The organism is Rodentibacter mrazii (assembly GCF_001998825.1).
In the GTDB taxonomy this organism is placed as follows: domain Bacteria; phylum Pseudomonadota; class Gammaproteobacteria; order Enterobacterales; family Pasteurellaceae; genus Rodentibacter; species Rodentibacter mrazii.
The window spans coordinates 1-56011 of record NZ_MLHG01000053.1 but is presented as its reverse complement, the minus strand read 5'-3'; the positions used below and the strand labels follow the sequence as shown (position 1 = coordinate 56011).

Annotated in this window: 49 protein-coding genes and 1 pseudogene; 30 read left to right on the top strand and 20 right to left on the bottom strand. The window is 39.8% G+C overall.

The window, feature by feature from the left end; genetic code table 11:
* The first annotated feature begins 171 nt into the window (after window positions 1–171).
* The 5 genes from tyrS to BKK47_RS08695 all read left to right on the top strand — a co-directional run bounded on the left by tyrS (window position 172) and on the right by BKK47_RS08695 (window position 5294).
* Window positions 172–1359, top strand: coding sequence for a tyrosine--tRNA ligase (gene tyrS, locus BKK47_RS08715; protein WP_077494471.1), 1188 nt, complete (start codon window positions 172–174; stop codon window positions 1357–1359).
* A gap of 108 nt (window positions 1360–1467) precedes the next feature.
* Window positions 1468–2394, top strand: a complete 927-nt coding sequence (locus BKK47_RS08710) for an aminoimidazole riboside kinase (protein WP_077494470.1) — start codon at window positions 1468–1470, stop codon at window positions 2392–2394.
* Between the two features lie 67 nt (window positions 2395–2461).
* Window positions 2462–3073, top strand: coding sequence for a glutathione S-transferase N-terminal domain-containing protein (locus BKK47_RS08705; protein ID WP_077494469.1), 612 nt, complete (start codon window positions 2462–2464; stop codon window positions 3071–3073).
* A gap of 7 nt (window positions 3074–3080) precedes the next feature.
* A complete protein-coding gene (locus BKK47_RS08700) occupies window positions 3081–4538 on the top strand; it encodes a glycoside hydrolase family 32 protein (protein WP_077494468.1) in 1458 nt (485 codons plus the stop codon).
* 93 nt (window positions 4539–4631) lie between these two features.
* A complete protein-coding gene (locus BKK47_RS08695) occupies window positions 4632–5294 on the top strand; it encodes an NAD(P)H-dependent oxidoreductase (protein WP_077494473.1) in 663 nt (220 codons plus the stop codon).
* 122 nt (window positions 5295–5416) lie between these two features.
* Here BKK47_RS08695 and BKK47_RS08690 read toward each other — a convergent pair whose 3' ends face one another.
* The 6 genes and pseudogenes from BKK47_RS08690 to BKK47_RS08665 all read right to left on the bottom strand — a co-directional run bounded on the left by BKK47_RS08690 (window position 5417) and on the right by BKK47_RS08665 (window position 13898).
* Complete coding sequence (locus BKK47_RS08690) at window positions 5417–6190, bottom strand: TIGR01619 family protein (RefSeq protein WP_077494467.1); 774 nt, start codon at window positions 6188–6190, stop codon at window positions 5417–5419.
* Between the two features lie 9 nt (window positions 6191–6199).
* Window positions 6200–7003 (bottom strand): exodeoxyribonuclease III, encoded by an 804-nt coding sequence (gene xthA / locus BKK47_RS08685; RefSeq protein ID WP_077494466.1) that lies wholly within the window; start codon window positions 7001–7003, stop codon window positions 6200–6202.
* A 70-nt stretch (window positions 7004–7073) separates the two neighbouring features.
* Window positions 7074–8708, bottom strand: coding sequence for an HsdM family class I SAM-dependent methyltransferase (locus BKK47_RS08680; RefSeq protein WP_077494465.1), 1635 nt, complete (start codon window positions 8706–8708; stop codon window positions 7074–7076).
* A gap of 15 nt (window positions 8709–8723) precedes the next feature.
* Complete coding sequence (locus BKK47_RS08675) at window positions 8724–11864, bottom strand: type I restriction endonuclease subunit R (protein ID WP_077494464.1); 3141 nt, start codon at window positions 11862–11864, stop codon at window positions 8724–8726.
* Between the two features lie 12 nt (window positions 11865–11876).
* Window positions 11877–13001: a restriction endonuclease subunit S gene (locus tag BKK47_RS08670; RefSeq protein WP_077494463.1), complete on the bottom strand. Its 1125-nt coding sequence runs from the start codon at window positions 12999–13001 to the stop codon at window positions 11877–11879.
* Window positions 13002–13160: 159 nt separating this feature from the next.
* Window positions 13161–13898 (bottom strand): annotated as a pseudogene (locus BKK47_RS08665) (TIGR01621 family pseudouridine synthase).
* A gap of 18 nt (window positions 13899–13916) precedes the next feature.
* Between BKK47_RS08665 and cls the strand changes: the two are divergent.
* Complete coding sequence (gene cls, locus BKK47_RS08660) at window positions 13917–15377, top strand: cardiolipin synthase (RefSeq protein ID WP_077494462.1); 1461 nt, start codon at window positions 13917–13919, stop codon at window positions 15375–15377.
* Between the two features lie 90 nt (window positions 15378–15467).
* Here cls and BKK47_RS08655 read toward each other — a convergent pair whose 3' ends face one another.
* Window positions 15468–16322, bottom strand: coding sequence for an AraC family transcriptional regulator (locus tag BKK47_RS08655; RefSeq protein ID WP_158074758.1), 855 nt, complete (start codon window positions 16320–16322; stop codon window positions 15468–15470).
* 114 nt (window positions 16323–16436) lie between these two features.
* Here BKK47_RS08655 and BKK47_RS08650 point away from each other — a divergent pair, with 114 nt between their 5' ends.
* The 8 genes from BKK47_RS08650 (at window position 16437) to BKK47_RS08615 (ending at window position 24613) form a co-directional block, all read left to right on the top strand.
* Entirely contained in the window at window positions 16437–16892 is a 456-nt protein-coding gene (locus BKK47_RS08650; RefSeq protein WP_077494460.1) for a nuclear transport factor 2 family protein, read from the top strand.
* A gap of 52 nt (window positions 16893–16944) precedes the next feature.
* On the top strand, window positions 16945–17313 hold the full coding sequence (locus BKK47_RS08645) for an MmcQ/YjbR family DNA-binding protein (RefSeq protein ID WP_077494459.1): 369 nt from the start codon (window positions 16945–16947) through the stop codon (window positions 17311–17313).
* 5 nt (window positions 17314–17318) lie between these two features.
* Window positions 17319–17813, top strand: a complete 495-nt coding sequence (locus BKK47_RS08640; protein WP_077494458.1) for a 3'-5' exonuclease — start codon at window positions 17319–17321, stop codon at window positions 17811–17813.
* A 6-nt stretch (window positions 17814–17819) separates the two neighbouring features.
* A complete protein-coding gene (locus tag BKK47_RS08635) occupies window positions 17820–18539 on the top strand; it encodes a DUF5131 family protein (RefSeq protein WP_077494457.1) in 720 nt (239 codons plus the stop codon).
* A gap of 201 nt (window positions 18540–18740) precedes the next feature.
* Window positions 18741–19505 carry an ATP-binding cassette domain-containing protein gene (locus tag BKK47_RS08630; protein WP_077494456.1) on the top strand — a complete coding sequence of 255 codons (765 nt, stop codon included), beginning with the start codon at window positions 18741–18743 and terminating at the stop codon, window positions 19503–19505.
* Between the two features lies 1 nt (window position 19506).
* Entirely contained in the window at window positions 19507–20397 is an 891-nt protein-coding gene (locus BKK47_RS08625; RefSeq protein WP_077494455.1) for an iron-siderophore ABC transporter substrate-binding protein, read from the top strand.
* Window positions 20391–22364, top strand: coding sequence for a Fe(3+)-hydroxamate ABC transporter permease FhuB (gene fhuB, locus BKK47_RS08620; RefSeq protein ID WP_077494454.1), 1974 nt, complete (start codon window positions 20391–20393; stop codon window positions 22362–22364). Before BKK47_RS08625 ends, fhuB begins: the two co-directional genes overlap by 7 nt.
* A 77-nt stretch (window positions 22365–22441) precedes the next feature.
* A complete protein-coding gene (locus BKK47_RS08615) occupies window positions 22442–24613 on the top strand; it encodes a TonB-dependent receptor (protein WP_077494453.1) in 2172 nt (723 codons plus the stop codon).
* A 50-nt stretch (window positions 24614–24663) separates the two neighbouring features.
* On the opposite strand, the gene BKK47_RS08610 is transcribed toward BKK47_RS08615, so the two are convergent.
* On the bottom strand, window positions 24664–25722 hold the full coding sequence (locus tag BKK47_RS08610; protein WP_077494452.1) for a TIGR01620 family protein: 1059 nt from the start codon (window positions 25720–25722) through the stop codon (window positions 24664–24666).
* 81 nt (window positions 25723–25803) lie between these two features.
* Here BKK47_RS08610 and BKK47_RS08605 point away from each other — a divergent pair, with 81 nt between their 5' ends.
* A complete protein-coding gene (locus tag BKK47_RS08605; protein ID WP_077494451.1) occupies window positions 25804–26685 on the top strand; it encodes a VirK/YbjX family protein in 882 nt (293 codons plus the stop codon).
* A 1-nt stretch (window position 26686) separates the two neighbouring features.
* On the opposite strand, the gene BKK47_RS08600 is transcribed toward BKK47_RS08605, so the two are convergent.
* Window positions 26687–28129, bottom strand: coding sequence for a YcjX family GTP-binding protein (locus BKK47_RS08600; protein ID WP_077494450.1), 1443 nt, complete (start codon window positions 28127–28129; stop codon window positions 26687–26689).
* A gap of 69 nt (window positions 28130–28198) precedes the next feature.
* On the opposite strand from BKK47_RS08600, the gene BKK47_RS08595 reads away from it, so the two are divergent.
* From BKK47_RS08595 to BKK47_RS08570, 6 genes are all read left to right on the top strand, one after another.
* Window positions 28199–29896: an ABC transporter substrate-binding protein gene (locus tag BKK47_RS08595; protein WP_077494449.1), complete on the top strand. Its 1698-nt coding sequence runs from the start codon at window positions 28199–28201 to the stop codon at window positions 29894–29896.
* A complete protein-coding gene (locus tag BKK47_RS08590) occupies window positions 29896–30861 on the top strand; it encodes an ABC transporter permease (RefSeq protein WP_077494448.1) in 966 nt (321 codons plus the stop codon). Before BKK47_RS08595 ends, BKK47_RS08590 begins: the two co-directional genes overlap by 1 nt.
* Complete coding sequence (locus BKK47_RS08585; protein WP_077494447.1) at window positions 30851–31738, top strand: ABC transporter permease subunit; 888 nt, start codon at window positions 30851–30853, stop codon at window positions 31736–31738. Before BKK47_RS08590 ends, BKK47_RS08585 begins: the two co-directional genes overlap by 11 nt.
* A gap of 2 nt (window positions 31739–31740) precedes the next feature.
* Window positions 31741–32793 carry a peptide ABC transporter ATP-binding protein gene (locus BKK47_RS08580; RefSeq protein WP_077494446.1) on the top strand — a complete coding sequence of 351 codons (1053 nt, stop codon included), beginning with the start codon at window positions 31741–31743 and terminating at the stop codon, window positions 32791–32793.
* A 3-nt stretch (window positions 32794–32796) separates the two neighbouring features.
* Window positions 32797–33606, top strand: a complete 810-nt coding sequence (locus tag BKK47_RS08575; RefSeq protein ID WP_077494445.1) for a peptide ABC transporter ATP-binding protein — start codon at window positions 32797–32799, stop codon at window positions 33604–33606.
* A 63-nt stretch (window positions 33607–33669) separates the two neighbouring features.
* Complete coding sequence (locus BKK47_RS08570; protein WP_077494444.1) at window positions 33670–34614, top strand: bile acid:sodium symporter family protein; 945 nt, start codon at window positions 33670–33672, stop codon at window positions 34612–34614.
* A gap of 62 nt (window positions 34615–34676) precedes the next feature.
* Here the strand turns inward: BKK47_RS08570 and sppA are convergent, their stop codons facing one another.
* The gene (sppA, locus tag BKK47_RS08565; protein WP_077494472.1) at window positions 34677–36530 is read right to left on the bottom strand and encodes a signal peptide peptidase SppA; all 1854 of its coding nucleotides are present in this window, start codon (window positions 36528–36530) and stop codon (window positions 34677–34679) included.
* A 111-nt stretch (window positions 36531–36641) separates the two neighbouring features.
* Here sppA and BKK47_RS08560 point away from each other — a divergent pair, with 111 nt between their 5' ends.
* A complete protein-coding gene (locus tag BKK47_RS08560) occupies window positions 36642–37196 on the top strand; it encodes an NAD(P)H nitroreductase (protein WP_077494443.1) in 555 nt (184 codons plus the stop codon).
* 28 nt (window positions 37197–37224) lie between these two features.
* Here BKK47_RS08560 and metX read toward each other — a convergent pair whose 3' ends face one another.
* Window positions 37225–38310, bottom strand: coding sequence for a homoserine O-acetyltransferase MetX (gene metX / locus BKK47_RS08555; protein ID WP_077494442.1), 1086 nt, complete (start codon window positions 38308–38310; stop codon window positions 37225–37227).
* 162 nt (window positions 38311–38472) lie between these two features.
* Here metX and BKK47_RS08550 point away from each other — a divergent pair, with 162 nt between their 5' ends.
* The 6 genes from BKK47_RS08550 (at window position 38473) to fbp (ending at window position 44957) form a co-directional block, all read left to right on the top strand.
* Complete coding sequence (locus BKK47_RS08550) at window positions 38473–39174, top strand: SanA/YdcF family protein (protein WP_425271847.1); 702 nt, start codon at window positions 38473–38475, stop codon at window positions 39172–39174.
* A gap of 111 nt (window positions 39175–39285) precedes the next feature.
* Window positions 39286–40638 carry a lysine-sensitive aspartokinase 3 gene (lysC, locus tag BKK47_RS08545; RefSeq protein WP_077494440.1) on the top strand — a complete coding sequence of 451 codons (1353 nt, stop codon included), beginning with the start codon at window positions 39286–39288 and terminating at the stop codon, window positions 40636–40638.
* 157 nt (window positions 40639–40795) lie between these two features.
* On the top strand, window positions 40796–41608 hold the full coding sequence (locus BKK47_RS08540; RefSeq protein WP_077494439.1) for a hypothetical protein: 813 nt from the start codon (window positions 40796–40798) through the stop codon (window positions 41606–41608).
* A 162-nt stretch (window positions 41609–41770) separates the two neighbouring features.
* Window positions 41771–43069, top strand: coding sequence for an adenylosuccinate synthase (purA, locus tag BKK47_RS08535; RefSeq protein ID WP_077494438.1), 1299 nt, complete (start codon window positions 41771–41773; stop codon window positions 43067–43069).
* 65 nt (window positions 43070–43134) lie between these two features.
* Entirely contained in the window at window positions 43135–43806 is a 672-nt protein-coding gene (locus BKK47_RS08530) for a DUF484 family protein (RefSeq protein WP_077494437.1), read from the top strand.
* Window positions 43807–43952: 146 nt separating this feature from the next.
* Window positions 43953–44957, top strand: coding sequence for a class 1 fructose-bisphosphatase (gene fbp, locus BKK47_RS08525; protein WP_077494436.1), 1005 nt, complete (start codon window positions 43953–43955; stop codon window positions 44955–44957).
* A 90-nt stretch (window positions 44958–45047) separates the two neighbouring features.
* Here fbp and lptG read toward each other — a convergent pair whose 3' ends face one another.
* Together lptG and lptF are read right to left on the bottom strand one after the other, a co-directional pair.
* Complete coding sequence (gene lptG / locus BKK47_RS08520) at window positions 45048–46124, bottom strand: LPS export ABC transporter permease LptG (RefSeq protein ID WP_077494435.1); 1077 nt, start codon at window positions 46122–46124, stop codon at window positions 45048–45050.
* A gap of 5 nt (window positions 46125–46129) precedes the next feature.
* Window positions 46130–47221 (bottom strand): LPS export ABC transporter permease LptF, encoded by a 1092-nt coding sequence (gene lptF / locus BKK47_RS08515; RefSeq protein ID WP_077494434.1) that lies wholly within the window; start codon window positions 47219–47221, stop codon window positions 46130–46132.
* A gap of 108 nt (window positions 47222–47329) precedes the next feature.
* Between lptF and BKK47_RS08510 the strand changes: the two genes are divergently transcribed.
* On the top strand, window positions 47330–48805 hold the full coding sequence (locus BKK47_RS08510; protein WP_077494433.1) for a leucyl aminopeptidase: 1476 nt from the start codon (window positions 47330–47332) through the stop codon (window positions 48803–48805).
* A gap of 401 nt (window positions 48806–49206) precedes the next feature.
* On the opposite strand, the gene BKK47_RS08505 is transcribed toward BKK47_RS08510, so the two are convergent.
* The 5 genes from BKK47_RS08505 to BKK47_RS08485 are packed head-to-tail and all read right to left on the bottom strand — an operon-like array spanning window position 49207 to window position 52274.
* Window positions 49207–49824 (bottom strand): energy-coupling factor ABC transporter ATP-binding protein, encoded by a 618-nt coding sequence (locus BKK47_RS08505; protein ID WP_077494432.1) that lies wholly within the window; start codon window positions 49822–49824, stop codon window positions 49207–49209.
* Complete coding sequence (locus BKK47_RS08500) at window positions 49811–50452, bottom strand: energy-coupling factor transporter transmembrane component T family protein (RefSeq protein ID WP_077494431.1); 642 nt, start codon at window positions 50450–50452, stop codon at window positions 49811–49813. Before BKK47_RS08500 ends, BKK47_RS08505 begins: the two co-directional genes overlap by 14 nt.
* The gene (cbiM, locus tag BKK47_RS08495; protein ID WP_077494430.1) at window positions 50449–51072 is read right to left on the bottom strand and encodes a cobalt transporter CbiM; all 624 of its coding nucleotides are present in this window, start codon (window positions 51070–51072) and stop codon (window positions 50449–50451) included. Before cbiM ends, BKK47_RS08500 begins: the two co-directional genes overlap by 4 nt.
* Window positions 51072–51575 carry a hypothetical protein gene (locus BKK47_RS08490; protein WP_077494429.1) on the bottom strand — a complete coding sequence of 168 codons (504 nt, stop codon included), beginning with the start codon at window positions 51573–51575 and terminating at the stop codon, window positions 51072–51074. The genes cbiM and BKK47_RS08490 overlap by 1 nt, the downstream gene beginning before the upstream one ends.
* A gap of 15 nt (window positions 51576–51590) precedes the next feature.
* Complete coding sequence (locus BKK47_RS08485; RefSeq protein ID WP_077494428.1) at window positions 51591–52274, bottom strand: DUF4198 domain-containing protein; 684 nt, start codon at window positions 52272–52274, stop codon at window positions 51591–51593.
* A 95-nt stretch (window positions 52275–52369) separates the two neighbouring features.
* On the opposite strand from BKK47_RS08485, the gene BKK47_RS08480 reads away from it, so the two are divergent.
* Window positions 52370–52774: a Cd(II)/Pb(II)-responsive transcriptional regulator gene (locus BKK47_RS08480; protein ID WP_077494427.1), complete on the top strand. Its 405-nt coding sequence runs from the start codon at window positions 52370–52372 to the stop codon at window positions 52772–52774.
* Between the two features lie 70 nt (window positions 52775–52844).
* Here the strand turns inward: BKK47_RS08480 and pntB are convergent, their stop codons facing one another.
* Both pntB and pntA read right to left on the bottom strand, forming a co-directional pair.
* Entirely contained in the window at window positions 52845–54269 is a 1425-nt protein-coding gene (gene pntB / locus BKK47_RS08475) for a Re/Si-specific NAD(P)(+) transhydrogenase subunit beta (protein ID WP_077494426.1), read from the bottom strand.
* A 10-nt stretch (window positions 54270–54279) separates the two neighbouring features.
* The gene (gene pntA / locus BKK47_RS08470; RefSeq protein WP_077494425.1) at window positions 54280–55818 is read right to left on the bottom strand and encodes a Re/Si-specific NAD(P)(+) transhydrogenase subunit alpha; all 1539 of its coding nucleotides are present in this window, start codon (window positions 55816–55818) and stop codon (window positions 54280–54282) included.
* Window positions 55819–56011 lie beyond the last annotated feature (193 nt).

Sequence of the window (56011 nt, the reverse complement as noted above, 5' to 3'; positions counted from 1 at the left end):
CAGTTATCATCTAAGCCATTCCAATAACAAGCTGGTTTCAATTAAAAACATTCAGCGATAATCACTCCAACATTCCCGCCTATTTCCCCACAAATAGGCGTTTTTTTTATTCACAAATCTTTTAGATTCCCTATAATAAACCATCTCAAAATCATAATTAGGAAATAAACAATGACTGATATTAATACTGTTCTCGCAGAACTTAAGCGTGGCACTGATGAAATTCTTTCCGAAGCGGATTTAATCGAGAAACTCAAAGAGAATCGTCCGTTAAAAATAAAATTAGGTGCAGATCCTACGGCACCGGATATTCACTTAGGGCATACTGTGGTGCTCAATAAATTACGCCAATTCCAACAGCTTGGTCACGATGTTTATTTCTTAATTGGTGATTTTACCGGTATGGTGGGCGATCCTTCCGGCAAAAACACAACCCGCCCTCCCCTTAGTCGTGAAGATGTATTACGCAATGCGGAAACCTATAAAGAACAAATTTTCAAAATTCTTGATCCGCAAAAAACCAAAATCGTCTTTAATTCCGAGTGGTTGGGTCAATTAGGTACGGAAGGGATAATTCGCCTTGCGAGCAATTACACCGTTGCCCGTATGCTTGAGCGTGATGATTTCAAAAAACGCTTTACCAATAACCAACCCATTGCAATTCATGAATTTATTTATCCCCTATTACAGGGGCATGATTCCGTGGCTCTTGATGCCGATGTGGAACTTGGCGGTACGGATCAAAAATTCAATTTATTAGTGGGTCGTGAATTACAAAAATCAGCCGGTAAAAAACCGCAAGTGGCTATCACCATGCCGTTACTTGTGGGCTTAGACGGAGAGAAAAAAATGTCAAAATCCCTTGGAAACTATATCGGTGTTACCGATGCGCCAAATGATATGTTCGGCAAAGTCATGTCTATTTCCGATGAGTTAATGTGGGATTGGTACAATTTGCTTTCATTCCGTCCATTAACTGAAATTGAGCAATTAAAAGTCGATGTGAAAAATGGCAAAAATCCTCGTGATGTGAAAATTTTACTGGCGAAAGAATTAATTGCCCGTTTCCACGATGAAGCAGCGGCCAATGCGGCAGAACAAGAATTTATCAACCGTTTCCAAAAAGGCGCAATGCCGGATGAAATGCCTGAATTTACCTTTAACGGTGAAATAGGTTTAGCAACCTTGTTAAAAGAAGCAGGGTTAGCCCCTTCCACTTCTGAAGCGATTCGTTCCGCACAACAAGGCGGTGTGAAAATCAATGGTGAAAAAATTGATAACCTCAAAGAAAATGCACCAAAAGGTACAAATGTTTATCAAGTGGGTAAACGTAAATTTGCCCGTGTGACAGTGGAATAATAAACTCAACGAGAAATAACCGCACTTTTTAAAGTGCGGTTATTTTCTAACATGAATTAGTGTAGATAAAGAATTTACATCCTAGTCTATTTTATAAGGAAGATTACTATGAGCCAGAAAATTTGGGTAACCGGTGATGCCGTAGTTGATTTAATTCCTGACGGCAAAGATCATTATTTGCGCTGTGCCGGCGGCGCACCGGCAAATGTCGCGGTGGGCGTAGCCCGTTTAGGCGGACAAAGCGCCTTTATTGGTCGTGTAGGGAAGGATCCGCTCGGTCAATTTATGCAAGAAACCTTAAATACCGAAGGTGTGAATACTACCTATATGATTTTAGATCCACAACATCGCACTTCAACTGCGGTTGTCGGGCTCGACAACGGTGAACGTAGTTTCACTTTTATGGTAAACCCGAGTGCCGATCAATTTCTGCAAACCGGTGATCTGCCGCCATTTCAAGCCGGAGAATGGTTACATTGTTGTTCGATTGCACTCATTAATAACCCATCACGGGAAGCGACCTTTGAAGCCATTCGCCGTATTAAAGTTGCAGGGGGATTTTTCTCTTTCGATCCAAATTTGCGTGAATCTCTATGGTCTAGCCTAGAGAAAATGAAAACCGTTGTAATGGAGGCTGTCGCATTAGCGGATGTATTGAAATTTTCCGAGGAAGAACTCACTCTTTTAACCAATACATATAGCCTTGAAAAAGCCTTTGAACAAATTACTACACTCTATCCGGAAAAACTAGTTATCGTCACCCTCGGAAAAGACGGGGCTTTGTATCACCTTGCCGGCAAAAAAGATGTTGTTGCGGGTAAAGCTTTAAAACCCGTTGATACCACCGGAGCTGGCGATGCCTTTGTGGGTGGATTATTAGCCGGTCTTTCTCAACATGAAAATTGGAAAGACAACGATGTGTTGGTTAAAATTATACACCAAGCGAATGCTTGTGGTGCGTTGGCAACAACGGCAAAAGGTGCAATGTCAGCTTTGCCAAATAAAGTACAATTGGCTGAATTTTTGGCAAACTAATCCTAAGGTGTGTGAATTTATCTCACTCACCTTCTGTTAAAATGCGGTCATAAATGGAGGTATTTTTATGAAACTATGGTATTCCGATTCCAGCCCTTACGCTCGAAAAGTACGCAGTGTGATTCATTATCACCAATTACAAAATCAAATTGAATTACTACAAGCGACAAGCGGAATGGATAAACATTCACCACACAATCAAGATAACCCTCTTGGGCGCTTGCCTGCTCTCCAAATGGCAAATGGTGAATGGCTATATAACAGTTCGCTGATTGCAGAATATCTCGATCACTTAGGTTCACAACCTTCACTTTATGGCAGTGGAGAGCAACGTTGGCAAATTCTCCGCTTACATTATTTAGCCGATGGTGTTTTAGAAAATGAAATATCCGTTATACCTGAAAAACGCCTACGCCCCCAGTCAGAATGGTGGTTAGAACGACATCAACAAATTTTTCAACGAACGGAACAAAGCCTTATAGCTATTCAAAAATCCATTGATTTATTCGGTGAAGAGCTCAATATCGGTACGCTAAATACGGTTTGTGTCATTGATTTTCTACTATTCCGTAATGATTGGACTTACGCCACAAATCATTCCGTGATGGAATCATTGAAATCATGGGCGAAAAAAATGAACACTCGCTATGATTGTTTAAATGAAACTTACCCCAAATAGGACAACGATGATTATCTTCAATAACGGCAAATACAAAAGTCTTCTCTCTGCAGAACAAGGCGAACTTGATAGCATACGCAAAACCGTGGAAAGCGATAAAGATTTCTATCCCACTTACCACCTTGCGCCACCTACCGGGCTATTAAATGATCCGAACGGGCTCATTTTTGACGGAGAAAAATATCACCTTTTTTATCAATGGTTTCCTTTCGATGCCATACACGGAATGAAACATTGGAAGCATTTCATCACTCATGATTTCCAAACCTATCATGCCGCCGATAATTTAATTCCTTGTGAATTATTTGAATCTCACGGTTGCTACTCCGGTGGTGCATTAAAAATCGGCGACAAATTACCCATCTTCTATACCGGTAATACCCGTCGTGCAAGTGATAACCAACGTGTGCCTTATCAAAATCTGGCAATTTTTGATTTAAACGGAAAATTGCTGAACAAACGCCCGCTAATCGAAATGCCCCCAGAAGGTTATACGGAACACGTGCGAGATCCGAAACCTTACCTGACAAAAGAAGGAAAAATCCGTTTTATTTGTGGCGCACAACGTGAAAATCTTACCGGCACCGCCATTATTTTTGAAATGGATCATTTGGATGATACACCGAGATTAATAGGGGAATTGTCTGTTCCGGCTTTTAATAATCAAAATGTGTTTATGTGGGAATGTCCGGATTTATTGAAATTAGGCGACAAAGATATTTTCGTCTGGTCACCACAAGGAAAAAATCGTGAGACACATCAATTCCAAAATAACTATCACGCTACCTATGCCATTGGGCAATTAAACGGCAATACACTGGAAGCGGCACACATTGCCGAGCTTGATCAGGGTTTTGATTTCTATGCCCCTCAAACTTTTGGCGGTTTAGAAAATAAAACAAACACTATAATGTTTGGCTGGATCGGCTTGCCGGATTTAACTTATCCAACGGACAAATTCAAATGGCATTCTGCCCTCACCATGCCACGAGAAGTGCATATTGAAAATAATCGTCTCTATCAACGCCCGATTGCCAAAATTTATGAAAATATGACCGCACTTTCCGCACGCACTTTGCAAGAAAAAACTACGATAGAATTTTTAGATCGTGCCTATTTAAAATTTGATGCAGAAAATCAGCCCTTTAACTTATCTTTCTTTACCAATGAAGAAGGTGAAACGCTGACTTTATCCTATGAAAACGGCTTAATCTGTTTGGATCGCAGCCAATCGGCACAAACAACGGAATTAATGAAGAAATTCGGTGAACAACGCTATTGTGAAATCGATGATCTTCGCACAGTGGAAATTTTCTTTGATCGTTCGATTGTGGAAATTTTCTTTAATAATGGAGAAAAAGCAATGACATCAAGATTTTTTATTACAAATCGAGAAAATATTATTGTAACAAACCGTACTTTAAATATTGAACTTGGCTTTCCGAAAGCAATCACCTATGTTTAACCGACATTAAGTCAAAATCGAAAATATAGACGGCGATATTCCGTTTTGTCTAAAAAATAGAATTGAATGGAAAAACTGAAAAGAGAGGAAAATATGATAAAACTTACTGCTCAAGACATTATTGAATTATTCAATCAACGTAGTTCAACCCGTTATTACGATTCGAGTAAAAAAATCAGTGATGAAGATTTCCACGCCATTTTAGAATGTGCCCGTCTTTCACCAAGTTCTGTTGGATCAGAGCCTTGGAAAATATTAGTCATTCAAAACAAAGCTTTACGGGACAAAATTAAACCCTTTAGCTGGGGAATGATGAATCAGTTGGATAATTGTAGTCATATGGTTGTCTTGCTTGCGAAGAAAAACGCCCGTTATGACAGTCCGTTTTTTGTGGATGTGATGACGAGAAAAGGGCTAACTGAAGAACAGCAACAGCAAGCCTTGGCAAAATACAAAACGCTTCAAGAAAACGATATGAAATTGTTAGAAAGTGACCGCACTTTATTCGATTGGTGTAGTAAACAAACCTATATTGCCCTTGCTAATATGCTGACAGGTGCTGCTGCAATGGGGATTGATTCTTGTCCGATTGAAGGTTTCCATTATGATTTGATGAATCAAACCCTTGCTGAAGAAGGATTATTTGATCCGAATGAATACGGTGTATCTGTTGCCGCAACATTCGGCTACCGTGCCCGTGATATTGCGAAGAAATCCCGTAAAACGATGGATGAAATTGTCACTTGGGTGGAATAATCCCAGCATTAGCTTATACAAAATTTATATTCATTTTGTAGGGACGCCACACTGGCGTCCGAATCTAAAGCACTGAAATTTTTTTATAACGGACACACGGCAGTGTGTCCCTACAAAGTACATCAATTCAATTGCTTGCTATCATCCATCAAACTATCACATTCCCAACCAATATAATCACCCATAAATTGTTGGGCCAGTTTTTCAAATTTTTCCACTTGTTCAAAAATTTCTCCATTATCGAGGGAAAGTTCTTGCTCCAGTTTCACTAGATAATAAGGCTCATCCTCCTTGTTAAACTGAATAGGTTGCGCAGAATATTGCAATGTTGCAAAGGAGTAATCTCCCACACTCAATTCCTCCATAAAGGGAAACATTTTCTGCTCTTCATCAAAATGAAAACTATGTTCCACTAAATAAGTATCACTTAAATCACGCCCTTTACTTTGCAGTAAACCTAACAATTCTTCGGTAGCATTCATTTTGATCTCAAGGGGTGAAGCAAGTAAAAAATCAAAATAAGTATCCCAATTCGGATCATCTTGAACACTCACCTCTTTCACAAAATCAATTTGTGATAAGGTTTCAAGTAAGATTTCCGAATGTTCACAATAGAAATGCATTTTAGCCTGCCCGTTACAAATAAAATGTCCGGCAAAAAATACATTCGGAAGTGCGGTCAGTTGCGCCAAAATTTTGAATATACGATTAATAAGTTTATCGTATTCTTCCTCTGACGGAAGCCCACTCTCATCACTCTCATAATTAATGGCAAATTGCACAATTTTATTGCAATTCTTACCATGAAATTTGTCAAGATTTTCAATATTTGCAGTAAACACAGCAGGCATATCATTCACCATAGAACGATAATTCTGCCAATTTGCCATATCCATGTTTTCGTCCTATTTAAATTCCGCCCAAATCGGTGCGTGATCAGAAGGCTTTTCCATAGCCCGAATATCTAAAGCAATGCCGGCATCAACACAGCGTTCTGCTAATACTTGATTCACCAAAATATGATCAATACGTAAGCCACGATTATCATCAAAGCCTTTTGAACGGTAATCAAACCAAGAGAATTTATCATTTGCGGTTGGGTTTAGTCTGCGGAAACTGTCCTCCAAGCCATAATCATATAAACGCTGATACCATTCTCGCTCTTCAGGTAAAAACGAGCATTTTCCGGTACGCAACCAACGCTTACGATTTTCCTCCCCAATGCCAATATCCAAATCATTCGGGCTAATATTCATATCCCCCATAATTAAAACCGGGTTGGCTTTATCATGGTCTTGCTCTAAATAACGCTGTAAATCGGCGTAAAATTTTTCTTTTGCCGGAAATTTTGTTTCGTGGCTACGGCTTTCGCCTTGTGGGAAATAGCCGTTAATCACCGTCAGAAAACCAAAATCCGTTTCCAAATCCGCCATAATAATGCGTTTTTGCGCATCCTCACCATCTGTTGGAAAACCACGGTGAACGGCTTTCGGTTCTTGCTTGGTCAATAACGCCACGCCATAATGCCCTTTTTGCCCATGATGAAACACGTGATAGCCTAAATTTTCCGTGATTTCATAAGGAAAAGCCTCATCTGCCACTTTAATTTCCTGTAAACCAATTACATCCGGTTGGTATTTTTCAATCACTGCCTCTAACTGATGGGGACGGGCACGCAAGCCATTAATATTAAAAGAAATAAATTTCATTGAAGTTCCTGTTTGTAAAAAAGAGGGGAAAAAGCGCAGTGTATTATACAGTATCTCGCCAAATTCTCCCTTAGTTAAATCTCAAGGTCTTTAATTGTTGCTGAATTTGTATTTCTAGATTTTTACCCTCATCAAAAAGTGCGGTCAAATCTGCATTAAATTCTGCCATACGTTTTTCAAATTCCTCAATAGAAATATCTACATAATCAATTTTCACATCAAAATACTGACCGGCTGAAAAACTATAATTTTTGGCGATAATGTCGTCATAAGATACAACTACAGAAAAATCTTCTTCCGCTTTTTTCTGGTTAAATACATCCACAATACGTTGCTCTTCCTCTTTGGATAATACTGTTTTCTGATTTTTGCCTTCTTTAATTTTCTCACCTAAATTGCTTGCATCAATCAATACTACATTCTCTTTATTTGCACGATCTAAAAATAGAATCGATACATTCGTCCCAGTAGTGGCAAAAATATTAGAGGGCATAGAAATTACTCCCGCTAACATTTTATTTTCTACCAAATGCTCACGAATTTTTCGATCAATTCCAGATTGTGCAGTGATAAAACCTGTTGGCAAAACGATAGCGGCTTTTCCATTCTCTTTTAATGAATAAATAATATGCTGCAAAAAAAGCTGGTAAATCGCCATACTTTCTTTTTTTGTTTTAGGCACCTTCGGCACCCCAGCAAAAAAGCGAGGTTTGTGAGCTGAAGTACTAAGCACTTCGCGATCTTCACTAAAATCAAGTTTAAATGGTGGATTGGACACAACATACTCAAATCGACGCAATCTCTCACCTTCTTTATGATAAGGATGTGTCATGGTATTACCTTGCACCACATTTGGAATACTCGCCACCAAGTTATTTAAGATTAAATTTAAACGCAGAAGATTGGAGGATTTTTGCGAAATATCTTGCGTAAAAATTGTACATTTATCTTCCCCAATCGCATGAGCAATATTCATTAATAGCGTACCTGAACCCGCAGAAGGATCATAACAGGTCACGTTTTGAATCTTTCCACGTTCAGCTTCCGGTACTAAAATCGCCGCCATAATACGCGCTACGGAATGTGGCGTATAATACTCCGCATATTTACCGCCTGAGTTGGTGTTGTAATCCTTAATGAGATATTCAAAAATCGTGGCATAAAAATCAAATTTTTGATTAAAGATATGCTCAAAACTAAATTCCACCAGCTTATTAATAATAGCGCGACAAAATGCATCGCGTTTAGAAGGATCTGCAATATATTGGCTTAAACGCTCAAACAAATTAATTTTTGCCCCTCCTTCTGTTTTCACTGAGAAGATCGATTCATTTTCTATTGCAATATCAATTAAAGTTTTATCAAAAATCGTAGCAAAATCATCCTGAGTGGATTGACCAAATAATGTGCTGATAAACTGTGATGGTTTCAAAATGGCAGTATCAGCATTTAAACCCATTGTCAGAAATTCAAAATCATCGGCACTTTTTTCAGTTAAAACCCTCTCCCAATTTTCAGCTTCTGCCAATTCCGGATCTCGCTTTTTAATTTCAAATGCAAACTTGTCATTTAAAAATTTATACAAGAACACTTGTGTAATAATTTTAAATTCATTGCCATCATTACCTAATCCATAGTTCGCACAAATGGCCTTTAGGCTATCAATAAGTTCTTTTGTTTTAAGTTGAAAATCTTGTTCTGTCATTTTGTTTCTCAGTTACTAATTAGCGCTGACATATTCATCAACAATCAATTTATTCAATCTCTTAATAGCTTGCACATCTAATGGTAGATGATATTCATCGGTAAGCTTAACAAGCTGTCTCAAACTTTCTTTTTCAAAATAGGTCTGTGCCGTTTGAATTGATTGCCCTTGATTCAATACAAATTGATCATTACTAAATTTAATTTGCTTCAAACCATTCACAAAATCTAACTGACTTGCTTTTAAGCCAAAATCTTTAATGCCCTGTTTAAATACTCGAACAAACTTGGCATCGCCTTCAAATTTAGAAGCTAGGCGGGCATTTTCAGCGTTCATTCGTCGTACCTTAGTCTCAATTTCTTTCAAAATATGAATGTGCTCCTGCATTTCTGCTTGGCTTACCGATTTTACATTACGGCTCTCAAACAAACGCTTTAATTCATCCAACAACAAGACATATTCCGGATCTTTTGGATCAATATTCTGCGCCATTTCTTCACGGGTTTTACGCATTTGAGTTTGCAAGCTATCCACTAATCTCAATTCCGCTTCGCCTTTTTTATGGAAGGTGAAATAAATATTTTCCAAAGCTTCCTTTAGCACACCCTGCATATCGCCATCGTCCATGCGCTCCATTAAATTTATCGCACCTAATCTGTCCATTACTTGTTGATAAAGCAAATTCAATTGCGCAAATGGAAGCCTGCCTAATTGTGATTTATCTGAAATGGCAAGTTGATTATAAAGATTTTTTGCCAGCTCTAACGTTCGTTTTAATTCCAACAGTTTAGGTTTTTCATCAATATCATCAATTTCTTGGCGGAAAATTTCAGCATTCTCAGTAGTAAAAACAGATAACACATTGTTAATAGCTTTAATATCGGCATCAATTTCTTCTTGTGATTTAAACAATTGCGAATAATACTCTGCTTCATCACCCAGTTCCATTTGCAATTCGGCTTGATAGGCTGCATTGGTTTTATCAAATTCTGACTGAATATCTGCAAAATCCACAACATAGCCAAACTCATAATCTTTATAAGTGCGATTCACACGAGTGAGAGCTTGCAATAAATTATGCTCTTTCACCACTCGTCCTAAATAAAGTTTTTTCAAACGTTTAGCATCAAATCCGGTGAGCAGCATATTGTAAACAAAAAGCATATCAATCCTGGCGGCTTTATAATCTTCCACCAAATCTTTACGGTATTGTTTATTGCCTTCATCCGATAAAATCAACGCCGCTGATTTTACTGTTCTTTTGTGTAAGAGTGTGTGCGAAGACCCAGGCTCTGCTGTTTTTCGCCAATCGCCCTCAAAGTGCGGATCATTTTCAGCAAGTTTTTCCCGATAAGCAGACAAATCTTGTTTATATTCGGCGTATTTTTCGTTAAATACAAAACTCATCATACGGGCTTGATCGCTGCTGTCGCAAATCACCATTGCACCTAATGAAGAATCATTTTTCTGTTTTCTGAATTTCTCAAAATCCTGTACAATATAATCCAACATAGGTTCCACAAAACGACGACGGCAAGTAATCGAACGCCCCTTGAAGCTACCTTTCTGAATTTTTAATTCTTCAAGCACCTTGCTTAATTCTGCTTTGTAATTACTTTCAATCTCTTCCTTAATCAATCGCAAAGTATAACCATCGGAAATGGATTGATTGTAATAATATTTGTGAATGTAATCCCCAAAGATTGCTGTTGAACCAATTCGATTTTTCGTCCCACCTAATAACGGCGTACCGGTTAAACCAATATGCACGGCACAAGGATCAGCATTAATTAAACTGGTAAGAAAACGACTGACTTCCATCACTTTATTGCCAAAACTACGATGCGCTTCATCAATGAAAAAGATGCGCTGTACGTTGATGTCATAATCTTTGGTGATGTCTGACACATCTACATTCTGGAATTTTTGAATGTTTACTATGGTAATTTCAGCTTTGCCATCCACACCGCTTAAAGCGGCATTTTCTTTCATGGCTTTGGCAAATTCCTCACGGCTATTTACCGTATTGACTTGTAAATCACGGTTTACAAATTCCCGTTTCGCTTGTTCCAGCAAATCAATTCGATCCACAATAAAATAAAATTTAGGGATCACCTGTTTGGTTTTATAAAAATCCCTCAACACATGAGTGCAATAATAAGCCAAGGCGGTTTTACCGCTGCCTTGAGTATGCCAAATAATACCTTTCTGTTTATCCGCATTTAAGTAACGCATAATCGCTTTTACGGCGAAAAGTTGCGGATAACGCATTATATGCTTTTCCAAACCAGTTGTTTCATCCACATAAACCAAGCCATATTTCAGCAAAAACAACAAGCGATCTTTGCTTAATAATGCAGTGCAAATTCGATGAGTTGGCGTATTGGGATTCAAATTAGTATTAAATTCAGCATCATATTTTAAAGTCGGTTCATTAAAATCCAATAAAATGCGGTTCAAGTCATCTTCTGAAATCTCACTTAATTGCCTATTACGCTCACGGGTTTGCTCACTCAAGACTTCTGTTTCATCTCGGAAATAATTAAATTGTACACCCTTTCTGCCTAACGTGGCATAAAATGCCCCTTGGGTTTTATACGGATCGAACTCAAGATATTCCTGATTATTGGAAAAAATCATCAACTGAATGGCATTAAGATAAGGACTGAATGCGGGCTTTTGGCAACGATATTCCATACGCTCCGCTTCTGCGCTCAAACCTTTTGGGTTATTCGGGCGTTTCACTTCTAAAAACACCAACGGTAAACCGTTAATCAGCAAAGTGATATCCGGTCGAAAATTGTCTCCCTCTTTATCACCACAGGTTAGTTCTTGCACTACGTGAAATTGATTATTCTCAATATTATCGAAATCAATCAAACGAACACCACTCGTTTGCACCAAGCGTTGATAAAAGGCTTTGCCCAAATCTTCATTTTTAAGAGAAATACTCAAATCCCTTAATTCTTGCTCAATCTCAAGTGCAGTGGAATTTGGGTTAATTTTTGCCACTGCCTGTTTAAAAATATCGGTGAAGATATTGGTTTCGATATCCCAGTTATTGTGTTTTAGGGAAAGGAATTGATAACCAAGACGACATAAATGCACTACAGCAGGCACTTGAACACGTGTTTTTTCATTAAAATGAGAAGTCATAAAATATCCTTTTTATTCCACGAAAATTTGCCCATTCATTAGCATTGGGAGAAGAAAATCTCGGAGTTGGGTGAGTTTTTGGGTTTCCTGCCCATAAACAGCTATCTTATTATTTATTGGTTCAACAATATTTTGAAATTTATCTAAAATACTATCTGCAGGATTAATCATAACTAAAGTTTCCAAATCTTTAGGATAAACATGGGGCTGAGCAGATCCTCTAGCTTGTTGATAAATATATTCTTGAATACTTTTTAAAAACTCTAAAGTGATAATTGTGCTAGCTAGGGAATCTCCTCTTATAGCAGTGCAATCACACGCCCAGATTTCCTCTCTCCAAAAATTAACAAAACCAGCATTTGCTCCTGAAGCACTAACCGTAATTGTAAATGAATCATAGTTACTTTGATCATGAAAATAAGAAAAACTAACACCAGCCGAAACAACTTTAATATTACCCTTCAAATTAGCTGTTTTTTCAGTAATTAAAACGCCTTTCTTAATTGAGACAAATTTTCCTAACTCTATACTTTCCCACCTCTTCGGTACTTCCCTTTTCAACACCTCACACCAAACCATTTCACCACCAGAGGATTTATAAGGTTTACCATTTTCATCAGGGAAATCAAATTGCACAAACCAATAATCATAAAGCTGCTTCGCCATCGATTCGAGCTTTTGGTTGATTTGTTGGTTTAGGGAGATTTTTCGATCGAGGGTGGAAAGAATATTGGCGATTTTTTGTTGTTCAATGAAATCTCGATAGGCTTTTATTTTTAAAGGGTGGAGATGATTACGGTTCATTGTAGGAACGCCCGAACCTGATTTTCTATTTCCTAAATCTAAATACTTTAAAAGATAGTAAATATACTCAACGTCATTCCCTTTGAAATCTTTTACAAAAAGAGCCGTGTTGTGCGGAAAAAAGTTTTTTCGTAGCAAATGAGGAATGCCCACCGTCCCACTTCGACCAATCGTAATTCCGGGTGCTTCAACTTTATATTCATTATGATAACCCAAAATACCATTTGAAGATTGAACAGGATATTCTCCCTCTATAAATTCGGAACGAGGCAAATCATATCCACGTTGAAATTCAATTAAATCGCCTAACTGACAAGATACTAATTTTTTCATTAAAAACATCTCTCAAACTCACCGCACTTTCACTAAAATACGATATTATTCAGCAAATGCACAAAATCGTAATTTCAATGAGTAAGGATACACTGCGTGTGTCCCTACAAAATTGTGCAACTGCGACATAATGCCGCAAAAACCTGCAAATTCTACCAATTACATTTCACCTTGCAAAATCATATTTTGCACAGACGCCCTTTGCCACCGTTCCCCCTCTTTCGGCATTGCCTTCACATCAAATTTCTCGCCGTGGAATTCAAATTCTAATCTTGCGGCGTGCAAATAAGTGCGGTCACAAAAAACAACGTTTTTTGAACGTTGGCTTTGCCAACGTCCTCGTGAGAGGTGAACAAACGAGTGATCGAGTTTGTGAATAATTTCAGCCGTGTTTTTGCCATAGAGATCATCACCTAAAATCGGGCTGCCAAGGCTTTTCATGGCGACACGCAATTGGTGGGTTTTGCCGGTTTAGGGTTTGAGGAAAAACAGGCGTAAATTCGGTTCGCAGCTGACGCTTTCGAATCGGGTAATCGCCGGATTTTCTTTGCTTTGGCAAAGTTTCCACGCACCGTTACGGGCCTTTTTCATATCACCGATAATCAAACCTTGTTTCTTTTTTGGCTTTTGATAGCTTAATGCGAGATAGGTTTTCTGAATTTTATGCTCGGCAAAAAGTCGTGAAAATTCAGCCGCACTTTCTGTATTTAAGGCAAGAATTAATAGCCCTGATGTAATTTTATCCAGTCGATGTACCAGCCAAACTTGCGGTACGCCTAATTGTTCGGCAAGCAACGTGGTTAGACCAACGTCTGAGCGGTCTTTATGCACGCTAATGCCACAAGGCTTGTAAATGATGATAAAATCCGAATGTTGTAAAAGAATATCAAGTTTCATAAGTGCGGTTAAAATCTCATGAGTTTTGAACATATTATACTGGTTTATGTCGTCCCGATAATAGTTTGGGTATCGGTAATTTCTGTTACCTTGCGTTTGCTCATAAAAAAACAAGCGGTTTCCGCCACCCTTTCTTGGTTAATGATTATTTATTTAGTTCCGGTTATCGGTGTCATTGCCTATTTAGTTTTTGGCGAGATAAAATTGGGTACAAAACGTGCCAACGCATTCAAGAAATTACACCCCAAATACAGTGAGTGGTTGACACATTTGTCACAACAATCCTCGCTTGTCAGTGTGCCAAAAAATCTACAATATCGACCGCTCTTTGATCTGAATTATCAACGCCTCGGTATTCCTTGTATTAAAGGGAATGAATTGCATATTTTAGACAACCCCGAAAGCATTATTCACAGCATTATCAAAGATATTCAACAAGCACAATATTCCATCAATATGGTGTTTTATATTTGGTCGAACAAAGGCATGGTAGAAGAAGTCAGCCAAGCCTTGTGGGATGCCAAACAGCGTGGCGTGGAAATTCGGATTTTATTGGATTCAGTGGGTAGCCGTCCTTTTCTAAAAAGCAAAGTATGTCGGGAGCTACGCAAACAGGGAATCGAAATTGTCGAAACCCTTTATGTCAATCTATTTCGGATGTTTTTTAGTCGGATTGATTTACGCCAACATCGAAAAATCATTGTCATTGACAATCAAATTTCCTACACCGGCAGTATGAATATGGTAGATCCGGCTTTTTTCAAACAAAATAGTAAAGTGGGAAATTGGGTGGATATTATGGTGCGGGTAAACGGCGCAGCTTCTGCCGTATTAAACAGTCTGCACGCTTGGGATTGGGAAATTGAAACCGGCGTTGAATTGCCGTTATCTTTACCCCACTGTCCGCTTGTGCCTATTGATGATTATGATACGCACTCTGTTCAGGTTATCGCCACAGGGCCTGCATTTCCGGACGATCTGGCACCACAAACTTTAGCCTTAGCAATTTATGCCGCCAGAGAAAGCATTGTCATCACCTCGCCCTATTTTGTACCAAGCCACAGTATTGCCGAAGCGCTACGCATTGCTGCCTTACGGGGCGTAGAGGTTTCAATTATTCTGCCAAAGAAAAATGATTCCCTTATGGTGGGATGGGCAAGCCGTATCTTTTTTGACGATCTCCTTGCTGCCGGCGTGAAAATCTATGAATTTAAAGCTGGTTTACTCCACACGAAAAGCGTTCTTATTGATAACCGGCTCACCTTAGTCGGGACAATGAACATGGATTTACGCAGTTTCTTCTTAAATTTCGAACTCGCTCTTGCCGTAGAAGATCTCACTTTTGCCAATGAAGTCTCCATTCTACATGAGAGCTATATTGCCAATTCAGACCGTCTAGACAGCGAAAAATGGCTCTCCCGACCGATTTACAATCGTATTATTGAACGCTTGTTCTTTTTGTTTAGTCCGTTGCTGTAATCTTCCTCATTAAGTTTTAAATAAAAAGAATGAGAGTAAAACAGGTTAACATTAGCTAGCCACACTAATTTTGTTTTTAAAATCCTAACACTATTTTTCCATATCTTTAAACATTGCAGGCGTAACACCCGTTTCTTTTTTAAAGACTTTGCTAAAATGAGTCAGATCAGTAAAACTAAGTTGTTCTGCAATTATCGCTATGGATAGTTCACTATGACATAATAGGCGTTTGGCTTCTAAAATACGGCGTTGTGTAATCAATGTCTTAGCATTCGTTTTACGTGCAACTTGGCAAGCACGATTTAAGCTTTTTTCACTACATACCAATTGTTCTGCATAAAATTTTACTTGATGAGCATACTGAAAATGCTGTTCAAGTAAATCTTGGAATTCATAAAATCGGTGAGAAAGTCGCGAATTATTATGGTTTTGCTGTAAATTTGTAGCGATATGGTCTAAACGGGCAATCAAAGCATAAAGCTGATAGCGTAGTAATTGAAATATGCTTTGTGCATCAGATATGCGGCTATCTTGTTGCATCTGCTGCATTTGATAAAATAACGCTGAGCTTTCTCCTTCATTTAAATAAAGTACATCAGGTAGTCGATTAAAATTCAGTGTACTTTTGCCGGACGGTAACACTTCGGAACGAAATAGCAACATCATTCCGTCCCAGTTCCTTTCATGACCGAATTGATGAGTTTGTCCCGAACGCACCAAAACAAGACTATTTTTTTGTACTTTAATTGGCTTACCATCAAGCCATTGAGTAGTGCTGCCTTCCGTGACCAAAATTAACATTTCACAGCGATAACGATAGGCTCTGATTAGATTTTTATCACTACTACGATTCATCATATCCGAAGCAGAGAATAATTCTATCGCATATTGACTGGGATCGGCAGGCCGAAAATGTAACTCCGAAATAGGATCAATTAATTTCATCAGATGTCCTTTTTGTCCCAAATATACCATAAAAATACCGTTTTCCTACCTACTGTTTATGACACTCTAACTTTATAATGCTCTCCATTCATCAAACAATATTAAGGAGTAAAAATGAGTGAATTTGGCTATACCGATGAACAAAAAATGTTAGCAGAAGAAATAATTCAATTAGAAATTAATGCATTAAACAGATGGTTTGACGGTGATGTTTCCGGCTATCGTAAGATTTGGTCAAAAACAAATTTCAGTTATTTTGATATTGCCAAGCCATTACGTATTGATAGCTATGGTGAAATTGAACCATTTTTAGATGATCTGGAAGGTAAACTATTTGCTGAAAATTATGATTTCGTCAATCCGCGTGTTCAATTCAGCAACGATAATCAAACAGGTATTTTGACTTATCAACTTCATGCCAAAACAAATTTAATTGACACACACTATAACTGTATCGAAGTTTTCCAGAAAGAAAACGGAAAATGGCAGGTTATCCATTCCTGTTGGGCAGCAATTCGTCCGATGGACTGGGATTACAGCACTATCAAAGCTGCAGCACTATCTTTTTAAGAATGACAAATAAGTGTGGAATCAGCTCGCATTGTTTTTATTTAAGGAAAAAATGAACATATCAATACGCTTAAGTAAAATAGAGCAACGTTACTCTATACAACCGGAATATTTATGGAAAACATTCCCTGATTATGCTGTATTTCGCCATCAAGACAGCCGTAAGTGGTTTGCGGTTTTAATGAAAATAGAGGCAAGTAAAATCGGCATAGACGGTAAGGGAAAAATTACAATAATTAATGTAAAAGCGAAACCTGAAGAGCTCAGTTCGCTCAGAATGATAAAAGGCGTTTATCCATTCTATCATATGAATAAAGAGCACTGGTTAAGCCTAAATCTTGCAGAAATAGATGAAATGTTATTATTTGAATTGTTGGATGAGAGTTTTGCTTTAACGTCTAAAAAATTGAAAGAGAAATAATTACAATGAATTCGTTTGTTGCTATTGACTTTGAGACAGCTAATCGGAATCTAAGTAGCGTATGCAGTATTGGTTTGGTATTTGTAGAAAATAGGCAAATCGTCGATACTTATTATCGGCTTATTCAACCCACACCTAATTTTTATAGCCGTTTTAACACACAAATTCACGGGCTAACCAAAGCGGATACGGATATTGCCCCACCATTTCCACAAATTTGGACGGAAATCCGCCCCAATTTAGCCGGGAAGGCACTGGTGGCACACAATAGTCTTTTTGACGAGAATTGTCTAAAAGCAGTGTTACAGTCATACCACTTACCGCTACACGACAACCCTTTTTTCTGTACTTGTCGTCAAGCCCGTAAAATGTTTCCGCAATTACCTAACCATAAGCTGAATACTGTCACTCGGTATCTTGGTTTTAACTTAACACACCACCATCACGCTTTAGCAGATGCTGAAGCTTGTGCATACATTGCTTTAAGGATCTTTTGTTAGGTTTTTATGTCTGTTATCTGGAATTTATGGCACGGCTGCCTAAAAGTAAGCGAAGGCTGTGCAAACTGTTATGTGTATCGCTCTGATGAAAAATTTGGACGAGATAGCCGCCAAGTATATAAAACGAAGGATTTCAATTTGCCTGTTCGAAAAATGCGAGGCGGTGGTAATAAAATTCCCTCCGGCACATTGGTTTATACTTGTTTTACCTCTGACTTTTTTGTTCAAGAAGCAGACCCTTGGCGAGAGGCTGCATGGGCAATGATACGTTATCGCAAAGATTTAACCTTTTTTCTCACAACAAAACGAGTTGAACGTATTGACGAAAATCTGCCGGAAGACTGGGGAAACGGTTATGAAAACGTTACTATTTGTTGCACGGTAGAAAGTCAAAAAGAAGCCGAACGACGCTTACCAACCTATATTTGCTTGCCGTTGAAACATAAAACCTTAATCTGCGAACCTCTACTGACTCCCATTGATTTATCACCCTATTTAACCGGTGAAATTGAACACATTATCGTTGGTGGTGAATCGGGGGAAAATGCCCGCCCTTGCAATTATGATTGGGTACTTGCTATTCGAGCTGCTTGCTCTGCCCGACAAGTATCATTTACCTTCAAGCAAACAGGCGCTAATTTTATTAAAAACGGTAAACGCTACCGGATTCCCCGTAAAATTCAACAATCTCAAGCCAAAAAGGCTGGTATCGATTTACGTTATTAGATAACCGTGTTTCATCACTATAAAACATAAAGAGCGGTCATTTTTATTCAAAATTTAAAATTTTGCTAAAACCGCTCACTCTTACTTTACCAAGATCTTTTTTATTTCTTCTTTAGCGTTTAGCGCCAGCCCCTAAAGTTGAAATAAGAATAATTTCCATATAGAATAAAACCAATTTTGTTGTTTGTTCTCGGGTAATTTGTGTTTCAACTTCAGCAAGTTTCATTTTCTATTCCCCAGCGTACCTTACTCCACCCCACAAGCCTTTCTTTTGAAAGCGGTAAGGTTTATGGGCTAATTGGGCATAACGGTTCCGGTAAATCAACATTAATCAAACTCATGGCACGACAACAATCCCTCTCAAGTGGTGATATTTTGTTAAATAATCGCTCCATTCAGCATTGGAATAATCGGGATTTTGCTAAATATGTCGCTTATTTACCACAATATTTGCCACAAGCCACTAATATGACAGCAAAAGAACTGATTGCTATGGGGCGTTATGCTTGGAATGGGTTGTTTGGACGTGAAACGGAGGCGGATAGACAAGCTGTCACCAAAGCGTTGCAACTGACCCACACCGAAAAATTTGCCGATCAATGGGTTGATACCCTTTCCGGTGGGGAACGTTCGAGAATTTGGCTTGCCATGTTATTGGCACAAGAAAGCCGGTTTTTATTACTTGACGAACCTTTAGCCGCCTTAGATATCGCTCATCAGGTCGAAGTGATGCAACTGATTCACCAACTGACCCGTGAATTGAACCTCGGCGTAATCATTGTCATTCATGACATCAACCTTGCCGCCCGTTTCTGTGATCATTTAGTCGCATTGCACAGTGGAAAATTATTAGCACAAGGCAATGCCCACCACATTGTTAATCCCGCCTCATTACAACAAATTTACGGCATTGAACTCAATGTGATCGAACACCCTGAAACCCATCGTCCTGTGAGTTTCTATTAATATGTCGAACTTCATCAAAAAAACGCTCACTATTCTGACCGCTCTTTTCGGTAACTTCCAAGTATCAGCCGGAGAACCTCAAGCAGGTTACGCTACCGTGGATTGGTCGGTGGCGGAAACATTAATTGCGCTAGGCGAACCACCGCTTGCGGTGGGCGATGTGAAAAGCTATCAAACTTGGGTGATAGAACCCAAATTGCCTAAAAACACGATTGATTTAGGTGTACGTTTACAGCCTAATGTTGAACTTATTTCAAGCTTGTCACATTCCTTAAATGCACAACCGCTAACTTTTATTCATAGTCATTTTTATGCGGTGTTAAATGATAAATTATCCGCTTACGGAAAAGTCTATAACGTGGAATTTTACAAGGAAGGAAATGCGTGGAATAACATTGTGTCGGCGACCCAAGAAATAGGCAAAATCATTGGCAAACCACAAGCCGTACAAACCCTACTTGAAAACTATGAGAAAAAAATTACCGAATATCGACCGCACTTAACGCCTTTTACTCATCGCCCGGTGGCTTTGGTGCAGTTTATTGATACACGTCATTTGCGCATTTATGGTGAAAATAGTCTGCTCGGTGCAGTAATTCAACAACTTGGCTTTCAAAACGCCTATTCACGAGAAGTGAATTATTGGGGCTTCCAAAATATCGAGATTACCGAACTGGCAAAATTGCCAAAAAATACAAAGTTTGTGGTGATCAAACCTTATCCGAATAATATCGCCTCGGCACTCACGCATAATACCTTATGGCAGCATTTACCGATGGCGAAAGAACCCTTGATTTTACCGGCTGTGTGGACATTTGGTGCCTTACCTTCTGCAGAACGCTTTATCACGATTTTTGCCAATGGCTTATTACAGGGCGGTGAAACATGGTAAATCGCGGTTTGGCTTTAACGCAGGTGTTAATCGGCATTTTCATTGTACTTACCGCTTTCTTATTGAGTGTGCAACTTCCTATTGGGCTTCGTGTTTTTGATCTTTTTCGTTTTACCGATAATCTTGATTTATTGTTAATACAAAGCTATACCCTTCCACGCATTGCCATTGCCCTACTTGCCGGAGGAAGCCTCGCCTTTGCCAGTCTCTTATTACAACAAGTAATGGGAAATCCACTCGCCTCAGACAGCACGCTTGGCATTAACAGCGGCGCACAATTCAGCCTATTTTTAGTCGCTATTTTTGCGCCGACCTTACTGGAATACGGTTCAAGCTTTATTGCTCTCGTCGGTGCGGCGCTAAGTTTATTACTGGTGATGACCCTTGCCATGCGCAAAACGATGTCACCGTTATTATTGATTTTAGCCGGGCTTGTGGTGAACCTATATTTTGGATCTTTCACCGGTATGATGATGTTGTTCTACCCTGAAGAATCACGCGGTTTGGCACAATGGGGGGCCGGCTCATTAGTACAAGAAAGTTGGCGTGACAGCCAATTATTATTGGTGCAAAGTGCGGTGAGTTTTGTCCTAATTTTTGCGTTACGCCGCCCACTCACTATTCTTGCTTTAAATGACAGTAACGCTAAAAGCCTTGGCGTACCGGTAGGAAAGCTCCGCCTTATCGGCGTAGCAGTGAGTGCTTATCTAATCGCTTCCGTTGTCAGTGCGGTGGGCATGATCGGTTTTGTGGGATTATCCGCCTCCACCATCGTACGACAACTGGAAATTCGCACCTTAACTTGGCAATTAATCTCAGCCTTTATCATCGGCGCATTGCTATTGGCGATCACCGATTTAGTCTTACAAATCATCAATTTCTACTATCAAATCAGCCTACCGACAGGTGCGGTCACCGCGTTGCTTGGCACACCGTTATTACTTTGGTTGATGTTCCGCACACTACCTCATAGCGGACATTTAACAGATTCTGTCCCTCAAAAACTTCGCCAATATCAACCGCACTTTACCCGCTTTATTATTGCCTTATTTGCGGTGAGTTTGCTTGTTGCGCTTTGTCTCGGCAAAGATGCATTCCATTCACAATGGAAATTCATCATTCCCGATAATGCCTTTGATTGGGAGATTCTTGCCTTACGTTATCCACGCGTATTGATCGCCATTTGTGCCGGAATTTTGCTTTCCGTGGCAGGTGTATTATTACAACGTTTAACCTTAAACCCGATGGCAAGCCCTGAATTACTCGGCGTATCATCAGGCGCAAGCATGGGGATTCTAGTCTTACTCTTTATTTTTTCCGCACAAGAAACGATTTGGTTTTGGCTTGCCGGTATCAGCGGTGCCTTTATTGCATTAATGATTCTAGCCACCATCAACCAACGCAATGGGATGTTGCCGGAAAAAGTATTACTAACAGGAATCAGCCTCTCCGCACTATTCGACACGCTGCAACGTCTTGCCATTGCCAGTGGCGATCCGCGCGCAAATCAACTCATCAGCTGGACTTCGGGTTCTACACAAAATACCGATCCGAATCTTGCTATACCGTTTATTTCATTAACATTAGTACTATTGACGATTAGTTTGATTTTTAGCCGTTGGTTGGATTTATTATCACTTCAAACTCCGATGGCACAAGCCCTTGGTCTGAACATCAAACGCACTCGCAGGATACTGATTATTTTTAGTGCGGTTTTGACCGCACTTGCCACACTAATGATCGGTCCATTGAGCTTTATCGGCTTACTTGTGCCACACTTAACCCATTTTTTAGGCGTGTACAAAGCACGCGCGCAACTATTACTTTCCGCCGTTCTCGGCAGTACCATTATGCTGATTGCAGATTGGATCGGACGACAAATTTTATTTCCTTATGAAATTCCCGCGGGGTTGGTTGCAACCTTAGTGGGCGGAACTTATTTCTTACTGATGATGCGAAAAGTGTAGCAACGGTATTTCCACTAAAAAGTAAAAATACCCTTGCTAATATTTTATTAACCTCAACCTTAAATTAGGAACAAAGAATGAAAAAAATCTTTATATATAGCACACTGGCAAGTGCGGTCATTTTTGCGATGAATTCTGCCTATGCCGACGAGCAAAAAGTGGAAGAATTGGATGTTATTGAAATCAGCTCCGATGCTTCACAAGAAGGTTTGGCAAAAGAATTTTCAGGCGGTCAAGTCGCCTCAGGTACCCGCGTAGGAATTTTAGGCAATAAAGCTAATTTAGAAAATCCCTTCGCTACCACAGGCTACACCAATAAATTTATTCAAGACAAGCAAGCGCGTAGCGTCGCAGATGTGTTGAAAAACGATCCCAATATACGTGTTGCCCGTGGTTTTGGGAACTTCCAAGAAAGCTATTTTATGCGTGGTTTTATTACTAACTCCGACGATATTTTATATAACGGCTTATACGGTTTATTACCGCGCCAATATATTGCTTCCGAAATGTTTGAACGCGTAGAAGTTCAACGGGGCGCTTCCGCTTTCTTAAATGGTGCGGCTCCGAGCGGTGGTTCGATTGGTGGTACCATTGCTTTAATGCCAAAAAGAGCCCCATCGGAAGATCTCAATCGTTTAAACATCGGTATTTCAAGCAATGAACGTACTAATGTGGGTGCAGATGTTTCTCGTCGTTTTGGCGATAGCAAAGAATTTGGTGTGCGTTTAAATGCTGCACATACAGAAGGTGAAAGTGCCATTGATAACGATAAAGCACGCAATACCGTATTCCATTTAGGATTAGACTGGAAAGGTGAAAAAGCACGGATTTCCGCCGATCTAGGCTATCAAAAAAATCATCTAAGCAGCCCTCGCCCAAGTGTGACTTTAGCCGGCACAGTCACCGAAGTACCTTCTGCGCCAAAAGCAACAAGCAACTGGGGACAACACTGGACTTATTCGGAAGAACGTGATGTTTTCGGTACATTACGTGCAGAATATGATTTCTTACCTAACTTCACCGGTTATGCCGCTTACGGTTTCCACGATGGTAAAGAAAGCAATGTACTCGCCAACTTAACGGTTCGTGACAACAATGGGAATGGCACAGAATACCGTTTTGATAATACTCGTCGTAATATTATTCACACCGGTGAAGTAGGTTTAAAAGGCAACTTTGAAACCGCTTCGGTAGGTCATGAGTGGACATTAAACATAAACCGCTATCAGGAAAAACGTAAAAATGCTTATGTGATGGACTGGCAAAATGCTTTTGCCACTAATATTTATTCGCCGATTTACCTTGATGGTATCGCTTACTCACCAAATGCATTACGAGGCAATGATCTAGGTTCACCGGCATTAACGAATCGCGTAGTGCTTACCAGCGTAGCATTAGCGGACACCTTATCTTTCTTAGATAAAACGTTACAAGTGACATTAGGCGCTCGCTGGCAACAACTTTCCACCAAAGACTTTGCTTATAATACCGGCGTACAATCGGCAAGCTATAAAGAAGCAAGAATTACGCCAAGTATGGGCATTGTTTATCGCTTTACGCCGGAACTTTCCGTTTATGGAAACTATATTGAAAACTTAGCACAAGGTGGTTCTGCGCCAAGCCCAGCAATCAACCAAGGCGAAACGCTTAAACCTTATGTATCCAAACAAAAAGAAATCGGTGTGAAATATGAATCGCAAAACGGATTCGGCGCAAGCCTCGCACTCTTCAGCACAGAAAAACCACGTGGCTATTTAGGAGCCAATAATTTCTATACGACTAAAGGCAAAGATCGCCATAATGGCGCGGAAATTAATATATATGGTCAAGTTGCGCAAAACATACGTTTACTTGGTGGAGTTACCCTCCTACAAGCTAAACAACGTGACACCGGCTCATCAACAACTGAGGGTAAATACACCATTGGCGTGCCGAAATTCCAAGGTAATTTAGGGCTTGAATATGATGTCAAAGCAATTGACGGCTTAACCCTTGAGTCCCGTCTCACCTATACCGCCTCAAGCTATGCAAATGCGCAAAACACGTTGAAAGTAAAAGGTTGGACACGTGTGGATGTGGGCGCACGTTATATTGCTATAATTGGCAATACTCCGGTAACTTTACGCGCGCGTTTGGATAACCTCACCAACAAAAAATACTGGGAATCAGTCGGTGGCTATCCGAATTACGGATACTTAGTTTCAGGTGCACCACGTACTTTATCAGTGAGTGCCACGATTGATTTTTAATTAAAAACAAAAATGCGCGTTATCTTGTCAAATAACGCGCATTTTCTTTCTCACAGCAATTCCTTTTCCTTCACTTTCTTACTCAATACCACTTCTTTTATTGTGGTTAAAAGCTCTTTTTGAATATGAGATAACTTAGGTTTTTCAGCAGATTGAAATGCAAGCGGGCGACAAAACTCCATCGCTTTAATTCCTAAACGGGCAGTGAGCAAACCTACCCCGATACCTTGTGCCGCACGGGCGGAAAGTTTCGCCGTAATATCTTGCGAAAGCCAATCCATACCTACCTCTTGCACCAGTTCGGTGACACCGGCAAAGGCAATATTGATTAACACCATACGCAATAAACGAATACGGGCAAGATAGCCAAGTTCAATACCATAAATGCCTGCAATTTTGTTGATTAATCGAAGATTTCGCCAAGCAACAAAGAACATATCCACTAACGAAAGCGGACTAATCGCCACCACTACGGCAGATTCCGCCGCCATTTTGCTAATCAATTTTTTCGCTTTGTTATCAAAAGGTTTCAATACGTTTTGACTAAATAATTGTGCCACCTCTTGTGCGGAATAAGCGTCATTCAAGCTGCTGTGCCATTGAACAATAGCTGGCGATTGCTCATCTAATTGCAGACCTTTTGCCATTTCTAAGCAAAGTTTTTTACCTTGTTCACCATCAGCTGCAAAAACATCCGCGTTTTTGACCACACTTTTCTGCCAGAGTAACCGACTTTGTTGCTGTAATTTTTCACGTTTTTTCAGATAGACTAAACGCCGCCATTCCCCCACAATCTCTTTCACACCAAACAGCACCACAACCAAACTGACAAGGGAAAAGACGAAATAAATCCATTGTTGATTTTGAAAACTTGTTAAAATCCACTGTACCGATTGAGCGACAATTGCCACACCAAATAAAAGTGCGGTCAATTTCAACAGCCTTTTCCAACCTTTTGATTTTGGTTTCATTGCCTGATTAAATTGTTCGTCAAGCCATTCCCCTTCTAAAGGTTCATCTTCAATGGTTTCCACATCAGTAAATTCTTGTTTTGACTGGAAACTTTCTGCTAAAGGTTCATCATATTGGTTGAAAATTTGCTTTTCCATTATAAAATACGTCCTATTTCTTATTCTTGGTCATCATATTGAGACATGACGATGACACTCACATTCACCATAAATATCCACATGACAATACAAACTAAAATTTCATTCCCAACTTACGTCCAAATGTATCCCTATTCAAAAGACCGCCCATTAGCAAAACAATTACGTGAAAGACTTCGCTATTATGCCTATACATTAATGTTCCGCAAACAATGTCATCAACTCATTGAATTTCTCAATAAAAATACACAATGGCAACCACTTTTTAAGCAAGATTATTATCGTTTTAATCCGCTTTTAACCACTTATTGCGATAAACGTTTTTCCGCGCCGCAACGTTTTAGTGCAATCACACAGCATTTACAACTTGCCGAAGAAAAATGGGGCTTGCCGTTCTGCTCTGCCTTACTTAAGGAGCAAGTTGTTTTGTTGAGCCAATTAACTGACGATCTTTCTCTCAATTTAAGTTTAAACTTTATCGATCCTTTTGAAGGTTATTTTGCCCTGAATATTCGCAATAAAAATGATGAACGCATCTATGATGCCTCATTTACTTTTTTATCACCAAATCAATTGCTGATTGCCTCTATGCAGGGCCCTCGCCATGGAAATTCACAGGAATTAATCAAACAAGCCACGAAAGATTTACAGGGTATTCGCCCAATGTTTATGTTGATGCATGCATTCCGTGAGTTGGCGAAACATTGGCAATGTGATTTGGTCGGTATTCCACATAAATTTCAAGGTAAATATCGCCTCTCCGCACGAAGTAAAATCTTGTTTAACTACGATGAATTTTGGCAAGAAAACCAAGGCATTTATCAAGATCGTTATTGGCAACTCCCCCTTAATATTGAACGCAAACCCTTAGAAGACATTGCCAGTAAAAAACGCTCAATGTATCGTAAACGTTACGAAATGCTGGATCGACTGACCTCTGAGATTGCAATCCATTTTAGCTAACCTAATCAAACCGATCCCCTAGCAAAAATTGTAACACGGCATCCATGCGCAAATGGGGGATCGCCTCACCTTGTTCAAGGGGTTGCGGATCAAAACTGTCAAAGTCAAACAGCACCGGTTTTCCTTCCTTTTCCGTCAAGTGCGGTTGATTTTGCCAAAATTCTTGGCTTGGTAATTTGCTCGGCACACTGCCCGGATAAAGGGTAATCCATCGCTTATCTTTGCTCCGAACGCCTTGAACCGCTTTCATCTGTTTACCGTTTTGATTGACGATCACTTGTTTCGTTGCACGAATTGCGGCAATTGCCGTGTATTCCGTTTCGATGCCTTCAAATTCCACATGGCGACCGCCTTCTTGAACCAATTGCCGCATTAGGCTCACTAAATTCGGCATTTGGTCAGTGGTAATATGATCCGCCTTCGTCGCAATAAACATCAATTTATCAATCCGTGGAGAAAATAAACGGTTCAGAAAATGCCGTTTACCATAATGAAAATTTTTGAATAACTGATTTAACCCCGTCTGCATCTCTAAAAAAGCTTGTCGGCTATGATTCAGCGGTGTTAAGCAATCCGCCAGAATCACTTGGCGGTCAAATGTCGAAAAATAATTTTCATAAAACCCTTTCACAATACGATTGCGATAATAATCATAGCGTTTATTCAATACGGCAAAATAGCTATTTGGTTTTGCCTCTTTTTTAAGGCTTCTCCATTGCTCTTGTGTAAGATGCAATAAAGGGAAAAACTGCAATACCGGTGCGCCTTCCAGCTCCCCCGCTAAAACAAACCGTCCCGGCTGAATAAATTGCATCCCCTGTGCTTTACATTGATGAAGATACGCCGTGTAAATGTTTGCCAGTTTTGCTAAAACATCTTCATTAACGACCGCACTTAAATCTAATTTTTTTATCTCATCCAACCAAGGTTGGGCAAGCTCCGCCCGCATTCCTTGATGAATTTGCTTTTGTTCTAAGGACCATTGTTCAAAATCCAAATGCAACAAAGGCAAATCAAGTAGCCACTCACCCGGATAATCAAAAATATCTAAATACAATGTTCCCCGTTCTTTCACATGGCGAAGTAAACCGGTTTGACGCTGAAAACGAATAGCAAGGCGTGTTTCACTCACCCCTCGTGTCGATTGACACCATTGTGGCGGTTGTTGAGAAAGTGCATTAAGATTCGCTTCGTAATCAAAACGAGGCACACTCAAATCTTGTTGCGGAACACGCTTGACGGCAATAATTGTGCCGTTCCCCGCTGCTTCAAATAATGGCAAGTGATTCCTTGAGGTTTGATTAACGGATAACAGTTGATTAATAAGACTGGTAATGAAAGCCGTTTTACCACTGCGACTTAACCCGGTTACCGCAAGGCGTAAAGTGCGGTCAAATCCGCGATTAATTAGTTGGTTGATTTCTTTTGGGAATATGTTAAACATTCAATAGCCTAGCCATTTTTACCAATATATCTTACAATTTGCGACATAATTTACCATAACGCACACACTATGTTACGCCGAAATCTGACATTTTTTTGCTTCTTGCTAAATATGGGCTTGTTTATACAAGTTCAAGCTGCACCGCGTGTGCCGGAAAGTTTAACAGAAAACGGGTTAATTTATTGCACCAATGTATCGGGTTTTTCTTTCAATCCGCAAACGGCAGATGCCGGTACCAGTATGAATGTAGTGACAGAACAAATTTATAATAAGCTGTTTGAAATCAAAAATCACAGTGCAACCGTTACCCCCTCTTTAGCGGTATCTTATTCCACTTCATCCGATGGTAAGGCGATTTTAATTAATCTCCGTAAAGGGGTAAAATTTCACCATACGCCATGGTTTACGCCAACCCGTGATTTTAATGCAGAAGACGTGGTATTTTCCATCAACCGTGTACTCGGGCATGACACCTATTTGCCCATTTTAGATCAAGAGGATCCTGAGCATGATAAAAATCCACAGTACCGAATATTTCATGAACAGGCGAAAAAAGTACGCTTTCCTTATTTTGATAGCATAAAATTAAACCAAAAAATAAAATCCATTACTGCGATCAATCCTTACCAAGTAAAAATTGAACTATTTGAGCCGGATTCCTCTATCTTGTCGCATCTTGCCAGCCAATATGCGATTATTTTCTCGCAAGAATATGCCTATCAATTAAATGCAGACAATAATCTCGCACAATTGGATACCCACCCTGTCGGCACAGGACCTTATCAGGTTAAAAACTATGTGTATAATCAATATGTTAGACTATTACGCAATGATAATTATTGGAACAAGGATGCCAAAATTAAACATATTTTGGTTGATTTATCCACCGAACGAACCAGTCGGCTTATCAAATTTTTCAACAATGAATGCCAAATTGCCGCTTATCCGGAAGTGAGTCAATTAGGCTTGTTACACGGTAATGACGAACGTTATTATTTACAATCGACAGATGGAATGAATCTTTCCTATCTTGCGTTTAATTTTAATAAACCCCTTATGCAAAATGAGCAAATTCGCCAAGCGATTTCTCAAAGTATTAACCGAGCACGCATTGTACGCAATATTTATCACAACACGGCTACCGTGGCGAATAATATCATCCCGAATATTTCTTGGGCATCAACTGTAAATACACCGGAATTTGAGTTTGATTATTCCCCCAAACAGGCGAAAAATAGCCTATCCGGCAAAAATCTTCATCTCAATATGTGGGTATTAAATGAAGAACAGGTGTACAATCCCTCCCCATTAAAAACGGCGGAACTAATTAAATGGGATTTGGCTCAAGCCGGTGTAGAGGTAAAAGTGCGGTCGGTGACTCGAGTATTTTTACTTGATCAACTCGCTAAGAAAACCGAGGATTACGATATGATCCTTACAGGTTGGCTTACCGAAAATTTAGATCCCGATGGTTTTATGCGCCCGCTTTTGAGCTGCGATACCAAAGATGACATCACAAATTTGTCCAATTGGTGCAATCCTAAATTTAATCAGTTTATGGATAATGCGCTTTCCAATACAAGATTACAAGAACGCGCTAGAAACTATAATCTTGCCCAAGATTTAGTGCTAAGAGAATTACCGATTGTGCCCATTGCCAGCGCTAAACGCTTTTTAGTGGCAAACAGAAAAGTGAAAGGCGTGCAAATGAGTCCTTTCGGTAGTATGCATTTTTCGACACTCTATTTTGAGAAGGAGAAAAAATAATGTTGTGGTCAGCGCTACGCCATCTCCTTTGGGTCTGCTTATTATTGTTTATTTTAACTTTACTTAGCTTTGCTATTTTAATGCGTGATCCGCTTAATTCAGCCCTTATCACAAATGGCATTTATAGTGCTTATTTTCACTATCTTAGCGCCCTGTTACAGGGAGATTTTGGTATTACCTACAACGGCGGGCAATCTTTAAAATCACTGATTTTTACCGTATTACCCCCCACATTAGAACTCTGTTTTAGTGCGCTTTTACTTGCCTTTATTTTAAGTATTCCTCTTGGGATTCTAAGTGCGGTTAATAATCAGGGTGTTTTTTCAAAGAGCTTACAAAACCTCTCTTATATGGGATTATCTATCCCTGTTTTTTGGCTCGCACCGATCCTACTTTATGCGGCAGCAATTTACGGTTGGGAAATCTCCGCCACCGGACAATATAATTTGCTCTATGAAATCGAACCGATTACTGGGTTTCCGGTGATTGATGTATGGTTTGTAGATGCGCCTTATCGTATAAAGATTATTCAAAATGTGTTGCAACATTTAGCCTTGCCTACACTTATTTTATGTATTTTGCCCACTATGGAAATTATCCGAATTATTCAACAGCGTGCAGAGTATATTTTGCAACAAAATTACGCCAAAGCAGCACTCACCCGTGGTTGGTCAAAATGGAAAATTTTGCAACAATATGTTTTTCGTAATACCGTTCCTTTGCTGGTGCCGCAGATTACACACGTATTCACATTGGTTATCACACAATGTATGTTGGTGGAAACGGTTCTTGGTTGGCCGGGTATTGGGCGTTGGCTGATTGATGCCGTAACCCATCAAGACTACAACAGTATTTCAGCAGGTGTGATTGCACTGGGAATTTGTATTATCACCCTTGATACATTGGCAAAAATCCTGATGTTTATTCTCGATCCATTTAATAAGAAAGGTTGGTATGCTAGATAAAGAACCTGATGAATTTCGTGAAAGTACATCAATTTATCAAATTTGGTTACAGTTTCGTAAAAACCGTATTGCCTTATTCAGCTTTTATTTATTTTTTCTGTTAACTTTAACCGCTCTTTTCGCCCCTTTTATCGCCCCATATAGCGATAGTATGGAGTTTGCCGGACAAGAATTAATGCCCCCCTCTTGGGTAGAAAAAGGACAAATTGCTTTTTTCTTCGGCACTGATGATCTGGCTCGAGATGTACTAAGTCGAGTGATTATGGGTACGCGTTATACTCTTGGTTCTTCGCTCATTGTCGTCTTTCTCGTGGCAATCATCGGTGGAGCGTTAGGAGTTTTAGCAGGAATGTCAGGTGGGATTAAAGCACGTTTCCTCGGACATATTTTTGATGCGTTTCTATCAATTCCTATTTTGTTAATTGCCATCATTATCTCGACCTTTATGGAACCCAGTTTAATGAATGCAATGGTATCAACCGTATTGGCTGTGCTACCTTATTTCATTCACACCATATACCAAGCAATTCAGCAAGAACTAAAAAAAGAATATGTGATCATTCTAAAACTTGATGGTATTTCCAACATTGAATTGTTGCGTAGCACTATTTTGCCAAATATTACCGCTACCTATATTCAAGAAATTTCACGTGCGTTTGTCATTACCATTTTGGATATTACCGCCCTGAGCTTTATTTCCCTTGGAGCACAGCGCCCGATGCCTGAATGGGGCGCCATGATTAAAGACTCGTTAGAACTTCTCTATCTTGCACCTTGGACGGTATTGCTGCCCGGTTTTGCAATTATTATCACTATTTTATTAAGTATTTTATTTACTAACGGTTTATGTAAAGCCATCAATCAATATTATCAATAATTATGGTACTACTGGATATTCGTAATCTAAGCATTGAAATTAAAACACCAAACGGACAAATTAAAATCGTTGACGGAGTGAATTTGACCCTAAATTCAGGTGAGATTTTAGGGTTAGTGGGTGAATCCGGTTCGGGAAAAAGTTTGATTGCAAAAGTCATTGCAAATTCAATAAAAGAAGATTGGATTATCACTGCGGAGCGTTTTCGTTTTAATGATGTAGAACTCTTAAAACTATCACCGACACAACGCAGAAAGCTCATTGGGAAAGAAGTTTCGATGGTTTTTCAAGATCCGCTTACTTGTTTAGATCCCAGCAAAAAGGTGGGGAAACAGCTGATTCAAAGCATTCCAAACTGGACATACCGAGGAAAATGGTGGAATTGGTTCGGCTGGAAAAAACGACGGGCCATTGAACTATTACATCGTGTCGGAATTAAAGATCATCAAGGAATTATGGCAAGCTATCCTAATGATCTCACAGAAGGTGAAGGTCAAAAAGTGATGATCGCAATCGCTGTGGCGAACCAACCCCGTTTATTAATTGCTGATGAACCGACCAATACGTTAGAATCTATCACTGCGAATCAAGTTTTCCGTTTGCTTTCCAGTATGAATCAAAATCAGGGAACAAGTATTCTTCTAGCAAGCAATGACATTCGTAGCATTAGCGATCTTTGCCACACAATGTCTGTGCTGTATTGCGGTCAAAATGCTGAATCGGCACCGACTCAAACATTGTTGGAATCGCCACATCATCCTTATACGCAAGCATTAATTCATTTTGTACCGGATTTTACCGAACCTCTTGGTTTTAAAACAAAATTGGGCACATTAGAAGGTACAGTACCACTTTTAGAACAGATGCCGATGGGCTGTCGCTTTGGACCTCGCTGCCCGTTTTCACAAAAAGAATGCATGCAAAAACCTGCCCGCTATCGTATCAAACAGCAGGAGTTTTCCTGCCATTTTCCAATTAATCTTAGAGAAAAACGTTTAAAGGAAACATTGGCCAATTCACCGCTAACATTATCCACCGAGCCAAACAAGGAATAATTTATGCCATTATTGGAAGTCATTGAATTATCTAAAACCTTTAATGATCCTACCCGTTGGTTTGGTTCAAGTATGTTTAATGCCGTAGAAAGAGTGAGTTTTAATCTCGAAAAAAAACAAACTCTCGCGATTATCGGTAAAAATGGTTCGGGAAAATCGACCTTAGTCAAAATGATTGCTGGTATGATAAAGCCGACTTCAGGCGAGATAAAATTTAAGGGCACCACGCTTAATTTTGAAGATTCACACTATCGAACCCAACATATTCGTATGGTATTCCAAGATGTAAATTCCGCATTCAATCCTCGCCAAAATATTGGACAAATCTTAGATACGCCTCTTCGTTTAACAACAGATTGGGATGAAGAAACCCGCAATCAAAAAATTTTTAAAACCCTCCGAATGGTGGGGCTTTATCCCGATTATACGAATTTAAAAATTAAGAATCTTTCCGCGAGTCAAAAACAACGGGTAGCGCTAGCCCGAGCATTTATCTTAGAACCGGAAATTATTATTGTAGATGATACTTTCAGCTCGCTTGATTCATCTGTTCGTGCCCAACTGATGAATCTTTCTCTTGATCTTCAAGCCCACCTCGGTGTTGCTTATATTTATGTAGGACAAGATTTGGGATTGATTAAACACATTGCAGATAATGTATTAGTGATGGATGAAGGGAAAATGATTGAATACGGTAATCCAAAAGATCTCTTTTGTCACCCTCAAACGACTATAACAAAACGTTTGGTAGAAAGTCATTTTGGTCGATTACTTGATGAAAGTTCATGGGTTCGTCCGACTATGGATGATTGATTTGAAAGAAAAACATCTTTAGAATCAATTGCTCTTTTATTTACATTACAATAAGGAAAATCCATGCAAACACTGCTTAAGTTACTGCTTAAGTTAACTCAATTTGTCAGCAAAACTTTTGCTTTATGGGCAATTGTTTTTGCTATTCTAGCTTTCTTATTCCCTGCCGAATTTAAAGTTTTTGCTCCCTATATTCCATACTTGCTCGGTTTAGTTATGTTTGGTATGGGCATTACACTCACTTTCAAGGATTTTAGTGAAGTTGCAAAACATCCTAAAGCTGTATTTATCGGGGTTGCTGGACAATTTATTATTATGCCGGCTATTGCATTCTTACTTGCTAAAGTATTTAATCTGCCTTCAGATTTAGCAGTGGGTGTAATCCTAGTAGGTTCTTGTCCTGGCGGAACCTCCTCTAATGTAATGACCTATCTCGCAAAAGGGAATACCGCCCTTTCTGTAGCCTGTACCACAATTTCAACATTACTTTCTCCATTGCTTACTCCGGCAATTTTCTACGTATTGGCAAGCCAGTGGCTAGATATTAATGCCTCCGCAATGTTTATGTCGGTATTAAAAATGGTTCTTTTCCCGATTTTCTTAGGTTTAGTCGTTCGTGCCTTGTTCAAAGATATGACGATACAAGCAAGCAAAATTACACCGCTTATTTCTGTCGTTTCAATCGTTTTAATTTTAGCAGCTGTCGTTGCGGTAAGTAAGGACAAAATTGTTGAGTCCGGTTTATTAATTTTCAGTGTCGTTGTTTTACACAACTGCTTAGGTTATTTAATCGGTTTCTTGGCTGCAAGATTATTCAAACTCAATACTGCGGACAGTAAAGCGATTGCTATTGAAGTAGGAATGCAAAATTCCGGTCTAGGTGCGGCACTCGCAGCGGCACATTTCAATCCAATCGCCGCTGTACCTAGTGCATTATTCAGCTTCTGGCATAATGTATCCGGTCCGATTCTTGCGAATATTTTCTCAAATATGAAAAACCGAAAATAGCCTCTAAATTGACCGCACTTAAAAGAAAAGCAGGAAATCCCCTGCTTTTTCTTTAAACTAAACTATTTCACTCCGCCACAATTCAAACAATACAAATATTGCCCTTTCGGATCATTAAATTTATTTAGTTGATTTAAATGCTGTTTGAGCTGCTGAATTGGTTTTGGTAAATCAAACCAAGTCTGCATAAGTTGTTGGGCATTATATTTCAAATCTCGAAATAATTTACCGACTACGCTGCTATCTTCTTCTGTCATCCATTCTACCGTAAAATTTTCAATGACAGTTTCACGATGAAGATTCATCAATTCACCCGCTTTTTCTACGGCACGATCAAAATCACCCAATTCGTCCACAAGATTGTGTTTAAAAGCGTCCGTACCTAACCATACTTGTCCTTGTGCAATTTTATCCACGGCTGTTTTTGATATTTGACGACCACGACTCACTAAATCTAAGAACTTATCATAGCCATGTTCAATTTCTAATTGGTAAATATCTTGCGTATTTTTTGAAAGCGGGCTGAAAACAGAAGTTTCTGCTAATTCAGTTGTGGCAATTCCATCAGTATTCACGCCGATTTTTTTAATTGCATTTTCAAAAGTCGGCAACATCGCAAAAATGCCGATAGAGCCGGTGATGGTACTTTTATCCGCAATAATATAATCGGAGGTTGCAGAAATCCAATAACCGCCCGAAGCAGCCATTGCGCCCATAGAAACAACCACAGGCTTACCTATTTTTTGTAAATTATCCACCTCTTGGCGAATTAACTCCGAAGCAAAAGCACTACCTCCCGGTGAATTTACACGTAACACTACCGCTTTTATCCGCTCATCAGCATAAGCTTTACGTAACAACCGCGCCACATTATCTCCGCCTACTTCATTTTCTGTACTTTCACCATCAATAATTGCGCCTTCAACGTTTATCACTGCGATTTTATTTTCATCGTTTGATGAAGCCATTCGATCCTCAAAACCGGACAAATAATCTGAAAAAGCAATCATGTTTACCTCACCTTCCAAATTTTTACCGAAAAGTGCGGTCAGTTTTTTATCCAATTCAAGGTTATTAGCAATGTCCGTCACCAATTTCCGCTGTTTTGTATAAGCCGTGCTATCCCCTTTCAAAGTCTTTAATTCCGCCAAATATTGTTTGGCACTCGGTAATAATGCTTCCGCAGAGATTCGACGATTTCCGCTCACCGTTTGCACATAGTTATTCCACATTCCGTTTAACCATCGGTTTATATTTTCTTTGGCTTCCGGCGACATATCATTGCGTAAAAAAGGCTCTACGGCAGATTTATATGTTCCGACACGAAAAATATGCGGTGTAACGGCGATCTTATCCAATAAATCTTTATAGTAGAGATTTTCTTGCGCCAACCCTCGAATAGATACTTGGCCAATAGGGTTTAAATAAATTTGATCCGCAAAACTTGCTAAGAAATATTGTCCTTGGGAATAATTGTTAGCAAACGCAATTACAGGCTTTTCTGAGGTTTTAAAATCTTGAATGGCTTTCCCAATATAATTCATCGCGGGTAAATCACCACCTGAAAAATAATTGAGATCCAATACCAAACCGCGAATATTCTCATCTTCTTTTGCTAAATTAATGGCATACACCACATCAAAGGTAGAAATTTTAGTCGGAATACGATCGCTATTTAGTTCACGCAATACCTGTTGCCAACTAAATGTATCATCACGATTATCAGCTAAATAGCCATCTAAATTCAGTAATAATGCACCTTTGTCCACATTTAAATTTATTGCGCTTTTTTTTGTATTCGCTGTGATACTGAAAATTGTCATCAGCAACAAAATGAAAATTAAAAAGAAAAAATTCATCACTAAATCACGAATAAAATTTAGTGTATGCCAACAAAATTTAATCACTCGAAAAATTGGGTTCATAAAAGTTTTAAGCGGTTGAAAAAATTGTGCTTAGCGTAGCATAAACTTAGTTTAAAAACTATGCTATAATCTACCGCACTTTTATTTATTCTATAAAATCAAATGGATACATTAACTCTTTTAACCACGCGACGTTCAAATAAAAAGCTTACTTATCCTGCGCCAAGTAAGCTCCAACTTGAACAAATTTTTCAGGCTGCACTTCGCACACCGGATCATGGAAAATTGCAGCCTTATCATTTCGTTGTTATAGAAAATGAAGGATTAGATAAATTAGAACATTTGCTTAAAGAAGCCGCGCTAGAACTCAATCTTGGCGAAGAAGGTTTAAAAAAAGCCGAAAAACTTGCTCATCGTGCACCAATGGTAATAGCGGTTGTTGCTAAAATTAACCCTGATGTGGAAAAAGTGCCAACTTGGGAACAGTTGGTTACCGCAGGTTGCGCCGCTTATGGTATCCAACTTGCCGCTAATGCACAGGGATTTGATAACGTTTGGATCACAGGGAAATGGATCAATGGCAATGCATTACGACACACACTTGGCTGTCGTGAACAAGATGAAATTGTTGCCTTATTAATGCTTGGCACGGCGGCAGAAAAAACTGAACGTGAATTCCGAAACGGAACTATTGAAGAATTTGTGAGTTATCTATAAAAAAGTGCGGTAAAAATTACCGCACTTTTTAATTTTTACCCGCCAAACCTTCACAAATCCACTTATCAAATCCATCATAATCTACTAAAAAAGCATCATGTCCATAAACTGATGGAAACTCATGAAAAACCAAGGAAACATTACTTTGTTCTAAAAGCTGTTTGGTTTTATGTAAATCAGTGGATTTAAAAAGTTGATCTGTTGTTACAGAAATCAATGTATAGTGCGCTTTGATACGTGAAAGTGCCGTTTGAACATCAGAATACCCCAAGCTCGGATCATACATATCCAATGCACGTAACAAATGCAAATAACTATTAGCATCAAAGCGTTCAAGGAATTTTTTTCCTTGATAAGTCAGATAGGATTCCACTTGGAAATAATCACCCCAAAAATTCCCTTCCGATTTAGTGGCTCGACCAAATGCTTTGGCAAGCTGAACATCGGTACGATAAGTCAGCATACCCAACATACGGGCAATTGATAATCCTTGTTCAGGTGGTGCGCCATCATAATAATCTCCTCCATTAAAATTGGGATCATTAATCACTGCCTGACGCATAACATGATTAAATCCTATGGCTTCTGCACTGAAAAAAAGTGATGAACAAAGATTAACGATATTATCAACAAAATCCGGATATTCAATTCCCCACTGAGTCGCTTGCATTCCGCCAAAAGAGCCGCCAATCACGGCTTTTAAATGAGTTATGCCTAAATGATCAAGCAAAGCTTTTTGTACATGTACAATATCCTGCACAGTAATGTTCGGAAATTGGCTACCGTAAGGCTTGCCCGTTTTAGGATTAACTGAAGCCGGTCCTGTCGTGCCTTTGCAGCCCCCCAATACATTCGAGCAGATAAAAAAATAGCGGGAAGTATCCAGTGCGAGACCATCACCCATAAAATTCTGCCACCACCCATTTTTTTCTTTATCCGAAAAATAGGGTTGAGCATCGCCTGTTAGTGCATGACAAATAAGCACAATATTACTTTTATCCGTATTCAATGTCCCATAAGTTTGATAGGCCACATTAATCGGTGAAATCTCACCGCCCAACACAAGCGGTAGCGGATTATCTTGAAAAAGCACCACATTTTGGACAGACGACATTGAAAACCTACTGCATAAAATAAAAGAGATGCTTTTAAATTATCAACAGCTTATTCTCTTTGTCAAGAAATTTTAGCCGTCTAAACGGCTAAACTAAAGTGTCGTACAATGAATACAAAATTCAGCTTGAACTTACTTCATGTTTTCATTATTTTAGTTATCATGATTGATTCAAAAATATCACTCAAAATGACCGCACTTTCCCTTTGGCATCGCTTTCACTTAAAAAAAATAATTCGTTGGATGGGCTGTGTGAGCGTATCTTTTCTTTTAATTTGTCTGATAATCGATCAATCTATCAGTTTTTATGTTCGTGATAGTATATTTGAAGATGTGGATAAATTACCTTATCACCCTTACGGTGTTGTACTTGGCACATCAAAATATGTCGCCACAGGTAAAACCAATGATTACTACACCAATCGTCTTACAGCAGCTAAAATGCTTATTGATCATCAAAAAGTAAGCTATCTTCTTCTCAGCGGTGATAATCGAACATCACAATACAATGAGCCACGCACAATGCTAAGGGATTTACGAAAAATGGATATCCCAAGAGATCGCCTTTTTCAGGATTTTGCGGGCTTTCGCACATTAGATTCTGTTGTACGAGCCAATAAAGTCTTCCAAGTCCCGTCATATACCATTATCAGCCAGAAATTTCATTGTGAACGCGCTTTGTTTATCGCCAAACATTATGATATTGATGCGATTTGTTTCACGGCAAAACAACCTGATACTTATTTGGGTACGCGTATTCGGGAAACCTTTGCCCGTGTGAAGGCAATTTTTGATTTAATAATCGGCATTCAACCTTATTTTTTAGGCGACCCTGAACCCCTCCCACTTCCGGATAACGAATGAAAATCTCACCAATTTTTATGAAATCCATTTGACAATTTTTTACTAAATCGTTATTTCTATACTCTTGCAAACACAATACTTAAAACCACTCATCTAACAGGAGTATATTTTATGTCTCATTTATCGGTCGCTAAATTCGGTGGCACTTCCGTTGCCAACTATGCAGCAATGACAGCCTGTGCAAAAATTATTATTGATGATCCGAATACTCGCATTGTCGTACTCTCCGCCTCTGCAGGCGTCACAAATCTTTTAGTGGAACTCGCAAAGGGTATAGAAGCGGAAGAACGTAGAAGATTAGTTGGTGAAGTACGCCAAATTCAAGAAAATATCTTAAATGAACTAAAAGACGATTCTCTTGTTCGTCCGATCATTGAAAAATACATTGAAAATATCGAATATCTTTCCGAAGCCGCAAGCCTCGCGACTTCAACTGCATTAACGGACGAATTAATCAGCCATGGCGAAATGATGTCCACACAAATTTTTATTGAAATTTTACGTGAGCAAAACACCAGTGCCACTTGGATAGATGTGCGTAATATCGTGGCAACCAATAATCATTTTAGCAAAGCCGTACCCGATGACGAAAAAACCCAAAGCAATAGTGACAATATTTTAAAACCCTTGATTGATCGTGGTGAATTGATCATTACTCAAGGTTTTATCGGTCGTGAACCGAGCGGAAAAACAACGACATTAGGACGTGGCGGTAGCGACTACTCTGCAGCCTTATTAGCTGAAGTATTAAATGCAAAAGATGTGTTGATTTGGACTGATGTTGCCGGCATTTACACCACGGATCCCCGCATTGTACCGGCTGCTCAACGCATTGATACGATGAGTTTTGCGGAGGCGGCAGAAATGGCGACTTTCGGTGCAAAAGTGCTTCATCCTGCGACATTATTACCTGCTGTGCGAAGTAACATTCCTGTATATGTGGGTTCGAGTAAAGCGCCACAAGATGGCGGAACTTGGGTAACCCGAGATCCACAACCCAGACCAACGTTCCGTGCTATCGCATTACGCCGAGACCAAACATTATTGACGCTTTCCAGCCTGAATATGCTGCATGCACAAGGTTTTTTAGCAAATGTATTCGGTATTTTGGCAAAACATAAAATTTCAGTGGATACCATTACTACATCAGAAATCAGCATCGCATTAACCTTGGATAAAACAGGCTCAACCTCATCCGGTTCGGAATTACTTTCCAATGAATTATTGGAAGAATTAAGACAATATTGCACCGTGAAAGTAGATATCGGCTTATCTTTAGTCGCGCTGATCGGTAACGATTTGCACATTGCGACAGGCGTAGCAAAACGTATTTTTGACACGCTGGAACCCTATAGTATTCGTATGATCAGCTACGGTGCCAGCACCAATAACGTTTGTATGTTAGTACAGAGTGAACTCGCAGATGAGGTGCTTCGCTCTCTACATAAATCATTATTTGAATAGTCTCCGTTACTTAAAATAAGAAATCAACGAAGTCACTTTTTAGCCAATCAAAATGTGACTTCAATATTGTTATCCTTTGTTCTAAACCGTAAGTCACGTAGAAAGGAAGAGAACTTTAGAATTAAAATCTCAATAAAAAACGAATAGGGAATACAGAATGTCATATTTGAAGACACTAAAAACACTCTTGATTTCAACCGCACTTTTTGGCGTAATCGGCTATGCATCAAGCTATTGGATAAAGCCTGAATGGAAAACAGAAGCGGAAATCACTCATCCTACCCTATCCGAGCTGGGTAACTATTATGCTCTCTTCTCTATGTACCAACTGATACAAGGGAAAGATAATATAGAAAGTAAAATTCCCGAATTAGTCTATCAAAATTTTACCGAGCAATTGGTTTCTTATGACAACCTAAAAAACTTTTGGGAAAATTCAACCTATTACAAGCAAAAAATCAGTGAAAACACTACAAAAAATGCGCAATTATTAGATGATTTAATCAAAAATACCCATTTCCAACCGCTTAGTTATAACACCGGAAAAATCACACTCACCTTAGATGAAGCGGAAGAAGAGCGGACTCAGCTTTTCTCACTCCTTGATAATAACAATATCATCATAAGAAAAGTAATGTATGATGACCTCATTCTCCGATGGAAAAATTTATTTACCCAAGTGAAAACGGCAGCAGAGCTTAATTTGGGTAATATTCCTTATGGCAATAGTATCGAACGTCAAGATTGGCAGGGAAAACTCAATATGATGAAGTCCGTTAATCCGCTTGACGATAATTTCACCGCATTTCATTTCACCAAAAGTCCACAACAGCCTGAAGAAAAAGGACGATACAGCTGGGGAGGCATAGGTGCCGGAATGGGTCTATTACTCGGATTATTCAGCCTTTTGTTTCGTCGTCAACGGAAAATCCATTGTTCTATCATTAAATTGAAGAGGCATCAAAGCTAGAAAGTCATAGCAGAATAGTTTAATATAGCCAGCCGTGATTCGTTCTAAACTAATATTCATCTCTAAATTAAAGTGTAGAATTTAATTTTTAGGATAATCAAAAGAATAAAAAACTTTCGGTCATTCATTTGATCAATCAAGCAAATTTAAAAGGTGGAAATTATGGGAAAAAATGTTGTTATCTTGGGCGCACAATGGGGCGATGAAGGTAAAGGCAAAATCGTTGATTTATTAACGGATCGGGTAAAATACGTTGTGCGCTATCAAGGTGGCCACAATGCCGGACATACCCTTATCATTAACGGCGAAAAAACCGTATTACGTTTAATTCCATCCGGCATATTACGCCCAAATGTTACCTGTTTAATTGGTAACGGTGTAGTTCTTTCACCGGCTGCGTTAATGCAAGAAATGGGAGAACTTGAAAACCGTGGCGTTAAAGTACGTGATCGTTTATTCATTTCTGAAGCCTGCCCATTAATTTTACCTTACCATGTTGCAATGGATCACGCCCGTGAAGCAGCACTGGGTAAAAAGGCAATCGGCACAACCGGTCGTGGTATCGGTCCGGCTTATGAAGATAAAGTCGCCCGCCGTGGTTTGCGGGTCAGCGATTTATTTGACAAAAAAGCCTTCGCTGAAAAACTTAAAAATATCCTTGAATACTATAATTTCCAATTAGTAAATTACTATAAAGTTGAGCCGGTTGATTATCAACAAACTTTAGATGATGTGATGGCAGTAGCAGATATTATTACCGGTATGGTGGCAGATGTTACAACGATTTTAGATACTGCACGCAAAAGTGGCGACAATATTCTATTTGAAGGTGCACAAGGAACAATGCTAGACATTGATCACGGAACTTACCCGTTTGTAACGAGTTCAAACACCACGGCGGGAGGCGTCGCAACCGGTTCCGGCTTTGGTCCTCGTAATTTGGATTATGTATTGGGCATTATTAAAGCTTATTGTACCCGCGTAGGTGGCGGTCCGTTCACGACTGAATTATTTGATGAGGTCGGCGCTGAAATTGCACGTAAAGGGAATGAATTTGGTGCGGTAACAGGCCGTCCGCGTCGTTGCGGTTGGTTTGACGCCGTGGCCATTCGTCGGGCAGTTCAGCTCAACTCTATTTCCGGTTTTTGTATGACAAAATTGGATGTACTAGACGGCTTTGATGAAATTAAAATCTGTGTGGCATATAAAATGCCAAATGGTGAAATTGTGGAATATGCACCACTTTCAGCAAAAGATTGGGAAGGTATTGAGCCTATTTATGAAACGTTGCCGGGTTGGAAAGAAAATACTTTCCGTGTTACCGATGTGAATAAATTACCGCAGAATTGCCGTAACTATATCAAACGTATTGAAGAAGTCACCGGGGTTCCGGTAGATATTCTATCAACAGGTCCTGATCGTGTAGAAACAATGATTTTACGTGATCCCTTTGTAGAATAATCTTCTTATTTTTTGACCGCACTCAAAAGTGCGGTCTTTTTTTCTTCTGTTTTGAATTCCATATTATGAACGAACAAGATATTATTCATTACCTTGAAACCCACCCCAATTTCTTTACCCAACATCCTTCACTCCTAAAAAAACTGACTTTTCATCATTCACAAAAAGGGACGATTTCACTCATTGAAGCCCAATTAACCCAACAGCGTCAACAAATCACCGCACTCACCTCACAACTTGAAAAATTTCACCAACTGGCTATTCAAGAAGCCGATATTTTCTTCGCATCAATCCCACTCCAAAAGAAATTATTTCAAGCTCAAGATTTTCTTTCTATTGAAAAGAAATTAGATCAATGGGCGAAATCTTATGAATTAGAGGGAGCTAAAATTCTCCTCTTTACCGATAGTTGGAAAAAAACGGAAAATATTCCCTCGCATAATTGGGTTGATCGTAAAGCCTTTGAAATTATTCGTTTGGAACGTTTAGGCTTACGTCAATTTTATTTAGGTGAATTAAGTGGTAAAGAAAAATCTTTAATGTTTTTACCGGAAGAGCTCCCGATCGGTTCGGTGGCTTGCTGTTTGCTTGGCACAAAAGATACCCATAAACCCACCGCAATTTTGCTCTTTCGCTCGCGTGAAACACAACGTTTTCATAACGGGCAAGATGTTTCTTTTCTCAAACATTTGGTCGATATTGTGGATATTCATTTAGAAAAACATCTTAGCCAATAATAACTTACACGCTATTACTGGGATACCTTACCCTACTCTAAACATGTAAAATTTTTGTGATCGAGATCTCATTATTACAAATTGTCTTTTTTGTGAAAATTCTAAATAGCTTATAATTCCCATAAGCTTTATTAAAAGGAAACATTATGAAAACATTAAGTGAATTTATTGTTGAACGCCAAGCAGAATATCCTAATGCGAAAGGAGAATTAAGTGGAATTTTGTCATCTATCCGCTTATTGGCTAAAATTATTCATCGCGATATAAACAAAGCCGGACTGACTAATATTTTAGGTCAATCCGGTCTTGAAAATGTGCAAGGTGAAAGCCAAATGAAGCTCGATCTCTTTGCTCACAATACGATGAAAGCCGCCCTGATGGCACGCGAAGAGGTGGCAGGCTTTGCTTCTGAAGAAGAAGAAAGTTTTATCGCCTTTGACACGGAACGTGGTCGCAATGCGAAATATGTGATTTTAACCGATCCCCTTGATGGCTCATCAAATATTGATGTGAACGTATCCGTAGGGACTATTTTCTCTATTTATCGCCGTGTCTCTCCTATTGGCACACCGGTCACTATGGAAGATTTTCTCCAACCCGGTAATAAACAAGTGGCCGCCGGCTATATTGTGTACGGTTCGTCCACGATGTTGGTCTATACCACAGGACACGGTGTAAACGGATTCACTTACGATCCTTCTATCGGCACATTTTGCCTTTCCCACGAAAATATGAAAATGCCAAAAGAGGGGCGGATTTATTCCATTAACGAGGGACAATATCTCAAATTCCCACAAGGTGTGAAAAAATACATTAAATATTGCCAAGAGGAAGATAAAGCGACACAACGTCCTTATGCTTCACGTTATATCGGCTCTCTTGTTGCCGATTTCCACCGTAATTTATTAAAAGGTGGAATTTACATTTATCCTAGCGCAACAAACTATCCAAAAGGGAAATTGCGTTTACTTTATGAGGGCAACCCAATGGCATTTTTGGCAGAACAAGCCGGGGGATTAGCCACTGATGGTTATCGTCGAATTTTAGATATTGAACCGAAAGAATTACACGAGCGCATACCGTTATTTGTCGGTTCGGAAGAAATGGTGAAAAAAGCGGAAGGAATGATGCTTGCCTTTAAAGAGGACTAATTAATCAAAACAAAAGTGCGGTTAATTTCAGAGGAGTTTTAAAATTCATTTGAAATTAACCGCACTTTTTTGCTATCAATCTTGCTAAAACTAATCCCGTTTCCGGCTCAATAACCACCAGATAATTGCAATAAATAACAAACTTGGGATTAATGCCCCAAACATTGCCGGCATATTGTAAACAACACTCATTTGCCCAAAAATCTCATTGACGACATAAAATAAGAAACCAAAACAAATTCCCGTCACAATTCTCGCTCCCGCCGTGACACTACGCAAAGAACCGAAAATAAAGGATAACGCAAGCATCATCATCACACCGACAGAAATCGGTTGAAAAACTTTACGCCAAAAAGTTAATTCAAAGCGCCGGGCATCTTGCCCTGTTTCTTTTAAAAAGTGGACATATTCATATAACCCACTAATAGATAACGAAGTCGGACGCAGTGATACCGCGCCTAACTTATCCGGTGTTAAATTCGTTTCCCAATATTCGGTTAAGCGATTTATCGTAGTAATACTTTCTTTTTGGATAGTCGAAGCATTTACTTGATGAAGTTTCCACTTGTTTTCTTCTAAAGAATAGGTCGCCTGATTGGCGTGTTTTAGCTGTGTTAAATTTCTCTTATCATCAAACGTGTAAATATAAACATCATTTAGTTTGATATTATCAGTCACACTGCGGACAAAAACAAAACGCTGACCGTCTTTCGCCCATACGCCATTTTTCATTGAAAGCATTGAACCGCCTGAAATCGCTCGGGCACGCATATCACGGGCAAATTGTTCCGTTTGCGGAATACCCCATTCACCAATCACCATCGTTAAAATAACTAGTGGTAAAGCCGTTTTCATCACCGCCAATCCAATTTTAAAACGTGAGAAGCCGGCTGATTGCATCACCACTAATTCACTACGACTAGCCAAATTACCAAGCGCAATCAACGCCCCCAACAATGCCGCCATAGGGAAAAAAGTTTCCACATCCTTTGGTATGGTTAAAAAAGTAAAACTAACCGCTTGTAATACATCATAAGTTCCCTTACCGACACTACGGAACTGCTCCACGAATTTGATGATGGCAGACAACCCGACAAGCATAAGCAAGGTTGCAAAAATAGCTCCTAAAATGCTTTTACCAATATAACGGTCTAAGGTATTCATCATTTGGCTTACCCTTTTCGGCTAAAAAAACGGCGGAATTTATACATCATGGCACTATCCCAAGTATTTAATACAATCCCAATCAATAAAAAGATAACATTTACGGTAGGCATAAAAATTGCCGCATCTAATTTTCCCGCCGAACCGGCAGATTTCAATGAGCTTTGTAATAAGAAATAAATAAGATAAAGCAATAATGCTGGTAGAATTTTCGCAAAACGCCCTTGTCTTGGATTCACTCTACTTAACGGCACAGCAATTAATGCCATTAACGGCACAGCTAAAATAAGGCTAATCCGCCAATGTAATTCTGCTTTTGCAGCCACGCTATTTTGTTTCACTAACTCTTCAGAAGAAAGCGCAGCGGCTTCATCAGATTTGCTATCAGTGGCTTGAAAGCCTAAGTAAGCTTGATAACTATCAAAATGTGTAATACGGAAATCCGGCAACGCTGCCGTTCCTTCTACCCGTTGTGTATTTTGTAAATTCAGAATTTGGTCGCCATTTGGCAAGGCTTTTAATTCCCCTTTTTCCGCAGTGATGACTGAAGGCTTGGTTTGTCCTTTTGGTGCGGTTTGGAATAGGTAAACCTCATTAATTTGATTGCCTTTAATGTTATCAATAAACAACACAAAATTATTATTGCCAGACATAAACTGACCGGAAGAAAGCGCGCCCATTGTCGGATTCGCTTTCGCCTCTTCTACAATAGTGCTTTGTTTTTGAATCGCCCAAGGTGAAAGCCATAACGCATTATATGCCGCTAAGCCCGCAGTAAACAAAGACAGTACGAGCGCCACACGCACTAAAATCCGCTGACCGACACCACAAGCACGCATCACGGTAATTTCACTTTCTGCATACAAGCGCCCAAATGTCAACAAAATGGCAATAAACAAACACAACGGCAACATTAATTGCGCCATAGTCGGCATGCCTAGTCCAAGTAAAGAAAAAACTAAATCTGCCGGTACATTACCATTTGCCGCAGAACCAAGCACACGGACAAGTTGCTGACTGAAAAAGATCAACAACAAAATGAACAAAATCGCCACTTGGCTCTTAAAAACTTCTTTCGTTAAATATCGCGTTAAAATCATCTTATATCGTTATTGTTTATCGTTAAAATTGAGGGGAAAACTAGATAAAATCGACCGCGTATGATACCTTATTTTCGCTGATTTAAACAATCAAAATAAGGAAATCAAATGAAATATCAAGCAAAATTAACCGCACTTTCACAAGCCACCGAATGTATTGTAATCGGTGTGTATGAGAACAATGAATTTTCAAAAAGTTTCAATGAAATCGACCTTACCACTCAAGGCTACCTCAACGGTTTAATACAATCCGGCGAACTCACCGGTAAATTAGGGCAAACCTTATTACTACGGGATCTCATCGGCATTGCGGCAAAACGTATCTTAATTATCGGCTGTGGTAAAAAGGGAGAACTCAACGAACGCCAATATAAACAACTCATTCAAAATCTTTTAAAAAGCCTGAAAGAAACAAATGTTCGGGAAGTTATATCTTATTTAACGGAAGTCGAGCTGAAAAATCGTGATCTCTACTGGAATATTCGTTTTGCAATTGAAACCATTGAACATACCAACTATCAATTCGATCAATTCAAATCTAAAAAATCGGAAAGCATCAACCTAGAAGATTTTATTTTCAATACCGATTGCAAACAGGCACAACAAGCTATTACGCACGCTCAAGCTACTGCAGCCGGAGTAAAAACCGCTCGGGATATTGCCAATATGCCACCGAACGTATGTAACCCGGCTTATCTTGCCACTCAAGCTAAAAATTTAGCAGAGGAATTCACCGCACTTTCCCTTGAAGTGATTGATGAGAAAATGATGGCTGAGCTAGGTATGAATGCCTATCTTGCGGTTTCTCGTGGTTCAGCAAATCCGGCTTATATGTCGATTCTCCACTTCAATAATGCGCCAGACAAAAACACTAAACCGATTGTACTTGTTGGCAAAGGGCTAACCTTTGATGCAGGCGGGATTTCTTTAAAACCCGCCGCTGATATGGATGAAATGAAATATGATATGGGCGGTGCGGCTTCCGTATTCGGAACAATGAAAGCCATTGCCGAACTTAATTTACCTTTAAATGTCATCGGCGTACTTGCCGGTTGTGAAAACCTACCGGACGGCAATGCCTATCGTCCGGGCGATATTCTCACCACCATGAACGGCTTAACCGTGGAAGTATTAAATACGGATGCGGAAGGTCGCCTTGTGCTATGTGATGCGCTTACCTATGTGGAACGCTTTGACCCTAAACTTGTCATCGATGTGGCGACCCTCACCGGTGCGTGCGTTGTCGCACTAGGACAGCACAATAGTGGCTTAATGTCAGAAGATGAAAATCTTGCAAATGAATTACTCAGCGCCGCTCAACAAACTACAGATAAAGCTTGGCGTTTACCGTTAAGCGAAGAATACCAAGAACAGCTCAAATCACCATTTGCCGATCTCGCCAATATTGGCGGACGTTGGGGTGGCGCAAGCACAGCCGGTGCATTTTTGGCTAACTTCACCAAAAACTACCGTTGGGCACATTTAGACATCGCCGGCACCGCTTGGGTACAAGGTGCAAACAAAGGTGCAACCGGTCGCCCGGTTTCTTTACTCACGCAATTTTTAATTAATCAGGTGAAATAAAACCGAGATAAAATTCAGTATCATGTAGCAGTTGCACAAATCTTTTTTAATCAGCTTGTAGGGACACACTGCGTGTGTCCGAATTTTAACCTATTGAAATAATTTGATTCTATAACGGACACATGCAGTGTGTCCCTACATATCGTTGAAATTTCTATTTTTGTGCATTTGCTACATAATACCGATAAAATTGACCGCACTTTTCGCTATCACAAAGTGCGGTCAGTTTTTAGAAATTATTTTCCCGAACGATATGCCTTATCCATTGCCATAATCACTTCCCTCACGGTTTTTTCTACGCTTGCAGTAAATTCAAAAAGATCTGAAACAACGTCTGATCTTGATAGCTTGCTACACTTTCCCAAAGATCCTGATTCGGTTATTTTATACTTTTATGAAAATTATAAACCAATAATTTCATCGGCTAATCCATCAATAAACCCTTGATGATGTGAAGATATGAGCATAGGCAGCCCAAGTTCACGCAAAAGTGCGGTCAGTTTTTCGATATTTTTACGATCTAGTCCATTGGTGGGCTCATCCAATAATAAAATTTGGGGCTGCATAGCAAGTACACCGGCGAGTGCGGTAAAGTTTTTCTCCCCACCGGAAAGGGTATGCACCGTACGATCCTTTAAATGAGCGATTCCCAAACGTTCAAGTTGTTGTTCCGCAAGTTGATAGGCATATTCACGAGGATGTTGTTGGTTGAGCGGACCAAAAGCCACATCGTCCAACACGGTAGGACCAAAAAGTTGATCATTGGCATTTTGAAAACAAATTCCTACTCTACCTCGGAAAGGCGCGAAATCTTTTTCTTTTTGACAAATTTGATCAAACAGTCTGAGCTCACCTTTTGAAATAGGCACAAAACCAAGCAATGCAAGCAATAAGGTGGTTTTCCCCGTGCCAATATCCCCTTGAACAAATAAACGTGTTTGCCCCTTAAGGTGAAAAGTTAAATCCTCAATAATCCTTTTATTATTACGTTCAATACAAAGATTTTTAACGCTCAGCATCTTCTTTCCTTTTGCCAAATTGAAAACCACGGCATTTCAGGGCAATTTGTGCCATTTCCGCTTTTAACAACGCATGAATTAATAATAATGCAACACTTTGTGCCGTGACATAAAACGTTCGAGAATTAAATTTCGGCTGATACCCTCTGGCACGCATTGCTCTATCCATTTTCTGTCGCAATTCACCTAAAAGGGTAATGTAACGCACTGTCAGCACAAATAGTTGAATTAGTTTTTCAGGCAAAGGTAATTTACCCAGTGCCTGTATCAAAACGGTTTCATTGACATTCCATAAAAAAACCCAAATAGAAAACAGCAAAAGGTTCGTCCTAAGGCTAAGGATCTCTGCAAGCAGGATTCCCTGAGGGTAAAATTCAATCCCGTTTTCCCCGATTCGCCAAGTTAATGTCCCCCACATTAAAGCAATGAAAAGTGAGAGTTGGATCCAACGTCGAAAATAAGGGAAAAAGGGTTGTTTTTCCACTGAAATGAGCAAGACAGAGACAAACATCACGCTAATATTTAGCGTGATGAGCCAAGTAAGATCTTGTAACCCACTGATAATAAATCCCCAAATAAAGAGATAAATTAATCGAAAGTGCGGTTGAAATAGCACATGAATTTTCATGAGGAAATCCGTGCCGAGGAATTCAATGCCTCCGGATACATTTTGCAAAGTAGTGAAATCACACCGACACTAATCAGGCTGTCTAAAATAAACACAGGAAGATGAGAAACAAGCAATAACCAAATAAGATCTATGTAATTTTTTCCGCTATCAAGCACTAATGCAAAAGATGCTAAGGCTGCCGCCCCCCCTACACCAAGCACACCTGCTCCAATACCGGTTAATAGGCAAGCCTTCAATGTCATCTGAGGTTGTAGAGATGAACGGAAAAGATAATGAACAAGAATAGCCGGAGTTGCCATAATACAAAGATTCACGCCTAGGACGGCAAATCCGCCAAAGGAAAAGAACAAGACTTGTAGCAACAATGCGATAAGAAATGCCGGAAACACTGACCACCCAAGAAATAGCCCTGCCATACCGTTTAAGATCAAATGTACACTGCCAATCCCTACCGGAATATGGATCGTGCTTGCAACAAAAAAGGCGGCGGCAAATAAGGCGGTAAGCGGTAAACGTTCGTGCTCTAACCTGCGAAGCCCAACTGCCACACCAACGGCGGCAAGCACTGCACCCGATAATAAAATGGGGGTATGCAACACCCCTTCAGATAAATGCATTATTTGAATCCTTGTTTCATTTTTCGGGCGTTCAACCAAGCAATTAATCCAGCAATACCCACAATGTAGCCAATACCACCTAAAATATCGTGCCAATAAATTTTATTTTTTAAATGCGCAATATCTTCACGGAGTAACATAAAATTCTCACCACTATTATGTGTAGTTGAAGAAACCATTCGATCGGCAACTACCGAGACTTTATGCCCTTCTTCACCTTCTACGACAACCTTTAATACTGTATTCGCCACATCCGGTACGACAATATTAAATGCCCCTAATGCATCTGTTTTACCGGTTAAAATAGGCTCTTCAATGCCGGAACGGAATACTTCCAGATAGGTTGCCGCCGCCGGTGTCATATCGGAATAATAGGATTTGCCCGAAAGTATTTGCCCATCATACTGGGCAAATACATGAAGTGCGTGAGCATTGGCATTCGGTAAATAGAATGCAGTGAAAATCGCCGTTAAAAGTGCGGTGAAAAAAAACCTGATTTTCATCACAACCTCTCACATTTACTGAGCATCAAAGGTCAGCATATATTCAATGGAACGGCGATCGTAATCAGGGTTTCCCTGCACATTTTCTTCAAACTCAGCCCAGACTTTGTTATAACCTTTAACAGGCGTAAATTCGGCAATGCCCTTTTCATTGGTTAAATTAAAAGGTGCGTCTTCACCTACGCCTACTTTGATTCCTTGAACCGGCTTACCGTTGTGTAAAACAAGAATAGCAAGGGGTTTTCCCGCCTCTGCTCTCGCCTGTGGAATCAATTCATAAGTCACATCATGGGCTTTAAAAGATTGTTCATCCCATTTTAAAATGGCTTTCCCCAACTTCAATGGATTCGTACTAAATTCCGCAGAGGGTTCTTCACGTTTGGTTTTTTCCACATATTTGCCACTTGGTAATTTTGACCATACACCGTTATTAAACGCAATGAATACAAGATCTGATTTTGGCACGATGTAAGCTTCGCCATCTTTAAATTTGTAATCAAGTGCGGTTAATTTTCCTTGAGAATTTAAGACTTGAAAAGATTGGATTTTATGTTGAGGGTAAGAGCCTGTTTCGATATGACCAAATTTCATCACATATTCACCTTGTGATGAAGTGGGTTCAAGCCATACATTGTGTGCATTTGCCATAGAGAACCCCAAAAGTGCGGTTAATCCCACTGTAAGTTTTTTGAATTGCATTTGTTTGTCTCCTCATTTATTTAATTATTAAAAAAACGGGGCTAATGATAAAATATGAAGTAACTTCAGAGTCAAGCAAAATTTTGAGGAAAATCATGAAAATAGGTCAGCTTGCCAAAGCCTTAAATTGTACCGTTGAAACCATTCGTTTTTACGAAAAACAAGGGTTGCTCCCTCCCCCTCAACGCACCACCGGTAATTTTCGCAAATACAATGAAGAGCACCTTCAGCGCCTTTCTTTTATTTGCCATTGTCGAAGTTTGGATTTATCCCTCAATGAAATCAAAAAACTCATTGCGCTTGAACATGATCCAGAGCAACGCACCGAAGAAATGAATAAACTACTCGACCGCCACATCAAAGATATTGCCAAACGGATTCACGAACTGGCACATTTGCGCATGAAACTCATCGAACTGAGAGAAAAAAGCGCCACTACAGATGAAGATCCGATGAAATTATTATTACAGCATAGCGGTATACGCTTTGTGAGATGGTAAATTTAATGCAAAAAAATACCGCACTTCGTTTCCAAAGTGCGGTTATTTTTACTGCGTTTTTAAAGGCGGTTTAAAGCGCTTTTAAAATATCTTCAACACGATCTTTCGCATCGCCAAAAAGCATTTGGGTATTTTCTTTGAAGAATAATGGATTTTGCACGCCGGCATATCCTACCGCCATAGAGCGTTTGAATACGATGACATTTTGTGCTTTCCATACTTCTAATACCGGCATACCCGCAATTGGACTATTTGGATCTTCCATGGCAGCCGGATTAACCGTATCATTTGCACCGATAACCAATACTACATCGGTATCAGCGAAATCTTCATTGATTTCGTCCATTTCAAGCACAACGTCATAAGGTACTTTGGCTTCCGCTAAAAGCACGTTCATATGCCCCGGCAAACGACCTGCAACAGGGTGAATACCAAAACGTACGTTTACACCGCGTTCACGTAATTTTGCGGTGATATCCGCCACCGGATACTGTGCTTGCGCCACCGCCATACCGTATCCCGGCGTGATAATTACGGAGCTTGCGTTTTTCAGTAACTCAGCCACTTCTTCCGCTGTGGTTTCACGGTGTTCGCCTTGTTCTTCATCCGAAGACACTTGAACATCATTACCAAAACCACCTGCAATCACGCTGATAAACGAGCGGTTCATCGCTTTACACATAATGTAAGAAAGAATCGCCCCGGAAGAACCCACCAACGCACCGGTTACGATTAATAGGTCGTTGCTTAGCATAAAACCTGCCGCAGCCGCTGCCCAACCAGAGTAAGAGTTAAGCATGGAAACCACTACCGGCATATCCGCACCACCGATAGATGCCACTAAATGCCAGCCGAATGCCAGTGCGATTGCGGTCATTAATAATACAGGGAAAATATTTCCCGGATTGTTTAAAAAGGCAATCATCAATAATACAGAAACGACTATCGCTGCCAAATTTAATTTATGACGGTGTGGCAACATTAATGCTTTTGAATTAATTTTGCCGCTTAACTTACCGAATGCCACTACTGACCCCGTGAAAGTTACCGCACCGATAAAGATACCGAGAAACACTTCAACATTGTGAATAGTTGCCAGTGTTGCCTGTTCCGCAAGGAATTGCGCTTGTTGCACATTATCCAAACCGTTCGGCATAGTTGGAATATCGTGTAAACCGTAGCTGTTAAAGCCTACGAGGACAGCCGCCAAACCTACAAAACTGTGGAGAATTGCCACAAGCTCCGGCATTTCCGTCATTTCCACTTTTAACGCACGTTGAACACCGATTACACCGCCGATAATCATCGCAATGATGATCCAAAACGTTCCCTCGGAATGCGGGCCGAAAATGGTTGCCACGAGCGCAATCGTCATCCCGACAATCCCAAACCAACAACCTGCTTTGGCAGTTTCGTGTTTAGAGAGTCCCGCCAAGCTCATAATGAAAAGTAATGCTGCAACAATATACGCAGCCTGTACTAAACCTTCAGACATTACGTTCTCCTTAACCTTTTCTAAACATTGCCAACATACGTTGTGTTACACGGAATCCACCAAAAATATTGATGCTTGCCACCAAAATTGCCACAAAGGCTAACGCATCAATAAAGAAGTTACCCGTTGGCTGACGAATTTGCAGTAATGCACCCACAATAATGATGCCTGAAATGGCATTCGTTACCGCCATTAATGGTGTGTGAAGTGCATGGCTGACATTCCAAACTACGTAATACCCCACCACACAGGCTAATACAAATACCGTAAAGTGCGATAAGAAAGCCGCCGGCGCAACAGACGCAAGCCATAGGAATAACACGCCGACACCTGCCATCACACCGTATTTCACCCGCGGATCAGTCGGTTTGGCTTCTTTTTTGTCTGCCACAGGTGCAGTCTTAACATCTTGTTTTGGTTGGGCCGACACTTGAATTTGTGCCGGAGGAATTTCTTCCCCATCACGCACAACGGTCACACCGCGTAACACCACATCCTCAAAATCAATGTTAATGTTACCGTCTTTCTCTTTACACAAGAGTTTCAATAAATTAACTAAGTTTGTGCCATAAAGTTGAGAAGATTGTGTCGGTAAGCGACTTGGGAAATCCGTATAACCAATCACTTTTACTTGGTTTTCAGTGGTCACCACTTTACCCGCTTGGGTATATTCACAGTTACCGCCTGTTGCTGCCGCCAAATCCACGATCACCGAACCCGATTTCATAGAATCCACCATTTCTTTGGTGATCAAACGGGGTGCAGGTTTACCCGGAATCGCAGCCGTTGTAATGATAATATCCACTTCTTTGGCTTGCTCTGCATAAAGTTCCATCGCACGACGGTTAAATTCTTCCGACATAACTTTCGCATAACCATCGCCACTGCCGCCCTCTTCTTTAAAATCAATTTCTAAGAAGTTTGCCCCCATACTCTGAACTTGTTCTTTTACTTCCGGACGGGAATCAAACGCACGTACAATCGCACCAAGGCTATTTGCCGCACCAATCGCGGCTAAACCTGCTACACCTGCACCAATCACCAACACTTTCGCTGGTGGGACTTTACCTGCCGCGGTAATTTGTCCGGTGAAAAAACTACCAAATTCGTGTGCTGCCTCAATCACCGCACGATAACCGGAAATATTCGCCATGGAGCTTAATGCGTCCAAAGCTTGCGCGCGAGAAATACGCGGCACAGCATCCATTGCAAGCACATTGATTTTTTTCGCTGTTAATTTTTGCATTAACTCAGGATTTTGCGCACGCCAAATGAAACTGACTAGCGTTGCCCCTTCTTTCATTTGAGCGATTTCTTCATCTGTCGGCGGATTTACTTTAAAAATAATATCCGATTGCCAAATTTCAGCCGCCGTACCAATTTTTGCACCTGCGTCTAAAAATGCTTGATCCTCAAAACTTGCTTTAAAGCCCGCATCCTGTTCTACGATAACCTCAAAGCCCAATTTCAGGATTTGTTGAACCGTTTTTGGCGTTGCCGCCACACGCGCTTCATTATCAAGCAGTTCTTTTGGTACACCAATTAACATACTGTTTCCCTCTGTTTGATGATTGGGTTGATGATTTTATTGAATGAATTCAACTTCATTCTTCCGATAAATGACAAAAAGTCAGATGGCACTAACTGTATCATTTTTCAGTTAAAATGAGATATATTTTTTTCACTGTTTTTACAATATATTGTGATAGAGAGCACAAAAGTTAAACAAAAAGTGCGGTTAA

Excerpts from the sequence above, each read along its gene's own strand:
- tyrS (WP_077494471.1), top strand. The coding sequence starts at position 172 with ATGACTGATATTAATACTGTTCTCGCAGAACTTAAGCGTGGCACTGAT.
- BKK47_RS08710 (WP_077494470.1), top strand. The coding sequence starts at position 1,468 with ATGAGCCAGAAAATTTGGGTAACCGGTGATGCCGTAGTTGATTTAATT.
- BKK47_RS08705 (WP_077494469.1), top strand. The coding sequence starts at position 2,462 with ATGAAACTATGGTATTCCGATTCCAGCCCTTACGCTCGAAAAGTACGC.
- BKK47_RS08700 (WP_077494468.1), top strand. The coding sequence starts at position 3,081 with ATGATTATCTTCAATAACGGCAAATACAAAAGTCTTCTCTCTGCAGAA.
- BKK47_RS08695 (WP_077494473.1), top strand. The coding sequence starts at position 4,632 with ATGATAAAACTTACTGCTCAAGACATTATTGAATTATTCAATCAACGT.
- BKK47_RS08690 (WP_077494467.1), bottom strand. The coding sequence starts at position 6,190 with ATGGATATGGCAAATTGGCAGAATTATCGTTCTATGGTGAATGATATG.
- xthA (WP_077494466.1), bottom strand. The coding sequence starts at position 7,003 with ATGAAATTTATTTCTTTTAATATTAATGGCTTGCGTGCCCGTCCCCAT.
- BKK47_RS08680 (WP_077494465.1), bottom strand. The coding sequence starts at position 8,708 with ATGACAGAACAAGATTTTCAACTTAAAACAAAAGAACTTATTGATAGC.
- BKK47_RS08675 (WP_077494464.1), bottom strand. The coding sequence starts at position 11,864 with ATGACTTCTCATTTTAATGAAAAAACACGTGTTCAAGTGCCTGCTGTA.
- BKK47_RS08670 (WP_077494463.1), bottom strand. The coding sequence starts at position 13,001 with ATGAAAAAATTAGTATCTTGTCAGTTAGGCGATTTAATTGAATTTCAA.
- cls (WP_077494462.1), top strand. The coding sequence starts at position 13,917 with ATGAGTTTTGAACATATTATACTGGTTTATGTCGTCCCGATAATAGTT.
- BKK47_RS08655 (WP_158074758.1), bottom strand. The coding sequence starts at position 16,322 with ATGAAATTAATTGATCCTATTTCGGAGTTACATTTTCGGCCTGCCGAT.
- BKK47_RS08650 (WP_077494460.1), top strand. The coding sequence starts at position 16,437 with ATGAGTGAATTTGGCTATACCGATGAACAAAAAATGTTAGCAGAAGAA.
- BKK47_RS08645 (WP_077494459.1), top strand. The coding sequence starts at position 16,945 with ATGAACATATCAATACGCTTAAGTAAAATAGAGCAACGTTACTCTATA.
- BKK47_RS08640 (WP_077494458.1), top strand. The coding sequence starts at position 17,319 with ATGAATTCGTTTGTTGCTATTGACTTTGAGACAGCTAATCGGAATCTA.
- BKK47_RS08635 (WP_077494457.1), top strand. The coding sequence starts at position 17,820 with ATGTCTGTTATCTGGAATTTATGGCACGGCTGCCTAAAAGTAAGCGAA.
- BKK47_RS08625 (WP_077494455.1), top strand. The coding sequence starts at position 19,507 with ATGTCGAACTTCATCAAAAAAACGCTCACTATTCTGACCGCTCTTTTC.
- fhuB (WP_077494454.1), top strand. The coding sequence starts at position 20,391 with ATGGTAAATCGCGGTTTGGCTTTAACGCAGGTGTTAATCGGCATTTTC.
- BKK47_RS08615 (WP_077494453.1), top strand. The coding sequence starts at position 22,442 with ATGAAAAAAATCTTTATATATAGCACACTGGCAAGTGCGGTCATTTTT.
- BKK47_RS08610 (WP_077494452.1), bottom strand. The coding sequence starts at position 25,722 with ATGGAAAAGCAAATTTTCAACCAATATGATGAACCTTTAGCAGAAAGT.
- BKK47_RS08605 (WP_077494451.1), top strand. The coding sequence starts at position 25,804 with ATGACAATACAAACTAAAATTTCATTCCCAACTTACGTCCAAATGTAT.
- BKK47_RS08600 (WP_077494450.1), bottom strand. The coding sequence starts at position 28,129 with ATGTTTAACATATTCCCAAAAGAAATCAACCAACTAATTAATCGCGGA.
- BKK47_RS08595 (WP_077494449.1), top strand. The coding sequence starts at position 28,199 with ATGTTACGCCGAAATCTGACATTTTTTTGCTTCTTGCTAAATATGGGC.
- BKK47_RS08590 (WP_077494448.1), top strand. The coding sequence starts at position 29,896 with ATGTTGTGGTCAGCGCTACGCCATCTCCTTTGGGTCTGCTTATTATTG.
- BKK47_RS08585 (WP_077494447.1), top strand. The coding sequence starts at position 30,851 with ATGCTAGATAAAGAACCTGATGAATTTCGTGAAAGTACATCAATTTAT.
- BKK47_RS08580 (WP_077494446.1), top strand. The coding sequence starts at position 31,741 with ATGGTACTACTGGATATTCGTAATCTAAGCATTGAAATTAAAACACCA.
- BKK47_RS08575 (WP_077494445.1), top strand. The coding sequence starts at position 32,797 with ATGCCATTATTGGAAGTCATTGAATTATCTAAAACCTTTAATGATCCT.
- BKK47_RS08570 (WP_077494444.1), top strand. The coding sequence starts at position 33,670 with ATGCAAACACTGCTTAAGTTACTGCTTAAGTTAACTCAATTTGTCAGC.
- BKK47_RS08560 (WP_077494443.1), top strand. The coding sequence starts at position 36,642 with ATGGATACATTAACTCTTTTAACCACGCGACGTTCAAATAAAAAGCTT.
- metX (WP_077494442.1), bottom strand. The coding sequence starts at position 38,310 with ATGTCGTCTGTCCAAAATGTGGTGCTTTTTCAAGATAATCCGCTACCG.
- BKK47_RS08550 (WP_425271847.1), top strand. The coding sequence starts at position 38,473 with ATGATTGATTCAAAAATATCACTCAAAATGACCGCACTTTCCCTTTGG.
- lysC (WP_077494440.1), top strand. The coding sequence starts at position 39,286 with ATGTCTCATTTATCGGTCGCTAAATTCGGTGGCACTTCCGTTGCCAAC.
- BKK47_RS08540 (WP_077494439.1), top strand. The coding sequence starts at position 40,796 with ATGTCATATTTGAAGACACTAAAAACACTCTTGATTTCAACCGCACTT.
- purA (WP_077494438.1), top strand. The coding sequence starts at position 41,771 with ATGGGAAAAAATGTTGTTATCTTGGGCGCACAATGGGGCGATGAAGGT.
- BKK47_RS08530 (WP_077494437.1), top strand. The coding sequence starts at position 43,135 with ATGAACGAACAAGATATTATTCATTACCTTGAAACCCACCCCAATTTC.
- fbp (WP_077494436.1), top strand. The coding sequence starts at position 43,953 with ATGAAAACATTAAGTGAATTTATTGTTGAACGCCAAGCAGAATATCCT.
- lptG (WP_077494435.1), bottom strand. The coding sequence starts at position 46,124 with ATGATGAATACCTTAGACCGTTATATTGGTAAAAGCATTTTAGGAGCT.
- lptF (WP_077494434.1), bottom strand. The coding sequence starts at position 47,221 with ATGATTTTAACGCGATATTTAACGAAAGAAGTTTTTAAGAGCCAAGTG.
- BKK47_RS08510 (WP_077494433.1), top strand. The coding sequence starts at position 47,330 with ATGAAATATCAAGCAAAATTAACCGCACTTTCACAAGCCACCGAATGT.
- BKK47_RS08505 (WP_077494432.1), bottom strand. The coding sequence starts at position 49,824 with ATGCTGAGCGTTAAAAATCTTTGTATTGAACGTAATAATAAAAGGATT.
- BKK47_RS08500 (WP_077494431.1), bottom strand. The coding sequence starts at position 50,452 with ATGAAAATTCATGTGCTATTTCAACCGCACTTTCGATTAATTTATCTC.
- cbiM (WP_077494430.1), bottom strand. The coding sequence starts at position 51,072 with ATGCATTTATCTGAAGGGGTGTTGCATACCCCCATTTTATTATCGGGT.
- BKK47_RS08490 (WP_077494429.1), bottom strand. The coding sequence starts at position 51,575 with ATGAAAATCAGGTTTTTTTTCACCGCACTTTTAACGGCGATTTTCACT.
- BKK47_RS08485 (WP_077494428.1), bottom strand. The coding sequence starts at position 52,274 with ATGCAATTCAAAAAACTTACAGTGGGATTAACCGCACTTTTGGGGTTC.
- BKK47_RS08480 (WP_077494427.1), top strand. The coding sequence starts at position 52,370 with ATGAAAATAGGTCAGCTTGCCAAAGCCTTAAATTGTACCGTTGAAACC.
- pntB (WP_077494426.1), bottom strand. The coding sequence starts at position 54,269 with ATGTCTGAAGGTTTAGTACAGGCTGCGTATATTGTTGCAGCATTACTT.
- pntA (WP_077494425.1), bottom strand. The coding sequence starts at position 55,818 with ATGTTAATTGGTGTACCAAAAGAACTGCTTGATAATGAAGCGCGTGTG.